Source organism: Commensalibacter nepenthis, assembly GCF_029953305.1.
GTDB lineage: Bacteria > Pseudomonadota > Alphaproteobacteria > Acetobacterales > Acetobacteraceae > Commensalibacter > Commensalibacter nepenthis.
On record NZ_JASBAN010000001.1, the window covers coordinates 173,014 to 230,684 of the forward strand.

The window sequence follows — 57,671 nt, forward strand, 5'->3', positions numbered from 1 at the left end:
GCGTTTAAGCCTTGGACTACAGCGCCTCACTTTTTCCGTCCTGTATTAGATGTGAATATCGTTGAGTATGGTGATGTTTTTACAGTGGCAGAGGAAACAATTCAGACATTTGAACAATGTCATGGGTTTGGGAAAACGCTTGGAATACGATGTGGTTCGGTTGCTTATTGCACAGATGTAATGGACATTTACCAAGATGGGTTGGATATTTTGCATGGCGTAGAAACGTGGATTGTAGGATGTTTTCAACGAGAGCCACATCCTGCCCATGCGTGGGTAGATAAAGTATTAGAGTGGCGTGAAAAGATTAAACCTGGCAGAACTTTTTTAACCCATATGGGACCTGATATGGATTGGGGTTGGTTAAATAATAATCTGCCAAAGGGCGTTGATGTTGCTTATGATGGTTTACAGGTTTTTTCTTCGTAGATCATAGTTTTCTAAATTGAACATTGTAATTTCTCTTACTGGTATATGATTACTTACTATCAAAAATATTAAAATTATAATAAATACATAATTAACTTAGAACCTTGTGGTTAAATCCCTAACTATAAACAGAATATTTTGCAATTCAATAAGTAAGAGCTTAAATAATGACGATTGAAAACGAAGGCTTAATCAAAGAAACTCCATTGGTAGCAGCATTGAGCGAGCGTTATTTGGCTTATGCGTTATCAACGATTATGTCTCGGTCTTTGCCAGATGTAAGGGATGGGTTAAAGCCTGTTCACCGTCGATTAGTTTTTGCGATGCGACAATTAAAATTAGATCCAAAGTCAGGCTTTAAAAAATGTGCGCGTATTGTAGGGGATGTGATTGGTAAATATCATCCTCATGGTGATGCTGCGGTTTATGAGGCTTTGGTGCGTTTGGCTCAAGATTTTGCGGTCAGATATCCTTTGGTTGAAGGACAAGGGAATTTCGGTTCCATTGATGGCGATAATGCAGCAGCCATGCGTTATACTGAATCTCGTATGACAATGATTGCCCACGCATTACTTGAAGGGATTGACGAGAATGCTGTTGATTTTCGTGATACCTATGATGGTGAAGAAGAAGAACCAATTGTTTTGCCAGGGGCGTTTCCTAATCTATTAGCCAATGGTGCCAGTGGGATTGCGGTGGGGATGGCAACGAATATTCCCCCTCACAATGCGGGTGAGCTTTATGCCGCAGCAATGCATTTAATCAAAAAGCCTGATGCATCAACAAAGGATTTGTTACAGTTTATTCAAGGACCGGACTTTCCGACAGGTGGAGAGATCGTCGAGGATCAAGAGATTATTTTGCAAACTTATGAAACGGGTCGTGGTTCGCTTCGCCTCAGAGCTCGTTGGGAAGTCGAACAAGGACGATTTGGTACATGGCATGTTGTTGTTACCGAGATTCCTTATCAAGTGCAGAAATCAAAATTAATTGAGCAAATTGCGTTTTTAATGGAGCAGAAAAAACTTAATTTACTAGCCGATATTCGTGATGAAAGTACTGATGTTGTAAGGTTGGTCTTAGAGCCAAAAAATCGTACCATTGAGCCTGAAGTTTTGATGGAATCTTTATTTAAAGCAACGGCTTTAGAGGGGCGCTTTTCTTATAATATGAATGTTTTAGATTCTAAATCTGTTCCCAAGGTAATGGGATTAAAAGATATTTTACAGGCTTGGTTGGATCATCGTTATGAAGTATTAGTGCGTCGTAGTCAGCATCGTCTTAGTACGTTGGAGCGTCGTTTAGAAATTCTACAAGGTTTATTAGCGGTTTATTTAAATCTCGACGAGGTTATTCGTATTATTCGTGAGGAAGACGAAGTTAAAGCTGTTTTGATGCAGACTTTTAAATTGACAGATCTGCAAGCAGAATCAATTTTAAATATGCGTTTACGCAGTTTACGTCGTTTAGAAGAAGACGCTATTCGTCACGAATATGATGAATTATCTGCCGAAAGAGCAGCATTGAACGCACTATTAAACGATGAATCATTATGTTGGAAGAAAATCTCTCAAGAGTTAAAAGAAGGAAATAAACTTTTTGGAACTGGGGTTTTGGGACAACGTCGTACTTTAATCTCTGGCGCACCCAAAGCAGTTGATGTGGTTGAAGTGTTAGAAGAAGTTGAAAGAGAACCACTAACAGTAATCTTATCTCAAAAAGGATGGATCAAAGCGTTAAAGGGACATGCTCTTGATTTAACTTCACAAAAATTCAAAGAAGGCGATCAATTCGAACTATCTTTGGAATGTCAAAGCAATGATCGACTTTGTGTATTTGGCAGTGATGGTAAAAGCTTCAATATCAAAGCTTCTGACTTGCCACGGGGGCGTGGTGATGGGCAACCTATTCGTTTATTGGTTGAGTTATCCAACGATGCGACTATTTTAGCTTTGTTTGTTTTAGAAGATAAAGGTAAATATTTATTGGTATCTGACAGTGGACGTGGTTTCATTACCGAAGGGAATAATTTATCAACAGATCGTAAAATAGGTAAGCAAATTTTAAATCTCAAAGATGATGAAAAAGCAATCTATTGTTTGCCTATCAATGGTGACTATGTTGCGATTGCAAATACAGCCAGCAAATTCTTGATTTTCCCAGTTGAGCAAATTCCCGAGTTAAAAAAGGGCGCAGGGGTTATTTTACAAAAACTTGGTAAAGGTAAGCCGAAACTTGTTTCTGTTTTTTCTTCCGAAGATGGGCTAATAATTTCCGATAAAAGCCGCAAGAGAAACCTGGAAGAGTTAAAAGATTTTGTAGGTAATCGTGCGGGTGTGGGGAAAAAATCCCCTAATTGGTTAAGAGGATAGTTTTGTTCATTAATAAACATGGAAAATAATTAATGGTGTTTTCCATGTTTAATTTTTTGTAATACTGGAAAAATACTTTGAAAAGCATAGTCGAACGTATTTTATTCCCAAGAATTAATATAAATAAAGATTTGTTAGTTCAGAAATTACAACAGAAAACGATTGTGATTACGGGGGCTAGTTTTGGCATTGGCGAACAACTTTGCCGCCAATTATCTGAAATTGATTGCCAACTTATTCTGGTAGCAAGAACGACAGAAAAACTTTTGAAAATTCAACAGGAGTTACAGGATAAACCAGCAATTATTTATATATTTTCTGCTAATCTAGGGGATGAAGCACAGCTCGACGAATTTATATCTTATTTAAAACAATACTCCATTGATATTGTGATTAATAATGCGGGAAAATCAATTTGTCGTCCTATAATGCATTCATTAGATCGGCTTCATGATTTTCAAAGAACGATGCAGCTTAACTATTTTGCCCCTGTGAAGTTATGTTTGGCTTTAATTCCGCAATTACAAAAGAATAAAGGGCATTTCATCAATATTTCGGCGGTGAATGTTTTATTGGCTCCGACAGTGTATTGGGCAGCGTATCAAGCTTCTAAATCTGCTTTTGACCAATGGTTACGTTGTGCAGAAGCAGAGTTGTTGATGAATGATATCACAATTTCCACCGCTTATTTACCTTTGGTAAAGACAAAGATGATAGAACCTACAGCAGCGTATAAGTCTATGCCAACGATGTCTCGGCAACAGGCTGCCGATCATATATGTCAATTAATGATTAATCACAGAGTATATTATAAGCCTTGGTGGGCTTTCTTGGGACAAATAGCATCCGTTATTTTTGCAACATCTTGGCTTAGATTAACGCAATTTTATTTAAAGAAAAAATGAAATGATGAGAGGGATTAAGGCTCTTTATCACATTAAATTGCTGACATTTAAAGGTATCTGGTATGTAATGAAGAGTATTCACACCGTTGGAATGAATTTAATGGCGCTGCTTTATGTGGCTCAGAAATTATATCCTGACAGAATAGCTTTTCAAGATGATACCGATTATATTAGCTATTGTGATCTTTATTTACAATCACAGCATTTGGCAGATCAGCTTTATCATTATTATGATATTCAGCAACATCAAAAAATAGCTATTATTGCTTATAATCATTTGCCTTTTGTACATAGTTTATTTGCATTGTCTGTATTGGGAGCTGATATTTACTTGTTAAATGCAGAAATATCAATAGCACAGTTTCAGTGTTTAAACGAGCAGCATCAATTTAAATGGGTTATTCATGATACTGAGATCGATTATGTGCCTTCAGAAAAGAGTATTAGGATCGATCATTATTCTTTAATGTCAATTAGTTCTTTGTTAGCAGAAAAGCATTGTCCTCTAAACCAGAAAAGAAAAGCACGACATTTTTCTAAGATCATTGTGTTGACAAGTGGCTCTACAGGTCATTTTAAAAGTGCTGAACGATCCTCTAAGGTTGGTAATTTTTTAATTCCATTTTATCAGCTGCTCACCCAATTACATTTATATCGATATCAGACTATTTATATTGCAACACCGATTTATCATGGATTTGGTATGGCAACGTTGTGTATGGCGGTAATATTAGGGGCAACGGGCTATTTAAAAAAGAAATTCACTGCTCATGAAGTCTGTGATTTATTAGAAAAACATCAAATCGAAGTGGTAACATTGGTTCCTTTGATGTTAAGCAGAATGTTGAGATATAATGAATATAAGCTGCGATCTTTACAATGTATTATTACTGGGGGAGCAACCATAGCAGAGCCTTTAGTGACTGAAACGCTAAGGAAATTGGGCAATATCTTATTTAATTTATATGGCACATCAGAGGCTGGTATTTGTATGATTGCGACGCCTAGTGACTTGATACAATTTCCTAAAACAATAGGAAAACCTATCCCTAGATTACAAGCTAAAATTGTAAAAGATGAGCAAATTATGACGCAGGGCATAGGGGAACTATATATTAAATGTGCTTGGTCTATTCAAAGTCAACATTGGATAAAAACGGGGGATTTAGCTTCTCAAGATAAAAATGGTTATTATTATTTACAGGGACGTGTTGATGATATGATTGTCTCGGGCGGTGAAAATCTTTATCCTTTCAGTTTAGAACAAATTCTGTTGGAGCATCCTTTAATTCTAGAAGCTGTTGTCATATGGGTTTCTGATAATGAATTCGGTCAAAGATTGGTTGCTTTTATTGTCGTCGAAACCGATCAAATCCTACCAGAAGAAGAATTATATTGCTGGTTAAAAAACAAAATTGCGCGTTATCAAACGCCTAAAAAAATAATAATTACTAATGAAATTCCGATAACTATCATAGGTAAGCCAGATAAGAAAAAATTATTACAATTATTATCTTAAGTGATTATGGTTGCATGAGTTAAAACTGTTTTGACGAATGACTCTCTATTTGGATGTTTTACAGATTTTGTTTAAAATAATTATCTAAGACCTCATAGGGTGTTTTTCCTTGAATGCCTTTATGGGGTTTAACAATGTTATAATAATTTATAAATCGTTTCAACTTTAACTTTCGATCTTGAGCATTGACGAACAATTCACGCTCATGCCACATTTCCATGAGTGTGCGAATGACGCGCTCTGCTTTGCCATTGGTTTGAGGGCAAGCCGGCTTGGTAAATTTCTGGTTAATCCGATTGGTATAACAAGATTTAACAAACAGATGTTCAAGCGTTCCTTGGTATTCTCTGCCATTGTCAGAGTAAACACATTCGATCATATAAGGGCATTGAACCAGCACATCGTCTTGTAGGAACTGAGCTGCACTAAACTGAGATTTATCGTTGTAAATCCCTGCATAGAGTTCTCGAGAAAAATCATCAATACCTACAAAAAGATACTCCCGAGTTTGCTGTTTAGTCTCATTTTTCAACAAAGGAAGCCGTTTTGTATCGACATGCACCATCTCCCCAGGATAAGATTTGTTATATTTTTTGGCTTGCCGTCTGAGCTTGTCCTCAAGTGTTTTTTCAATCTTAGCAAGGCGTTTAATGCCATATTTGATCACTTTATAACGCTCATTTGTGCTGGACATCGGCACAAATAATTGCAACCGAGCACGCCTTAATACAACATAAATCGTAGGTCTGCTGACCATAAAACGCTTAGCCAGATCCGTTACCATGGCTTTCTCTTGATGATATAATCGCCATATCTCTTCTCGATGATACAACGTAAGCTTCGTTTTTCTATGCATGGTCATTACAGTAATATTCCATATCACTGTAAACAACTCGATCAATTCCTACAATAATAGTATTTTAATACCTTTACTTACGCTTGATTATTCTGATTCTTATAATAATTTAATAGGATTAGAATTTTTTTTACCTGTTTTATTTTTATTATGTGTTTTTAAATATTTCTCTAAATTTAAGCCAAAAATCATTCTTTTGACATGGTTATTTTATGTGATATTTACTATAGTTTATAATTACTATGGTGTATTTATGAGTTTAGATCAGCTATCTAAACAATGGTTGTTGTTGGGCTAAATATAGGAATTATTACAAATGAGTATTACCAGAGTATTAACTTTTTCATTTTCTGGTATTGACCCCGTTCCTGTAGAAGTTCAAGTGCAAGTGACCCGCGGGCTTCCTGCTTTCGTTATTGTAGGACTGGCGGATAAGGCTGTTACGGAATCAAAAGAGCGTGTTCGAGCAGCATTGATTTCAATGGGGATTGCCCTGCCCCCAAAACGTATTTTAGTCAATTTATCCCCAGCTGATATTGTCAAAGAAGGTACACATTATGATTTACCTATTGCGTTAGGAATCTTATGTGCAATGGATATTCTTCCACAAGAAGAATTAATGCATTATGCAGCTCTTGGTGAGCTTTCTTTGGATGGGGCAATTGGTTCTGTAAATGGGGTAATTTCAGCTGCGATTGGTGCAGCGATTGAAGAAAGAGGATTAATTTGCCCAAACAGTCAAGGAAGTGAAGCACTTTTAGGTGGGGATATTGATGTTCTAGCTCCTTCTTCTTTATCTGTATTGTTACATCATTTTACTGGAAAACAAATTTTATCTAAACCAGAATTTGTGTTTTTTCCTTCGATTACAAAAGACCCTGATTTATCCGAAGTCAAAGGAATGGAAGGTGCCAAAAGAGCATTAGAGATCGCTGCTGCTGGGGGACATTCTATGTTAATGATTGGTCCTCCCGGTGCTGGGAAATCAATGTTGGCGGCTCGGTTGCCGAGCTTGTTGCCTGATTTAACACCTCAACAATCTTTGGCTGTGACACGGATTTATAGCTCTGCAGGCTTATTACCGAATGCAGCCCCGATTATACGCCCTCCTTTCCGAAGTCCTCATCATTCTGCCAGCCAAGTAGCCATTACAGGTGGAGGAGTAAAAGTTAAACCTGGGGAAATTAGTTTGGCTCATTATGGAGTTTTATTTTTAGACGAATTTCCTGAATTTGCCAGAAACGCTTTGGAATCTTTACGACAACCTTTGGAAACAGGGAATATTTCAATTGCTAGGGCAACATCTCATATTACCTATCCTGCACAATTTCAGTTAATTGCTGCGATGAATCCTTGTCGTTGTGGATATTTAGGGGATACAGAACGTGAATGCCACCGTGTGCCTAAATGTAAAGAAGAATATACTCGTAAAATTTCTGGTCCCTTATTAGACCGTATTGATTTAATCACGAATATAGAGCCTGTTCCCCCTAAAGATATTGTTAGTGTTGCCTCTGGTGAAAAAAGTGAAATTGTTGCACATCGTGTAAAACTTGCTAGAGATAAACAAACAGCGCGACAAAATATGTTGAATAATCATATTAATACCAATCATATTCATTTAACTCAAGATGTAGCTGAAATGGTAGAAAAAGCATCTCTACAATTAAGATTATCAGCCAGAGGAATCACAAGATTACTAAGAGTAGCCAGAACGATTGCTGATTTGGCATTAAAAGAAGAAATTGATATTCCAAGTGTTGCCGAAGCTTTGACCTTTCGGCAACGATAATGAGTTTATGAACGCCATATTGTAGTAAAACTATGATTTAAATCTGCAATAAGGTCTTCTGGATTTTCCAAACCAATATGTAAACGACAAGCAGAACCTGTTAATAGTTTATTGGAAAAATTTCTATATATTTCACCATCTGTTAATAGGACTAAACTCTCATATCCACCCCATGATGCACCAATAGAGAATAAGTTTAATTTTTCAATCATATCGATGACTTGTTGGGTTGTAATGAATTGTTTAAATACAAGCGTAAAAACACTACTTGCCCCTGTGAAGTCCCTTTTCCACAATTCATGACCATAACAACTTGGCAAAGCGGGATGAAGAACACGTTCTATTTCAGGTTGCTCTTGACACCATTGTGCAATTTTCAAAGCTGAAATAGATTGTTTTTCTAGGCGTGCCCCCAAAGTTCTTAAGCCCCTCAGGGTCAGCCAACACACATCGGCTCCTGCCACCTCGCCTAAAGCAATTGAAGTATCTCTTAATAAATACCAATCCTCGTCCTTATTAACAGTAATTGCGCCGAGGACTAAATCAGAATGCCCATTGCCATACTTGGTTAAGGCTTGGATAGAGACATCAACACCATGTTCAAACGGTTTAAAAACCCCTATTCCCCAAGTATTATCTAAAAAGAGCTTAATATGATGCTGATGGGCAAGTCTCGATAATGCTCTAATATCTTGGATTTCAAAAGTGTGACTGCCTGGACTTTCGGTAAAAATAACTTTCGTATTGCGTTGAATATAGTTTTCGATTTCGTCGACAGAAATATCAGCTGGATAGTAACTAATTTCTACGCCAAATTTTTTCATAACTTTTTCTGAAAAACGTTTTGTAGGACCATAAATACTATCAATTAATAAACAATGATCCCCAGCAGATAAAAAAGCCAATAAAGGCACCGTACACGCTGTTAATCCAGAAGACACGATTTGGCTATGACTGCCCCCTTCGATCAAAGCAATGACTTTTTCTAATTCATGCTGATTAGGAGAACCCATTGCGCCATACAACGTATGATGTTCATATTCTTTACCCTTAGTATTTCGCATTGCAGCAACAGAGGGATAAATAACCGTTGACCCTCTGTGTAAAGGATCATTGACAAAAGCCCCTTTTTCAGAAACAGAATGTTTATGTCTTCCTGCGGTAACAAGTAAACTTGATAAATCTTTCCAACCACGAGAAACAGCATCTTCTTTGGGGGATAAAGTCATCATATTTGGTCCTTATTAAATAATAGCGTTATTTATCTTTTATTATATTGTCTAGTTTTGCATTCTTTTGACAGTTTTTTATTAAAATTATGTGAAAATATCAAAATTAGTCTTTTTTTCTCTTAACAATATTTTATAGTCATGTCTTAAGGAGAAAAAGATGAATAAATGCGTTATATTATATATTCTTTTAGCAGCCATCGCATATGGATGTTGGTTAATTTTAAACCCACTTTTTTCTTCTATTTTATGGGCTGCAATTATCAGCTTTGCCACTTGGCCAATTTTTATTTTTTTTAGAAAATATATTGGAAAAGTCTGTGCAGCATTATTGATGACTATTTTTTGTGGTCTATGTATGGTGTTGCCTGTAATTATTCTGTCTGCAGCAATTATCGATGATGTACCCAAGGTTGTTCAAACAATTTCATCGGCTACGTCATCAATTAATTTTGTCTCGCCTCCTCATTGGATGCAACATATTCCAATTATTAATAAATATTTAGTAAAAACTTGGGAAAATGGTGCTGAGCAACTACTCAGTATTGGGGATACGCTGCGCCCTTATTTATACGATATTACACGTGCTTCTTTTTCTGTGTTCTTACAAACCATAGGTGGATTTATTCAATTTGCTTTTGCGTTATTTATCTCCTTTTTCTTTTGGTTAGGAGGAGATTATGTTGGAGAAGTAATCTTAGCCCTTATTTATAAAGTTGCTGGACCTTCTTCCAGACATTTGGTTGAAATGACTAATAAAACAATATTAGGAACCGTATATGGTATTATAGGCACTGCTTTGTTACAAGGTATTTTAACAGGTTGTGGCTTGGCGTTATTTAATATTCCAGAATCTGTTTTATTAGGAGGTATAGCCGCTTTTCTATCTCTTTTTCCTATTGGCGCACCTGTTGTATGGATACCAGCCGTTATTTGGTTAGGATTTTATAACCATCAAATTATTTCTGCATTGTTATTACTGGTTTATGGGGTTGTCATTATCTCGGGTGTTGAACATATCATTCGACCAATGTTTATTTCTTCAGGAAATAAATTACCTTATTTATTAAGTGTTTTAGGGATTTTAGGTGGTGTATTGGCTTTTGGTGGATTAGGAATCTTTTTAGGTCCTGTTTTATTAGGACTAGGATATACTTTGACAATAGAATTTGCCAAAGAAACTATCGAATAATAAATTTTAGTCCTGAAAGTCTATTTGTATGATATACATAATGTTTTAATGTACAATGATAAGTCATCAGATTAATGCTCTATTCACCCAAAATTGATCCGCATTTTTATGTAGATACTCAACCTGATCTACAATATTTTAAAATTATTAGTTGGAATTTGTTACGAAAAGTTGGTGCCTCTCCTTACGAAGTTGCATACTTGGTTAACACGCATCAGCCTGAATTATTATTAATGCAGGAAGCAACAGAAGATATGAATATCTTACCTCAATTAATTGGTGGATATTACAGTCGCTTTCCATTGCCAGGGCGTATCCATGGGGTTGCATGTTGGAGTCCTTATCCATTTAATACGCCGCCTTCTACATGTGTATTACCCAAAGGAACACTGATTAAAAGGGTTGCTCAATTAATTGATTATGGCAAGTTTTGGATTGCAAATGTGCATTTATCACATGGTCAGATTTTAAACAGAAGACAACTTCAAGTAATTTCTGATTTCCTACCTGAACGAGCTGCTGTCTTGGGGGATTATAATTTAATTGGTCCTACTTTGATACCAGGTTTTAAAGATGTAGGCCCCCGTGAACCCACCCATAAAATGATTAATTTATTCCCTATTCGCTTGGATCGTTGCTTGGTCAGAGGTATGGAATGTATTGATAAACAAGTTTTATCGCGATCCTCATCCGACCATCGCCCTATTATGGTAACATTAAGACCAAACTGATTTACAAATATGGTAATAACAGTCTGGTTATTGCATCCCTGAATTTTGCCAGTGCGGGTCTGTTATTTAATTTTTCCAAAGTTAATAAACGATGACGGTGAGAGCCCATAAAATCATCTATAGTTTGTGCGAATTCTTTGTGATATATTTCCATGTTAACTTCAAAATTTAACCGCAAGCTACGCATATCAACATTTGAGCTGCCAACAAAAGACCATACACGATCCACAACCATTAATTTTGAGTGATTAAAAGGTGCTTTTACCAACCAAATTTTACACCCAAATTGCAAAGGTATAATGTTATTTATATTTCTTGCCCAATCAACTAAAATTTGGTTGCTTTGCTCTGGAATAATGATCTCAACATTAACCCCCCTGATTGCTGCCAAACATAAAAGAGATAAAAAACGATCATCGGGTAAAAAATAAGGGGTCATGATACGAATGGATTCTCTGGCCAAACTAATAGCTTGCATCATCGTATATTTTATTTTTTCCATATCCGTATCTGGTCCAGCTGTTATAATACGGCAAATCATATTGCCTTTTGTTTCAATCGCTGGATAAAAGCTCTTTTTATTCAAATCTTCGGCTGTAATGAAAAACCAATCCTGTAAAAAAACCTCTGTTAGCTCATGGACAATTGTTCCTGTAACTTTAAAATGCGTATCCGAAACTGGATTTTTAGGTTGATTAGAAAGAATATTTTCCCCAGCGATATTTAACCCACCTAAAAATCCTATTGTTCCATCAACAACCAGAATTTTCTTATGCGTTCTTAAATTAATGAAAGGCATTTTCCATGGCAAAAAAGAATGCATAAAGCGATCAATCGTAATACCATTTTTTTTAAGATATTTAGCAATTGGGCAATAGAAATAACCGCTTCCTATTCCATCAACGAGAACCCGAACAATTGCACCTCTTTGTTGGGCTGTAATTAATGCATCTGCGAAAATTTTACCTGTTTTATCACTCCTTAAAATATAAGAAGAAAGAAACACACATACTTTTGCTGAATTAATTGCTTCAAGCATAACAGGATAGGCTTGATCACCATTGAACAAAGGTTCCACCTCGTTCCCCATTAATAAAGGGCGCTGCGTAAATCCTTCCACTACTTTTGCCAAAGGGTAAAAATGTCCTTTGATATAGTAACGTGTCATATTACTTAATAATTTATTGTGCCAAGGTCTATTATTTACAAGTTTTTGCGCACGTCGAACAACACGGTTTACACCAAACATGACATATAAAATAAAACCTGTAATCGGCATAATCAAAGAAAAACCAATCCATCCAATGGCGGCTCTTGTATCCCGAACATGTCTTAGTACGTGAAATATAACGAATAATATCAATGTGAATCTCAGAACAGCTAAAAACCAATCTTGTTTAAAATCAGTTAAAAATAAATATGTGTAAAACACATGCATTTTGATAGGCCTTCGATTTTAATAATATTTATTCGTAATATTGGACTAAATATGATCTTTTATTCTAAAAACAATGTGGTTTTATGATAAAATATCAAGATGAAAAATAGCAATCAAAATTTAGGATTTCTTGCATATAATAAGGGATTATCGGCAGAAAATATGGCTGAAGCTTATTTAATGAATCTTCAATGGAATATCATATATAAACGATTTCGTAGCCCTGTTGGGGAAATCGACTTGATTGCACAAAAAACGGATTGGTTACTTTTTGTTGAGGTAAAAGCAAGAAAAAAAATGAGTGATGCATTAACGGCAATCAGTGCAAAACAAAAAAAACGATTATTCAATGCAGCGAATTATTATCTAGAAATTTATCAGCCTGAAATAGAAAATATCCAATTTGACCTGATAACAATTAATCAATTAGGTCAAATTGAACATTTCGAAAATATTATTCTAAATGAATTTTAGCAAAAATTAGCTGCGATGATGGCGTTTTACAGAGGATTTTTTATGGGAAGAAGAATTGTAAACAGCGTTTTTAACAGAAATATTGCCTTTTTGCTTATAAGAGACATTTCTTACAAGTTTGTTATGATTTTTACCAGAAGTTTTATATGAAACTTTTTTAGCTTTGTAATGATGAACAACTGGTGCAGCAGTTAAAGATTCAAGTGTTAATTTACCAGCTTCTGTTTCTGTAACAATATGTTGTGCTTTTGCAGGAGATGGAGATAAGGAAACAAGTGCGACGGCACCAAAAAGGAAACAAACTGTTTTTTTGAAATGTCTGACCATATTAATTGACTCTCTAACGATATATATACTAACTGCTGACGGATTACATAATTACGTTAAGAAGCTAACTTATAAATTCATTTTTGGATACATATGAACAAGGAGAAAAATCATTTTTTTTTAATTTTTCTCCTTATGTTGCATTTATGATACTAAAGTCAATTGCAAGCGATGGATTTTTCTTTTAAGAGTTGAGCTAGCTCACCAGAAGCATACATTTCTCTGACGATATCACAACCACCTACCAACTCACCTTTGATATAAAGTTGAGGGAAAGTTGGCCAGCTTGAGAATTCTTTTAATCCTTGGCGTAAGGAATCGTCTTCTAAAATATTCACATCTTTAAAAGAGACCCCTAAATCTGAAAGGATATGCGTCACTTTTGCAGAAAACCCACAACTTGGAAAGTCTGCTGTGCCTTTCATAAACAAAACAACATCATTAGAATCAATTACATTTTTAATTTGATCAAAAACAGGATTACTCATTACTTTTTTCCAATAGCTATATTAGGTTGAAGGAGCCTCAGTTTGTAAAGCCAAAGCATGTAGGTCTTGTTGAAGATAGTCCCCTAATGCTTTGTAAACTAACTGATGCTGTTGAACTTTATTTTTGCCAGTAAATTCTTTTGCTGAAATCTTACAGTAAAAATGCCTGCCGTCCTTTTTCAAAGCACCAACATCAATATCTGCATCAGGAAAAGCTGTTTTTAGGCGTTCTTCAATTTCAGATACATCCATTATAACTAGACTTTCATTAATTTTTCAAAAAAACTTTTAGAAGCGGTTTTCATTCTTGTAATCGTCATTACGGCTCCAGAAGGCATGACAAGACTGTCCCCACCTGTGCAACCAATTTCGCGTGTTGGAATATTTTGTGCTTTGGCTGCTTGCAAGAGCGCGTCTTTTTTGGATGTCATGACCAAATATCGCGCTTGGTCTTCACCAAACCAATATGCCTCTGGACGCATTCCCACTTCTGGAACATCTAAAGTACAACCAACATTTCCAGCCATTGCCATTTCAGCAACAGCCACAAGTAATCCACCATCAGAAACATCGTGACAAGCTGCAACCAATCCGTTTGCAATTTGTTCTCTGACAAAATCACCATTACGACGTTCGGCTTGTAAATCGACTTGAGGTGGATTTCCTGTTTCTTTGCCTAAGATTTCTCTTAACCATAAAGTCTGCCCTAACTCACCTTTGGTTGCGCCAATGACAACAAGATCATAATCAGCTTTGAAAGCATTTCCGATTGTTTTAGAAACGTCGTCAATTACACCCAAGGCACCAATAGCAGGTGTTGGTAATACAGAAATATTTTCGCCATTTGCATCACGTGTTTCATTATATAATGAAACGTTACCGCTTACCACTGGGAAGTCAAGCGCATTACAGGCATCTTTCATTCCTTCGATCGCATCAACAATCTGTCCCATCACTTCTGGTTTTTCTGGATTTCCAAAGTTCAAATTATCAGTCACCGCCAACGGTTTTGCACCAGTTGCTGTGATATTACGCCATGCTTCCGCAACGGCCTGAGCGCCACCTTGATATGCATCAGCAGCACAGTAACGAGGAGTACAATCAGTGGTTAATGCAAGACCGATTTGAGTTCCATCAACGCGAATGATTGCTGCATCGGCCTGACCTGGACGATAAACGGTTTGCCCACCAATCGTGCTATCATATTGATCCCAAATCCAAGAACGAGATGCAAGATCGGCGCATCCTAATAATTTAATTAAAGATTGTTCAATACTGACATCAACGTCAAGTGAACCTAAAGGTTCTGGCTTAGGTGAAGGTGCTGTTGGACGATGATATAATGGGGCTTCATCAGCCAAAGGTTCCAACGGAATATCAGCTTCAATTTGACCATGATGTTTAATGACAATATGACCTGTATCGGTTAAGTGACCGATAATGGCAAAATCTAATTCCCATTTTTCAAAGATTTCTTTTGCAAGGTCAGTACGATCAGGACGTAAAACCATTAACATCCGTTCTTGACTTTCTGACAACATCATTTCGTAGGCTGTCATATGCTCTTCACGTTGAGGAACATGGTCAAGATTTAGCTCAATACCGACACCGCCCTTACCTGCCATTTCAACTGCAGAAGAAGTTAAGCCAGCTGCACCCATATCTTGAATAGCAACAATCGCATCGGTTGCCATTAATTCAAGACAAGCTTCAATTAATAGTTTTTCTACAAAAGGATCGCCGACTTGAACGGTTGGGCGTTTTGATGCCGCATCCTCATCAAACTCAGCCGATGCCATCGTCGCCCCGTGAATACCGTCACGCCCAGTCTTTGAACCAACATAAATAACAGGGTTACCCACACCAGCAGCAGCGGAAAGAAAAATGCGATCTTGCCTGGCAATACCAACATTCATAGCATTGACCAATGGATTGCCATTATAGCTGGCATGGAAGTTGACTTCACCACCAACCGTTGGAACGCCAACGCAATTTCCGTAACCACCAATACCCCGAACAACACCATCAACAATATGACGGGTTGCAGGATGATCGGGACTACCGAAACGTAACGCATTTAAATTCGCAACAGGACGCGCACCCATCGTAAAGACATCACGTAAGATACCGCCAACACCCGTTGCTGCACCTTGATATGGTTCAATAAATGAGGGATGGTTATGGCTTTCCATTTTAAAAATCGCAGCCAAACCTTGCCCAATATCAACGACACCAGCATTTTCACCTGGACCATGTATCACCCAAGGTGCTTTTGTTGGTAAATTACGCAACCATGCTCTCGAAGATTTATAAGAGCAATGTTCAGACCACATTACCGAGAAAATACCAAGCTCTGTCAAGCTAGGGGTTCTGCCCATGATGGTTAATACTTTGGCATATTCATCTGCTGATAAACCGAATTCTTTGCCAAGTTCTTCATTTACAATAAGCTCTGCTTTACTCATCGTGTTAATGTCTCCATGATTCCTTGGAAAAGAGGTTTTCCATCTTCGCTACCCATTAAAGGGTCAACCATATCTTCTGGATGGGGCATCATCCCACAAATACGACCTGTTTGATCGACAATCCCAGCAATGGCATTAATGCTGCCATTAGGATTATAATCAGAGTTCAATGGATCAATGTCTCCTGTTGGAGAGGTATAACGAAATACAACTTGCCCCTCGCCTTCAAGACGCTTCAATCCTTCAGCATCACAAAAATAATTTCCATCCCCGTGTGCTGTAGCTGTTCTGAAAACGTCCCCTTGCCTCCACCCTTTGGTAAAGGCAGTGTCATTACGTTCAATACGCAAATGACAATCTCTGGAAAGAAATCTTAGACTTGCATTCGGCAGTAACGCACCTGGCAATAAGTTTGCTTCAGTCAAGATTTGGAAACCATTACAAACACCCATGATATATCCGCCTTTTTGTGCAAAGGCTTGGATTTCACGCATGATGGGAGAATGTGCCGCCATTGCACCACAACGTAAATAATCCCCATAACTGAAACCACCGGGCAAAACAACCATATCAAGTTGTGGTAATGCTGTTTCACGATGCCAAATAATTTGAAGGGTAAACCCTGTCACACGTTCAAAAGCGATAACCATATCTCGTTCGCGATTGGTACCTGGAAATACAACGATACCTATTTTCATGATCTATTTTCCATTTTTCATAGAAGGACATGGATAAGCATCATGTAATGCCGTGAATACAGATGCCCCAGCAGGTTGAGATAATTTATCTGAGTGACCATCCATCCAAGCAATAACTTTGCTTCTCATTTCTTTACCAGAAACATTGGTGGCAATACAAAAACCAGCAGGTGCATTGGCATCCCCTTGGTTTTTTGCAAACATTTTAGCATATGCAACAGAATCTGCGATCCCGCTGATGTAAGCATCACAGGCTTGCAAAGATTTTGTATTTTTACAGATTTGCAAAAATTTACCTGTTTGTAAGGGAGTTACTCTTTGCGCCAGCGCAGATTGAACACCAAAAACTGCCATCAATCCAAACCCAGCTAAAAGAAAAATTGTTTTTGTGTTCATGCCATAACCTCAACTTGGAAGTCTTCGATCACGCCATTTGCCAAGAGTTGTTGAGCCATTTCCGTAGCTCTGACCTTGGCTTTTTCAGGAGAGGTTTCAGAGACTTCAAGATCAACAACACGACCTACACGAACATCTTGAACTTCTTGAAAAGACAAATTATGTAGCGCATGATTAATTGCTTTGCCTTGAGGGTCTAAAACCCCTTGCTTTAACATAATAATTAAACGAACTTTCATTTAGATACTCTCCAAGCCTTCTTTACCTTTAAGGGATTCAATATTTGATTCTGGTATAATTTTTAAACGACGCGCCACTTCTTGATAGGCTTCTTCAACCTTACCAAGATCACGACGGAAACGGTCTTTATCCAGCTTTTCGCCACTTTCAATATCCCAAAAACGACAATTATCTGGTGAAATTTCATCAGCTAGAACGATATGAGATTCATCATCTTTCCAATATCTGCCAAATTCCAGTTTGAAATCAATTAATTTGATACCAACGCCAAGCAACAAGCCACTTAAGAAATCATTAATTCTGAGCGTATAAGTAACGATTTCGTCCATTTCTTGAACGGTCGCCCAATTGAATGCGGTGATATAATCTTCTAATACCAACGGATCATTGAGATCATCATTTTTAAGGTAATATTCAACCAAAGGACGAGGTAGACGCAGACCTTCTTCTAACCCTAAACGTTTAACAATGCTGCCAGCAGCTACATTGCGAACAACGATTTCAAGTGGAATAATTTCAACAGCTTTAACCAACTGTTCGCGCATGTTCAACCGACGAATGAAATGGGTTGGAATGCCAATATCTTCAATTTGAGACATTAAATATTCGCTGATGCGATTATTTAAAACACCTTTGCCTGTAATGATCCCTTTTTTGGCACCATTTCCAGCTGTGGCATCATCTTTGAAATATTGAACGATTGTTCCAGGTTCTGGCCCCTCATAGAGGATTTTTGCCTTACCTTCATAAATTTGTCTACGGCGGGTCATATATGTCCCTTAATATATCGTAATAATGTTGTAACAATTAAATAATGTCTAATGCATCATTTCAGTATTATTTAATATCATAAATATCATATTGACAGAATAGCTTGATTTACAAGCTATTTTATCAAAGATAATTAATTCTTTGGTTTAGGTCCTGTTTCACCAAAAACATTTTGATAAATGTGATCTAGGTTTTGAACATGCATGCTGCCGTCCATTGCTTTATCTAGGATCGAAGAATCAATGCGCCCAGTGATTTCAGGATCACTCTCTAAATTCTCTCTAAAGCTTTTACCTTCAGGCTTTCCTAATTTTGTCCAAGTTTCCATCGCTGAGCGTTGAACAATACGATAAGATTGCTCTCTTGATAATCCTGCACGAGCCAATGCCAATAAGACTTCACCAGAATGAACGACACCACCAAGACTTTCGATATTTTCTTGCATACGTTCAGGATATATAACCAATTTTTCAATAACACTGGCCAGTCTATTTAATGCGAAATCAAGGGTAATCGTGCCATCAGGACAAATCATACGTTCAACAGAAGAATGGCTGATATCACGTTCATGCCATAAAGCTACATTTTCCATCGCTGGAACGACATGAGAACGAACAATACGAGCCAAGCCAGTCAAATTTTCTGTTAATACTGGATTGCGTTTATGTGGCATTGCAGAAGACCCCTTTTGGTCAGGATGAAAATATTCTTCTGCTTCACGCACTTCAGAACGTTGAAGATGTCTAATTTCGATTGCTAGACGTTCAATAGAGCTAGCAATAACCCCCAATGTTGCAAAAAAAGCTGCATGGCGATCTCGTGGAATAACTTGAGTTGAAACAGGTTCTGCACTTAGACCAAGTTTTTCAGCAACATAAATTTCTATTCTTGGGTCAATATGCGCATAGGTTCCGACTGCACCAGAAATCGCACAAGTTGCAATTTCTTGACGTGCTTGTAATAAACGCGCCTTGTTACGAGCAAATTCTGCGTAATATCCTGCTAATTTTAAACCAAAAGTCACCGGTTCTGCATGAATGGCGTGGCTACGTCCAATCGTTAGGGTATATTTATGTTCAAAAGCACGTTTTTTTAATGCTTCCAAAACTCTATCCAAATCTTCTAATAAAATATCAGCAGCCTGAGTTAATTGAACAGATAAACAGGTATCTAATACATCGGATGATGTCATGCCCATATGCACAAAACGGCTATCTTCACCAATATTTTCAGCAAGCCATGTTAAAAAAGCAATCACATCGTGACGTACTTTTGCTTCAATAGCATCAATTTTAGCAACATCTTCGGCATTGAATGTAGCCATGGCTTTGTCGCCATTTTCACGGATATTTTTTGCAGATTCTTTAGGGATAAAATCATATTTGGCCATAGCTTCACAGGCTAATGCTTCAATTTTAAACCAAATACGATAACGATTTTCAGGTGCCCAAATCGCAGTCATTACTGGGCGGCTATAACGCGGTATCATCCCCGTCGTTCCTTTCTATGTCGATAGCTTAAAAAAAAGTTATATCATAATTTTTATAGCTTTCATCCAGAATTTTATATTTCATTCAATAAATATTTATGGAATAGACTTTGCAAAATAGTATTATACTTATTTTAAACATGTTTTTAAAATAAGTGTGATCTGCTTATTATCATTCAGGACAACTCGAATACTCCACTAAGCAACTTATTTAAATTGATATTTATTTTTATCTAGGGTCGATTTTTAAATGCACATTTCAACAATAAAATCTTTCTTTAACCTGACAACAGTTTTAACTGTTTTCTCTATGACACTTGTTGGATGTAGCAGCAGTAATCCTGTTAAATCTCAACCATCTACACAACAGCAAAATGCTCCATCTTTGTATTCTACAATCCCGCAAGCATTCTCAGTTAAAAATGGAAATGTGGGTGTTGGTTTGGCTGCTAATGCGACGGTGCAAGAAAAAGTTAATTTATACTTACAACTTTTACAACCTAATGGAGGAGATGCGTCTACTTATACGCAATTTACAAGTCAAAATCCCACATGGCCCAACCATCAAATCTTTCTGAAAAAAATGCAACAAGCATTGCTGACGGAAACCAATAGAAATATCATTGATAATATTTGTCAAAACCAATCTATTACGACAGCAGATGCATTGTCTTTTTGTGCACAACAATCAAAAATGAGTAATCATTTAATTCAACAAGCAAAAGACGCATGGACACATTCGATTACAAAAGCAACTGATGCACAAATAGTCAATGCTGCATTTTCAGATCATTTTAATGCACAAGATCAATGGGCAAGATTTAATATGCTTGAATCTCGTGGTCTTTTATCGGCAGCCTCCCAGCAAATACAATATCTACAATTATCGGAACAAAAAATTGCTTTTGCAATTATTGCTTTGCGCCGACAACAACCAACAGCAGAAAGTATAATAGCTTCTTTGAGCAGATCTGAATTAAAAACTCCAGGATTAGTTTATGCACGCTTACGTTGGTTAAGATCACAAAACCGAAATGATGAAGCTGCGAAATTATGGCAAGATATCGGATTACAAACAGAACGCAACTCCGATCAAAAACGTTTTTGGATTGAACGAAATAGCCTTATCCGTTCTTTGTTAGATAATGGCGATAATAAAACAGCCTATGCCTTGGCATCCGTTAATGCGTGCAACAATAACAGTTGCGAATACGATTCAACATTTTTAGCAGGTTGGATCGCTTTAAGAAAACTAAATAAAGCCTCGGAATCAATTGGTTATTTTAAAAAATTAACACAAGCAAGTTCTGTTATTACAACCAGCAGAGGCTATTATTGGTTGGGTCGTGCCTATCAGAATATGAATAATGCCTCTTCTGCCAGAGAATCTTGGCAGCAAGCAGCGCAATATCCAACCTGCTTTTATGGACAAATGGCAATTGCAGAGTTGGAAAATATTCATAAGGGTAGCGTCATTTTAGATCCATCACTTATCTCTAGTGCTGTGACTAAATATTTATCAGCTATCAAAGAACCTTCATGGTCTTCTGCTGAGTTAAATTCTTTCAAAAATAATGAGTTAGTACAAGCTGCACAAATATTGGTTGCACAAAATGATCTTGCCCATGCGCGTCCGTTTTTACTTGCACAAAATAAAGTAAGCACTTCAACAGTTGAACAAACCATCAATGCCAGAGTATCTAATCAAATGGGTTTAGCAGATGATGCTGTAACAATCGCTCGTTATTCTGGAGCAAAAGGCATTATTCTATTACAAGATGGATGGCCTCGCCCTTATACTATTCCAGCATCAAATTTGCCTTCAGGATTAGAATTGGGTGTGATGAGGCAAGAAAGTAGTTTTAACCCTGTTATTGTCAGCCCATCTAATGCTTATGGATTAATGCAACTCTTGCCGTCTACCGCCAAAGAAGTTGCTGTTCAAATTGGATTACCAGCTAAAATGGGATCACCAGGCAATTTAGTTGTGCCAGATAATAATATTAAACTAGGAACTGCATATCTGGAAAAATTACTTGCTCGCTTTAACAATGTTATTCCTTATGCCGTGGCTGGATATAATGGCGGACCCAATCGAGTAAAACAGTGGATTATGCAATATGGTGATCCCGCAAGCAACCCTGATGCACAAAATGAGTTGATTGATTGGATAGAGCAAATTCCTTATACTGAAACAAGAAATTATGTTCAAAGAGTGATTGAAAATATGATTATCTATCAAACAAAAAATTAATCAACATTAATTAAAATAAATGAACCAAAGAGGATACAATTTTATGAATAGTGACTATTTACACCATCAATTATCCTCTTTATGTTCAGAATTTTCCAAATTTTGTCAGGCATCTAACTTTAAACTTGTAACGGCAGAAAGCTGTACATCGGGCTTGATTAGTGGTTATTTAACAGATTTGCCCGGATCTTCTGCTTATATAGAAGGCGGATTTGTGACTTATTCTAATGAGATGAAAGTCGCTCTTTTAGAAGTTAAACAAGAAAGTTTAGATCAATTCGGTGCTGTTAGCGAGCAAGTGGCTCTTGAAATGGTTATTGGAGCGTTAAAAAAAGCACCTCAAGCGAATATTGCTGTTTCCGTTACTGGGTTTGCAGGACCTGATCCCTCAATGAAAAATTCGGTTGGCTTAGTGTGGATAGCCCTTCAAAAAAAGGGACAAAATGCAATTGCTTACCAATATAATTTTTCAGGCAATAGAGAGGAAATAAGACTGAAAACCGTTATTCAAACCATCAAATTAATGTTGCTTTCATTCTAATTATAAACAAAAAAGCCTTTTCACTATTAATGATGAAGAGGCTTTTTAAAATAATAGCTTTATAAAAATTAGTATTGTGCTGGAGGCATATTATTTGGATTTACAGCGCCTGGTGCAGGAGGCGGAGCAACTGTATTGCCTGTGCCTGGTGCAATAACAACGCGACCATTATTAACACGAGTTGCATCTTGTAGGCTGTCACCGTTTAATGTTCTGGTATTTTGATTACCTGTCAAAGGCACTCTTGCGCTTGGAGGTAATTGCATTTCTGGATTTGGAACAACTTGTTGAACAGCATTTGGGTTTCCACCATTATTTACTGTTTGAACTGCCTGTAAACTGCGTGCGTTCAAATCAGCTGTTTCTTGGTCACCTTGCATAGATTTTTGGTTGGCAACGTTTGTTTTACTATGTTTTGCCACTTTTTTACTGTGACGATGCCCTTTGAAATATTTATGAGCATCTTGGTGTTGAGCAGTAGCAGCCATTGCAATATTTGGAACTGTAAATGCTAGAGCTGCAGCAAAAAGGGATAGTTTGAAACTAGAATTCATAATTAACCTCTTACTTTCATACAAGAAAAACTAATATTATAAAGCTATATATACCAATTTATTCTATTGTTGAACAAAACGATTGTTACAGATGTAGTTATAACACTAAAAAATTACAAGTGGATAGCTGAATATTTACTAAATATATTTTTTCTTTATCTCTGTGTGTTTTTGTTACTGTTACCATAACAGAAATCAGCTCTTTTGACAAATGCAGTCACCATTTTTTGCACAGCCTCATTAAAAACTAAGCCCATTGCTTTTTGCATAATCTTAGATTTAAATTCGAAATCAACAAAAAAATCAATCATACATCCTTGTGAAGCAGGTAGAAATAGCCATTGATTACTCAAATATTTTAAGGGTCCACGGTCATAAGTCACAACAATCTTATTTTCTTTCCTAAATAAATCTACACGACTACCAAATACTTCTTTGAATGGACCAAATCCTACTTTTAAATCAGCCAACAATAATTCCTTATCTTTAAAACGAATTTGTGCCCCTGTACACCAAGGTAAGAATTCTGGATATAAATCAACAGCTGCAACTAGATCAAACATTTGTTCAGGGCTATAAGTTATAAGACGTTTTTCAGCATGAGTAGGCATATTTATTCTTCTTTAACTCTTTTTTAAATAATATTAATTTGATAAGTGCGTTGATTGTCGTTTAGTTTGTAAAATTTTAAAATCTTCATCAGCATGATAAGAAGAACGCGTTAAAGGTGAAGAACTTACCATCAAAAATCCTTTGGATTTTGCAATATGGTTATATTCCTCAAACTCTTCTGGAGTTACATATCGTTTAACCTCAGCATGTTTCAAGGTTGGACGCAAATATTGACCCAAAGTTAAAAAGTCAACCTGCGCACAACGCAAATCATCCATCACTTGCATAACTTCTTCTTTGCTTTCGCCCAGTCCTAACATCATTCCTGATTTTGTAAAAACATTCGGTTGGTATTGTTTCATTTCAAATAAAATTCTTAAGGATTGAAAATAACGAGCCCCTGGGCGAATAGATGGATATAATCTGGGAACAGTTTCCATGTTATGATTAAATACATCAGGTTGAACGGCAGATATAGTGATTAACGCCCCTTCTTTTCTTAAAAAATCAGGGGTTAAAATCTCAATGGTGATTGATGGGGATAGTTTTCTGATCTCAGTAATAACATTAGCGAAATGTTGTGCGCCACCGTCTTTCAGATCGTCTCTATCAACAGAAGTAATCACAACATGACGCAGATTTAATTTTTGCACCATTAATGCTGTGCGAACAGGCTCTTCTAGATCAATAGGTGAAGGTTTTCCCGTTGTCACATTACAAAAAGCACAAGCTCTAGTACAAACGCTACCCAAAATCATAATTGTTGCATGACGTTTTGTCCAACATTCACCAATATTAGGACATGCCGCCTCTGTACAAACTGTATTTAATTGATGTGTTTTAACCAAATCATCTGTTTCATTAAAAACAGATGATTGATTTACTTTAACTTTTATCCAGCTTGGTTTGGGTAAAAGAGCAGCCGTTTGCTTTTGCTCATGTTGCACAAGAATTCGTCTGAACGTCATGTATAACTTCCTTGTAAACTATTTTTAGGAACTAGTTTACAATAATATAAAGAACAATTTAGCCTAAACCAAGCAAATTCCTGACTGCTGCCCCTGCATTTTGTTGTGATAATAGACTTTCACCTACCAATACTGCACTTGCACCTACGGCTTGAACTCTGCGAATATCATCAAATGTTTTTAAACCACTTTCTGAAACAATAATACGATCAGGTGGCACCAATGGGGATAAGGCTTCAGTCACTGCAATATCGGTTTGAAGTGTTCTTAAATTGCGATTATTGATCCCAATTAAACAGACATCTAAGGCCAAAGCGCGGTTTAACTCTTCTTCATTATGGACTTCTACCAAAACATCAAGCTCAAGGCATTTTGCCAACTCAACCAATTCGCTCGCTTCTTGGTCTTTTAATGCAGCCAAAATCAATAAAATACAATCTGCATCAATAACGCGACTTTCATAGACTTGCCAAGGTTCTAAAATAAAATCTTTACGTAAAACAGGCAAAGAACAAGCATCTCTGGCAATTTTCAAATCTTCATTATTACCATAAAAATAGCTTTTTTCTGTTAATACAGACAAACAGCTTGCCCCAGCATTTTCATATTGCACGGCAATCATTGCAGGATCATACTCTTGGCGGATTACACCTGCTGAAGGAGAGGCTTTCTTACATTCAGCAATAAGCCCCATTTGTCCTTTTGCCATTTTTTCTTTTAAAACATGTGCAAACCCACGGGTTGGCGTCTTTTTAGATTTGGCTTCTTCAGCAATATTTTTCAAAGACTGGATTTTTGTCTTTTGCTCTGTTTCTGCTCTCGTTCTAGCACAAATTTGAACTAGAACATCTGATAATTCATGTTCAGATTGTAAAATAGCATTTAACACTGGATCGGATTTGGATATGTCACTCATAATAATAACTAATGTTTAAATTGAATTTCTTTGCTGAATTTTATGAAGTAATGATAACGCAGCACCGCTATCAATCGTCTCAGCAGCTTGGGAAATTAAACTGCATAAAATATTTGGATCAATTTCCCCACGTGAATTGATTAGAGAATAATTCTTTACGATATGCAATGCAATAGCCGTATTGATTAATACAGTATCACGATAAGCACCTTTTTGACCATTAAATAATGCAAGCATAGAAGCAGCATTTTCCTTTGGAGACCCCCCTGCAATATCTGACAAAGGCGCAAGCGTTAAACCAGCCGCTTGTATATTTTGAACAGATAGACTTACGGGTATGATTTTATTATCTTCCAAAGCCATGATCTTAGAAGGTCCAGCCAAGGTAATTTCATCAACACCTTGCCCTCCTTGCTCATTTTCATCAAGCAGACCATGAACGACCCATGCTCTTTTAGACCCTAAATTTTGTAATACTTTTGCAAAAGGTTCCAACCATTTAGGATCATATACACCAATCATCTGATATCGAACATTTGCAGGATTTGATAATGGCCCCAACAAATTAAAAATCGTTCGAATACCCAGTTCTTTGCGAACAACATTAATTTTGTTTAATGCTGGATGGTGCACAAAAGCGGATAGAAATGATAGCTTATATTCATCTAAATGTTGCTTTAAAATGGTTAAATCTGCTTGAGGATTGATATTTAACGCCCCTAAGACATCAACACCTCCTGATCTAGAAGACTGCGCTCGATTTCCGTGTTTCGCAACAGTGATACCCATTGCAGCCAAAACAAAACTGACTGCGGTGGAAATATTTAATGTGCTTTGTCCATCACCACCGGTACCACATACATCCATTGTCAAAGGATCAGAAGGAATGATAGGCAACATTTGATGGCGCATTGATCTTACTGCACCTTCAAGCTCTTCTATAGTGACCTCTCTCATACGCAATGCCATCAAGAATGCTGAAATTTGAGTATCAGATACCGCACCAGATAAAATCGCATTAAAAATTTCTGTTGTTTCTTGCAAAGAGAATTTTTCCCCTTGCAAGGTTTTTTGTAGAATTGGTGTGAATAAAAAAGGTAAATCTTTTTGTTCAATTAAGACTTTTTTTTTATTCCATTCTTTTGCGGAATCAATAAAATTTTGTAATAGCTCATGCCCTTGTTCAGAGGCAATACTCTCAGGATGGAATTGTACTGCATGTAATGGCAATTCTTTATGTTGAAAAGCCATTAAAATACGATCTTCTGTGAATGCTGTTGGTAAAAAACTATCTGGTAATGTATCCATTTGCACTACCAGAGAGTGATATCGTGTTACCTTTAATGGATTTTTCAATCCTTTGAAAACGCCCTCACCTGTATGGAAAATAGGAAATATTTTACCATGTGCAGGTTTTTCTTTTACAACTTTTGCACCGAAGGCTTGCCCTATCGCTTGATGTCCAAGACAAACCCCTAATATAGGAATGGTTGGTGCGGCAGCTTTGATCAAATCACAGCAAATCCCAGCTTCGGAAGGGCTGCATGGTCCAGGGGATATGACAATAGCTTCTGGTTGTAATGCAATGGCTTCTTTGACCGTAATCGCATCATTGCGATATACCTGACATTCATATCCTAAATCACCAAAATATTGGACAAGATTATAGGTAAAACTATCATAATTATCGATAAATAAAATCATGTGGCATTGCCAATCAATAAAATCTGCATTTTTCAATCTATTCAATCAGTTAATATATTGGATTTATCCGCCTAGAGGTCAATATCAGGAACAAATAAATGCGCATCTTCAGCAGCACGAAACAAAGCCTTGGCTTTATGTCTTGTTTCTTCATATTCAGCTTCAGGATCGCTATCAGCAACCACACCGCATCCTGCTTGGACATACATTGTTTCATCTTTGATTAATGCAGTTCGCAACCCAATACAGGTATCCATACTGCCATCAGCACCAAAATATCCAATACACCCCGCATAAGTCGCACGCTGTGTATGTTCGATTTCGTCCAAGATTTCCATAGCTCTAATTTTAGGAGCACCTGTTAAAGTCCCAGCAGGGAAACCAGCGATCAACGCATCAAGTGCCGTTAGATTTTCTTTTAATTTTCCCTCGACATTAGAAGAAATATGCATCACGTGACTAAAGCGTTCAATAACAAATTGCTCTGTCACTTTTACTGAACCAATTTCGCTGACACGACCCACGTCATTCCGACCCAAATCAATTAACATCAAATGTTCTGCTAATTCTTTTTGATCGGCTAATAAATCTTGTTCTAATTGCAAATCTTCTTCCGGTGTTTTTCCTCTTGGACGCGTTCCAGCTAACGGTCGAACTGTTACTGTTCCATCACGAAGTCGAACCAAGATTTCAGGCGATGACCCAACCAAAGCAAAATTTTCTAGTTGCAAGCAAAACAGAAAAGGTGCAGGATTAATTTTCCTTAAAGAACGATATAATGCTACGGGTGGGAATTTAAAAGGAATTGAAAAACGTTGGCTGGGCACAACTTGAAAGGCATCGCCTTCAAATATATATTCCTTAATTTTTTCAACCGCTTGTTTAAATTCATCTTTGGTAAATGTAGAAACAGGTTTATTAATGACAGCTTTATCAACCTTCTTATCTGAAGGAACGGGTTGATTCAGCGCCTCTTGTGCTTTTTGAAGGCGTTTCTTGGCTTGTTCTTGCTCTTCAACCGTTTTACCTCTTAACGGAGCTGCCAATGTCAGCTCATCACGAACCGTATCAAATATAGCAAAGACAGAGGGTCTGATCATAATCCCTTCGGGCAGTTCCAAATCATTCTTTGGTGGATTAGGCAAATGTTCCATTTGCCTGACCATATCATATCCTAAATATCCAAAAATCCCCCCTACCATTGGTGGAATATCCTCAGGAATATCCAATTGACTTTCTGCAATAAAGAGTTGCAGTGATTGAATCGGATGAATATCTTGTTTAATAAATTGTTCAGGATGAGTTAAGGGGGTTGTATTGATTGAAACCGTTCCTTGCTGACATTTCCAAATAATGTCAGGCAATAATCCAATAATCGAATAACGCGCGCGCGCGACCCCTCCCTGAACACTTTCTAATAAAAATATATTTTTGGGGTCTTGCCCTGCGATAGTAGATAATTGTAAAAAAGCAGAAACAGGCGTAATTAAATCAGCTGATTTTACAGTATAAATTACTGTCTGTTTTTTATTAATTATAAAATCATCATAAGACACTGAAATATAGTCCTTTTTTTAATAATTACCCTGTTTGACAATCGCATCAACAGCTTTTTGATTGACGTCTACTTTTCCTTGTTTATTCACGAAAATAACATAGCTTGAATAAATATCATCACCATTTGCTTGCATTAAATTATCTTTTAACTCTTTGTAAGCTGCTGGGTTTTCTTGAGGTGTCGGTGTTTTGACATTACTCAAAGACGCTACATAAAAACTATCGGAACCTTCAACCATTGTCGTTTGTCCAACTTGCATTGAAAATGCTTCTCTTTGCAATTCAGCAGGTAGAGTCTTCGATGGATTCAGGCGTGAAAAAGAGTCACTAACCTTGACTGAGAATTGTTGACTTCCTAAATCTTGGATCGGTTTGTGAGTATCCTGAGCTTGTTTAAAAACTGTCGTTGCGGCAATATTTGCTTGTCTCTTGATATTTTGTTGTTGCCAAGATTGTAGAACAAAATCTTTTGCTTTTTCAAAGGATTCTTGATGGGCTGGTAAAATATCTTCTACAATGAACGCATAATAAATATTATTCTCACCTTGTATCAAAGACGCTGGGGCATTTTTAGCTTTGGAGAATATATTCATCAGCATTGTTTTTTTAACTTTTTCATCAGAAGGAAGTGGTGCTGGATTATTTTGTAATGTTAACCCTTGCTCGTTTAACGTTCCTGTCACAGCAATGATTCCCAACCCACCCAGTTTACTTAATTGATCTTCGTCCAGCCCTTGACTACCTGCCAACACATCTTGAATCTTTTTAATGTTACTTGGAAAATCTTGTTTGGATTGTGCTTGAATAAGCTCTGACTTCAGTTGATCTTTAACTTGATCCAAAGCAATTTCATGAGGCGGAACTATTCCAGTTACTTTAAATACGCTCCATCCCATAGGCGTTTTGATTGGTGCAGATACTGTGTTTACAGCAGCTTTTTGCACAGCATCAGCCAACTCTGCAGAAGGAGAAGATTGGGCTGTAAATTCGGTTAATGTTGTGGCAAAGCCATTATTTTGTTGAGTTTGCTTTTGAATATTTTCCCAAGAATCTTTATTCCAAGAAGATGCTATTGCTTTAGCAGCATTTTGATCTTTTACCGTTATAATTTCAATATTTCTTGATTCAGGCTTTTGAAATTCTTTTTTTCTAGAGTTATAATATTGTGAAACCTGTTGATCTGATACTTCCACCCCTTTTTGAACTGTTTCAGGAGAGATAAAAATCAATTTGATCTTTCTGTATTCAGGAACAGTAAATTCTGACAAGTGATTGTCATAGTATCTTTTCAACACTGCATCAGATGGCGTTGCATCAGGTTTATAAGTATTAAATGGCACTTGGATGTAATTCAGTTGTCTTGTTTCATTGCTGAAAGCAAAAATATTTTTTGCCATAATATCCGATGCTGATGCCCCAGAAACGATGGGAACCGTTAATCCAGAGATCATTAATTGATTGCGCAACATTTCTAAGAATTGGGGCTCGGTTTGATTGGTTTGCCTTATATATTGATTAAATAATTCCCGATCAAATTTCCCCTCTTTTTGAAAAGCTGGAAAAGAGAAAATTAAATTACGCAATGCATCATCAGAAACAGTTAATCCTGATTTTTCAGCGGCGATAATTAAATTATTCTCAATAATTAACTTTTGCAAAGCTTGGTTAACCAGTTGCGCTCTCATACCACTAGGGATTTGATATTTGTCGGAAAAACCTTGCTGTGCAGCATATTGTTGCAGTTGCAGATTTGCAGCCGAATCTAATTGTTGCAATGTGATGGTTTTATCACCAATCCAAGCCACAACATTACTATCTCGATGAGACCAAGTGTCGATAATAGTTTCGGCACCCCAACTGATAAATACAAGAAAGATAAGGCCAACAAGAACGCGCCCAAACCATGAATCAATAAGTAAATGTCTTAACCGAGACAACATGTAACGTAACCTAAATAATTTAAATGCGAATTAAATACTCTGTAATTATGTAGCAATAACCTATATATGATTAAGCTGCAAAAAAAATGTTATAGCTTTTGGATTATATCAAAATATAATATTGTATGATAACATCTTTTGATTATAAATCGAACCTTTATAATCCATATATTTTAATTATTCATACAGGGAGCATTTAATATGGCTAAACCAATCATTATTGGAAATTGGAAAATGAATGGCTTGTCAGAAGAAGCCGATCATATTGTTTCTGCGTTACTTGCTTATGCTGAAAAAAATAAAAATTTTGCCCCAACTGTAATTTGCCCCCCTTTTACACAACTTTATCATATTCAAAAACACATAAAAAACACCCCTTATGCATTGGGAGCGCAAGATTGTCACGTTGCTGAAAAAGGCGCATATACTGGCAATATCTCTGCTGCAATGTTAAAAGACGTTGGCGCAAAATACGTCATTTTAGGCCACTCTGAACGTAGAGCCGAATATAAAGAAAGTAACGAGCTTGTCAGTCAAAAAACAATTGCAGCTCAAAATTCTGGATTATTGCCTGTCGTTTGTATTGGTGAAACAAAAGAAGAACGTGAATCCAATCAATATAAAGATGTTATCGCCAATCAAATCAAAGGATCATTACCAGAACAGTTTAATGGTCTGGTGGCGTATGAACCTGTATGGGCAATTGGCACAGGCGCATCCGCCAAAAATGAAGATATTGCCGAAGTGATTTCGTTTATTCGTGAAAAACTTGTTGCTCAATATGGAGAAAATGGTAAAAAAACACCTATATTATATGGTGGATCAGTTAAACCAAATAATGTAAAAGATATTTTTGCAATTTCCGAGCTGGGTGGTGTATTGGTTGGTGGGGTCAGTTTAATCCCTGAGGACTTTTTGCAACTTGTTACAATTGCTCAAGATTTTGTATAATTTAAAAACATCTCTTTCTTGACTGCTAGTGAAAGTATACTAAACACATGATGACTATTCTTCTAATTGTACAATTATTGGTTACTCTTGCATTGATTGGCGTTGTGTTAATCCAACGTAGTGAAGGTGGCGGTTTAGGTATCGGAAGCAGTCAAGGAATGGGCTCTTTTATGACTGGGCGCGGTACAACGAATTTGTTAACACGTGCCACAGGTATATTGGCAGCAGCTTTTATGGTGTTATGTATCGTTATTGCTATTTTATATAAAAATGAAGCACAAGACAAAAGAAAAAGTCTTTTAGATATCGTTCCACAACAAACAAGCCAAACACAACCAAAGCCTGCTGCTACTCAACCACAACCTCAGCCTCAACAAACTGAGAAAACAACACCAAATAAATAATTTTATTTAACATCTATATAATTAACTCTAGTTAGATCAATATAAAGAAGGCTTCATGACGCGATTTGTGTTTATTACTGGTGGTGTAGTTTCCTCATTAGGAAAAGGCATCGCCTCTGCCGCGCTGGCAAGTTTATTACAAGCACGTGGTTATTCTGTTCGTTTAAGAAAATTAGATCCTTACTTAAATGTTGATCCCGGAACCATGAGCCCTTATCAACATGGCGAAGTGTTCGTAACCAATGATGGTGCTGAAACAGATCTTGATTTGGGTCATTATGAACGATTTACTGGGGTCGATGCATCACGTAACGATAATGCAACTTCTGGACGTATTTACTCTGATGTTATGATGCGTGAACGGCGTGGGGATTATCTGGGCGCAACAGTACAAGTTATTCCTCACATTACCAATGCGATTAAATCCGTTATTTTACAAGATGCTGATGATGTCGATTTTATGCTGGTCGAAATTGGTGGGACCGTTGGTGATATTGAAAGCCTCCCTTTCCTAGAGGCTATTCGCCAATTGCGTAATGATTTAGGTAATGAACAAACTCTTTTTATGCATCTAACTTTGGTTCCTTGGATTGCATCAGCCGGTGAATTAAAAACGAAACCAACCCAGCATTCTGTTAAAGAATTGCAAAATGTTGGTATTCAACCACAAATTTTATTATGTCGCTGTGATCGCACAATTCCAAAACATGAGCGTCAAAAAATTGCTAATTTCTGTAATGTTAGAACAGAATCAGTAGTCCCTGCACTTGATGTTGATACGATTTACGGTTGTCCAATTGAATATCATAAAGAGGGTCTAGATACAGAAGTTCTGCGTCATTTCAATCTTCCTTATGACAAAGAGCCAGACCTCACCAAATGGTATAAGATTCTTGATGCGCTAAGAAATCCCGAAAGCGAAGTTACGGTTTCTATTGTTGGTAAATATACAGCTTTGCTCGATAGTTACAAATCTTTGATCGAGGCATTGCTTCATGGTGGCATAGCTCATAGAGTCAAAGTGAATATCAACTGGATCAAAGCAGAAGATTTAGAAGATGCAGAAGATACAAGCAACTTCTTTATCAATTCAAATGCTATTTTGGTTCCTGGTGGTTTTGGTGAACGGGGTAGCGAAGGCAAGATTAAAGCCATTCGATATGCCAGAGAAAATAATATTCCATTTCTTGGTATTTGTTTTGGTATGCAAATGGCTGTGGTTGAATGTGCAAGAAACCTTGCAGGTTTACCTCAAGCATCTTCATCAGAATTTGGTCCAACAGAAGAACCCCTTGTAGGACTGCTGACAGAATGGATTGATTCTGGACAAGTGAAACGTCGTTATTCTGGGGATAATATGGGTGGAACTATGCGCCTTGGGGCATATACTGCTGAATTAACACCTGGTTCAAAAGTTGCAACAATGTATGGTAGCACAACTATTCAAGAACGCCATCGCCATCGATATGAAGTGAATATTCACTATCAAGAACAAATTGAACGTGCAGGTCTCAAATTCTCTGGTTTATCCCCTGATAAAGTTTTACCAGAAGTTGTGGAATATGAAAATCATCCTTGGTTTATTGCGGTACAATATCATCCAGAATTAAAATCTAAACCATTTGCGCCTCACCCATTATTTTCAGGCTTTATCGAAGCTGCGATCAATCAGGAAAAATCAAAATGAATTTGAATAAATCAGTTCCAGTTTGCTCTTTAACCATTGCAAATAACCTTCCATTTACGTTGATTGCAGGACCATGTCAGATTGAATCCTTGGAACATGCGTTAAATACTGCACAAACATTAAAAGATATTTGTGAAAAGTTAAATATTGGACTGATTTATAAAAGCTCTTTTGACAAAGCAAATCGCACAAGTATTACAACACAGCGAGGTCTTGGAATGGAGCAAGGTCTTGCTATTTTAAATGAGGTCAAAGTCAAATTGGGATTACCGATTCTGACCGATATTCATTTACCTGAACAATGTGAACAAGTAGCCTTGGTTGCAGATATTTTGCAAATCCCAGCATTTTTATGCCGTCAAACAGATTTGTTAATTGCCGCAGCAGAAACCAATAAAGTGATTAATGTGAAAAAAGGTCAATTTTTGGCTCCTTGGGATATGAAAAATGTTGCTGATAAAATTGCATCAACAGGAAATGAGAAAATCTTGTTATGTGACCGAGGTACTTCTTTTGGATATAATACCTTAGTTAGCGATATGCGCGGTTTGCCGATTATGGCTCAAACAGGTTATCCTGTGGTATTTGATGCGACTCATTCGGTTCAACAACCTGGCGGAATGGGCAGCTCTTCTGGGGGGCAACGTGAGTTTGTCAGTTATCTTGCCAAAGCCGCAATGGCTGTTGGTGTTGCTGCTCTATTCGTAGAGACCCATGAAGATCCTGACAATGCCCCAAGTGATGGTCCTAATATGGTTAAATTAGCTGACCTCCCTGCTCTTTTACAAAAACTTGTCCAAATTGATCGGATTACCAAGGAGTTCTAAAAATTACCGCACCAATGAGGCAAAGCTGAATAACAAATGTTGTCAGCCACCTCATAGTTTGATAACCAGCTGGTTGTTCTGTAGGTAGGTATGAATTTCTTTCCAAAAATAAGGTCACTGCAAATCCGATAATAAGAAATAAAAGTGCCATAGACCATTTATGATTAGCAGTAAGAATAATTGCTAATTCACCAAACAAACATGGCACAACAGCGATCGATAAACGTTTCTTATCGATAACATTCATATCACTATCTAATAAAATCACGGGCTTTTGCATTGAAAGAATCCAGTTAATTCCCCCAATAAATGACAATATGATTGCTGCATAGCCAACAAAAGCAGGCAATAATATGGGCAATGTTGTTTGTGGTGAATAAAACATCATTATAAACGCCATGATGACTAATGGAACGGGTGATAATACCCCTAGCAAAAAAGGTAAAAGAGGTATTTTTTTCATTATAATTTTCCTCAAACTAACTATTATCTCTGTAAAATAAATAATTGACTATCTAGTAAAAAAAACTTTTCTTAACTATACTCATATTCATATAACAAAGATCCTTTGCTAATACATATGCTTTAATATTGCTTAATAATCAAGTTTCAGCAATGTTAGATTTATATGATTTTATTCTCGATAATTTTTAAAACCCTCATATGTTAGGATAAAAAATGAGTGCAATTATTGACATTGTAGCACGCGAAATTCTAGATAGTCGTGGTACACCAACCATCGAAGTCGATGTTGAATTAGAAAGCGGTGTCGTTGGACGTGCAGCAGTGCCTTCTGGTGCATCAACTGGGATTCATGAAGCTGTTGAACTCCGTGATGATGATAAAAATCGTTATTTTGGTAAAGGCGTTTTAAAGGCTGTTAATAATGTTAATAGTGAAATCTTAGAAGCGTTAGTAGGTATCGAATCACTTGATCAAATGCTTGTTGATGAAGTGATGATTGAACTTGATGGCACACCAAATAAAAGTCGTTTAGGTGCGAATGCTACTTTAGGTGTTTCAATGGCGACTGCAAAAGCATCAGCCGAAGAACTAGGCATTCCTTTATATCGTTATCTTGGCTCTCCTTATTCTCATGTGTTGCCTGTACCAATGATGAACATCGTTAATGGCGGTAAGCATGCTGACAATCCCATTGATATCCAAGAATTTATGATTGTTCCTCATGGTGCATCTTCTATCGCTGAAGCTGTCAGAATGGGCGCAGAAGTTTTCCAAGCATTAAAAAAAGATTTACATGCAGCTGGTTTAAACACCAGTGTTGGTGATGAAGGTGGGTTTGCTCCTAACCTTAAGTCAGCTCATGAAGCTTTAGAATATATTATGAAAGCGATTGAAAAAGCTGGTTATAAGCCAGGCGAAGAAATTTCATTAGCTTTGGATCTTGCTTCATCTGAATTTTATAAAGATGGCAAATATAATATGACTGGCGAAGGTAAAATCTTTAGCTCCAGTGAAATGGTTGATTATATTGTTGGTTTATGTAAAAATTTCCCTATCATTTCAGCTGAAGATGGATGTGCTGAAGATGACTGGGAAGGTTGGGCAGAAATGACTCAAAAGCTCGGGAACAAAATCCAACTTGTTGGTGATGATTTGTTTGTTACCAACCCTACAAGACTTGCTAAAGGAATTAAGCAAAATATTGCGAACTCTTTATTAGTTAAAGTAAATCAAATTGGTACATTAACCGAAACATTCAGAGCAATGGAATTAGCACATCGTCATGGTTATTCAACCGTGGTTAGCCATCGTTCTGGTGAAACAGAAGATGCAACCATTGCTGATTTAGCTGTTGCAACCAATGCTGGACAAATTAAAACAGGCTCTTTGTCTCGTTCAGATCGTATTGCTAAATATAATCAATTGATTAGAATTGAAGAAGATTTGGGTAATGCAGCAAGATATGCTGGTCGTAACGCATTTAAAGCATTAGAAATCTTATAATTGAATGCTTGACAAAATCGGAACAAATAGATTACTTCCGATTTTGTCACTATATTGTATCATTTAAGGGAATATCGAATGCGTTTTTTCCGTTATGTTAAAAAACTAGTTAAATCAGTTATTCCCCCTGTTTTCTTTATAGGTTTAACAGGCTTTTTTATATGGAATACCTTAAATGGTGACCATGGTTTAAAAAGCTATTACGTTCAACAAAAATTATTAGTTGAAGCCGAGCAAGCCCAGCAAGATGCTGTCTCAGAACAGCAAATCTGGAGTAGACGTGTTGTTGGATTAAAAGAAGGTCATCTTGACAAAGATTTATTAGATGAACGCACACGTGTCATGCTGAGCTTTGCGCAAGAGGACGAGATTATCATTCCTTATAAAGCGAATGACCATCTTTATTAAAATATTTTTTAATAAAATTTTAAGCACAAAAAAAGCTGGAGCTACTTGCCCAGCTTTTTTATTTGTTTTATTTCGTTAAGAAAAACTATTTAATTTTTGCTTCACGGAAAACAACGTGTTTACGAACAACTGGATCGTATTTTTTTAATTCCATTTTACCAGTATGTGCTCTTGCATTCTTTCTGGTTACATAGAAAAAACCTGTTTCAGCAGTTGAAAGTAATTTAATTTGAATTGTGTTACTTTTAGCCATTACATCCTCGTTTTGATCAGCTTATCTTTGTATTAAAATATCGCTTTTATACTAAATGCTTATATTTTATCAAAAGATCAAGTTAAATCTTAAAATCCTATTATTTTCATACAATTTTTTTATAATTTGTCAAATGATACCAAATTATAAATCCTTATTATCGTTCTTTATACTATAAATCATTCAATAACTCTAATAAAATAATATTATTTCTTTTGTAAATTGGGCAATAAATTGATCTGTGATCTTTTCTATATATGGGACTTCAGCGATAACAGCAATTCTTCCATGACGTTCAATGGCTTCTTTATTCGCTGGATTCAGATTGCCATTTAAAATAACCCCAGCAATAGGGATATGATGATTTCTCAAAACATTTATTGTCAAAAGCGTATGATTTAACGTTCCTAGCTCTGTTCTTGCAACGATTACAACGGGTAAATTAACTTTCTGCATCATTTGAAGCATATATTGAGAACCTGCAACAGGAACCAAAACGCCCCCTGCTCCTTCAACAATATAAGGTCTATTTTGAGTAGGTAAGGAAAAATCGAGTTGGTGAATATCTAATGTGATTGCTTCGCTTTTAGCGGCTTCTTCTGGGGATAACGGTTCTTGTAATTCAATGAGTGGTGGAATGATTTGTGCATCTGGGATTTGTGCTAGTATTTGTATATTTTTACTATCCCCAAGATCACAATTTAATCCCGTTTGCATCGGTTTCCAATAGGTTGCGCCTAATGCTTTGGTTAAACATGCAGATATAAAAGTTTTGCCAACATCAGTATCTGTGCCAGTAACAAAAAAACCTTTTGCAGCAAATCGTCTAAAACAACCCAGAGCAACTTCATAAGTAGTATATCCATAATCCTCATTAAACTGCGTAAGAATTTTTTGAAATTGTGCTGCTGATAAAGGTTTGTGCGTTTTCGCAGCAATATGGGCGCCAATAGCGCGCAATCCTTTGATAAATTCTATTCCATTTTTAATTGATTCTAAAATAGTTTCACTTTGCCAAAAACCACCACCTATTTCAGATGACCAATAAGAGTCTAATGTTTCTACATTCGGATAAGATTGAAAAGAACAATGACAGTCATGTTCAGCATATATCTGACGCCATTCTTTGAAGCTCTGCTGTGCCAATGTAGAGCATAGCAAATATCCGTTAGGATTTAATAATGTTGTGATTGTTTTTAATGAGTGTTCTAAATTTTCAAACCATTGAAAGGCAAGGCTAGACACAATAAGATCAAAAGATTGTTCCAAATCAATCGCCTCGCCATCCATTACTTTGAACTGAATATTGGGATTATTACCATATTTCTTTTTAACCCGTTCAATCATATAAGGGGAAATATCAGTAATTAATAATTGAGCCTTAGGAAAAAAATCAATTATTAATTGGGTTAATAATCCTGTTCCACAGCCAATTTCTAAGATTGATAAAGGTTGAGAACAATCCATATCTAACGTTTTGATAAATTGAGCTAAACGCTTTGCGACAATTTTTTGGATATGCGCTGATTGTTCATAAGAAACAGCCATATCGAAGGATTTGATAATTTTTTGTTTATAAGAATTCATAATATTAACGCAATATCTCTAATGATTTTAGAACAAGTTTCAGGCTGAGAAATAGGAAGAACATGCGTATCATCTTTTACCCAATGAATAGGATGAGATTGAAAAGAATCTGTTGTCATAGCAGGAGATACAACAGGATCATTTTGTGAGGCTAGAATTGTCAATTTATCCATAATCGAAGGAAATACATCACGAAAATCTTCAGTTTCCAAATATTTTAATCCTGTTTGTAATGTAGGAATATTCATTTGATTTGGTAGACTATCAAAATATCGGCATTGTTGATAAAATTGAGAAAGAATTAAATATGCATCCTTATCAATTCCTTTGGACATTCGTTGTAAAATACGCAATGGAGCACCAGATAAATAATCATCCGCTTTTGAAAAGCGTAAAAAGCTATTAATCGCTATATAATGATGAAATTCGTGCGGAAATTGCTTTAATAAATATAAAAAACCCAAGGAATGCCCTATTGCAATCGTATGATTTATCTGTTTTGAAATGGTCTGAATGATCTCATTTGATGTGGCTGTATTATTTACAAAATCAAGATCAATATAGTCAATAGAGAATCCTTTTAATAAGTAACCAACAGGTTTCCAAAAATCCCTTGAGAAGCCCCACCCATGTACAAATAATAAATGATATTTCTGCGTCATCGTTTTTTCCATAATGATGGGTTCTGGTGAATAACCCTATGTATTTTTTCAAGTAAATATTCGATATCTTTAGGTTGATGCGCAGCACTGAAAGTCAATCGTAATCGACTACTATGTACAGGGACTGTTGGTGGACGAATAGGAGTCACCCATATTCCTTCCTTTCTTAGTAATTGTGTGATCTGTAGCGCATTTTCAGCAGATCCAACAATCAATGGAATAATTTGCGAGACTGTATCCCCGACATCAATTCCCCATTCTGTGAATTGTTGCTTTACATAGTGACATTGTTTTTTTAAATAGTCACGCTCAGTGTCTAATGTTGGAATAAGTTCTAACGCTGCTGCAATACTACCGCTGACTGGTGGAGGCAAAGCCGTTGTATGAATAAAACCAGAACAATAATTCACTAACCAATCACATAATACTTTGGAGCCTGCAATATATGCTCCAAAACTGCCCCAAGCTTTGCTGAACGTGCCCATCGTTAAATCTGCATAAGGAGAAGCCAATCCTTGCCCTTGCCTTCCTAGTATACCCGTAGCATGCGCATCGTCTAGGAATAAAAATGCTTGATATTCATCAGCAAGTTTTCTTAATCTTTGTAAATCAGCTTGATCGCCATCCATACTAAAAATTGTTTCAGTAATAATGAGCTTGCAACCTTGCTCGTTGCGAATAGTATCTAAACGCTCTTGCAAATGTTGTATATTATTATGACGAAATCGGATCTGTTTTGTTTGTCCTGCTTTACATCCATAATGAAGGCTTGCATGATTTAGTTTATCAGTAAGCACCCATACAGGTTTGGGTAAATTCTCTAATAAACATGAAATGACGGCTACATTTGCTTGCCATCCAGACGCAAAAATAAGGGCTGCTTCAGTCCCAAGGAATTTTGCCAAATCAGATTCTATTTTTTCATGATAAGAATTATGCCCTGTGACCAAACGGGATGCAGGACATCCAGTGCCATATTGTTCAACCCATTTTTGACTTTTTTCTTTTATTTTCGAATCGAAAGAAAGCCCTAAATAATCATTACTCGAAAAATTAAGATATTCTTGATTTTGATATTTTATTCTCACGGCACTGATTGCATCAACAGGAATCAAATTTCTAAGTATGCCTTGTTGCTTTCTTTTTAATAAAGACTCTTGGAAAAATTGGTCAAAATAATTCATGAAAATAATCTGTTTGAGTTCGTTCTAAGATATCGTTAATTTTAATTTTTAATCTTTATCTTTATATATGCAAAGAAAATGTCTCATTCAATGCTTAAAAATATTTGGCTTCCTTATACACAAATGCAAACCTGTAATAGTCCCATTATTGCAAAAAAAACTCAAGGTTCTGTCATCACACTACAAGATGGTACAGAGCTGATTGATGGCATTGCTTCTTGGTGGACCGCATGTCACGGATATAACCATCCTTACATCGCGAATCATGTTCAACAACAGCTTCAAAAAATGCCTCATATTATGTTTGGGGGAATTATTCACGAGCCTGCAATTTGCTTATCCCAAAAATTAGCAAAATTGCTGCCAGGAGATCTAAATAAAGTCTTTTTCACCGAATCCGGCTCTGTTGCGGTAGAAGTCGCCATGAAAATGGCTATTCAGTTTTGGTTGAATCAAAGCAAAATAACAAAAACCAAAATTCTTTCTTTTTATGGTGGGTATCATGGCGACACGATGGCGACGATGGCAGTGTGTGATCCCGAAGAGGGGATGCATCATTTATTTAAAGATGTCTTGCCTCATCAACATATTATTCCCTTACCAACAACAAAAGAATTAAAACAACAATTTCGCAACTTCCTTGAAAATCATCATCATGAAATGGCTGCTATTTTAATAGAACCTTTGGTTCAAGGGGCTGGTGGAATGTTGTTTCATGATCCTGACCTCCTTTTATTTTTACGCCGACAAGCAAATCACTATAATATTTTATTAATTTTTGATGAAATTTTTACGGGTCTAGGCAGAACTGGAAGTCTGTTTGCATGTAATCAGGCAGATGTTGTTCCTGATATTATTACATTATCCAAAGCGCTAAGCGGCGGAACAATGGCCTTAGCAGCTACAATTGCCAGAGAACATATATTTAATGGGTTTTTATCTGAGCATGAAAACCATGCGTTAATGCATGGTCCAACTTTTATGGCAAACCCTTTGGCTTGTGCCTGTGCCAATGCCTCTTTGGAGTTATTTAATCAATATGATTGGAAAATCAATATCACCCATATTGAAGCGCAATTATCTCAAGAATTATCAGCTTGTCTTCAGTTAGATATTGTAAAAGATGTTAGGGTAAAAGGTGCAATCGGAGTCGTTGAACTTTATAAAATTGACAAATTGAACTTATTGAAAACTAAACTATTACAACATCATGTTTGGATCAGACCGTTTAGAAATATTATTTATCTAACTCCATCTTTCACAATCACAACTGCCGAGTTAAGCAAGCTAACTCGGGCAATATTTGATGTGCTATCACACTAGAAAAACATTTACTCAGAAACTGGTTTTGCTTTTGAATCTTTAGGATGATCAGAACTTGCTTTGGAAGAAGATTGCTTCTTCTTTGGCATTTTCGAATCCGGAACAATCGTTACTTTACCGGTTGAGCTAATCACTGTATTCGTTCCATCACCGTTTGGAATAACGATTGGCTCATTATTCATATCTTTTTCAATATATTTTGGTGCATGGTCATCAATATGATCTGGTAAAACACCTTCGCCATTATTAGGGGTATTAATAGCAGCACCATGCTTAATCAAATTCTTCTCACCAGCAGTTAAATCCCCATCCTCTGGGAAGTCAGATGGCAAAGAATGATCATGACCTTGTTCATGTTTTATAACATCTTCATCTGCACCAAAAGCTTGGCTATAGTCTGACAGAGAAAAAGATTGTTCGTCATTTGCAACATCACTCAATGTTGGTAAAGCTGGAGGGCGAGATGGCCAAATATTCTCACCTTGAGGAAGAATCGGTGTCGAAGCAACAGTTTCGCCACGTACTTTCATCATATTCTCAGAATCACCTCTGGGAGCCTCAGGATTGCTTCCTGGTAATCTTACCGTATCATCTAAAAATCTATCAAATCCAGAGCAACCACTAAGCAGTAACATCGTTGCCATAAGAGCAGCATAACCCCGCATCTATAGCCTCCAACTCATAATAAAATCAAAACAGGTTGCAATTTGCCTGCAATGCGAAAAAATCTCAAGAAAAAAATTACTAATTGCATGTTCTATCTTATGATTTACTAACAAATTTTAATCCAGTTTGTATATATTCCCATCCAGTAATCATGGTTAGAATAGCTGAAATCCACAATAGAACAGCCCCAATCACGCTGACAGGAAACCAAGAGATACCCAGCATTTGTGCTGATGTATCCCCTGCCAACAAAAACCCCAATGCAACCATTTGAAAAGTCGTCTTCCATTTCGATAATTGTGTTACAGGCAAACTAATTTGAGAAGAGGCTAAAAATTCTCTTAGTCCACTAACTAAAATTTCACGTGCTAATATAACCATTGCAGGAATTAATCCGCCATAAGGCAAACGATCATATCCCGCCATCACAACAAGTAATACACCCACCAACAATTTATCTGCTATTGGGTCCATCATTCGACCAAGATCTGATAATTGTTGCCATGCACGAGCGAGTTTGCCATCAAGATAATCTGTTATTCCTGCGCAAATAAATAAAATACATGCCAAAAAATCGGTCAACGGGCAATGGATCATTACCAATACAGCCAATATAGGAATGATTACAATACGCGATAAGGTCAAACAATTAGGTAAATTAATATACATAATTTTCGCAATGCAGACTGGTGGATTAAATAGACAAAGTCAAAGAAACATTTTATTCGTTATACGTTATTTATAAAAAAAATCCTATATCAAAACTTTATTTTTCCTCTTTGTGCCAATTTGGTCGAAAATGACCATAAATCACTTCGGCCATAGCTTGATTAAACCCAGGAATTGCTTGGATATCGGACAGGCTTGCATTCTTTACGGCTTTTGCAGAACCAAAATGATTCAAAAGCAAACGTTTGCGGTGTGGTCCCACGCCTGGAATATCATCCAACTCAGAGCGTTGTATCGCTTTTGAACGTCCACTTCTGTGGGTAGTAATCGCAAAGCGATGCGCCTCATCCCTTAGTCTTTGCAGATAATACAAAACAGGGTCTTGAATCGGCAATTGAAACGGTTCTTGATCCTGAGTAAAAAACCACTCTCGACCAGCGTTACGATCTTTTCCTTTGGCAATACATATTAATTTAACATTTGTAATTTCTAATTCTTTTAAAATTGAATCAACAGCTGAAAACTGACCCGCTCCACCGTCAATCAATAAAATATCTGGCCAATTTTCAGGATCTGTGCTTTTCCCTTTCGCAAATCTTCGTGAAAACACCTCTCTCATCATTCCAAAATCGTCCCCTGGAGTAATAGAGGATTTGATACTAAATTTTCTATAAGCTGACTTATTAAACCCTTCTGAACCAGCCACAACCATCACACCATAGGCATGACTACCCATCAGATGGCTATTATCATATATTTCAATGCGTTTAGGTGTCTGCGATAAATGGAAAAGATCCCTTATCTGCTCAAGTAATTTTTGTTGAGAGTTCGTTTCTGCAAGTTTGCGTTCTAAAGCCCCTTTGGCATTTTCGATAGCGTGATTAATAACAGCCTTCTTTTCCCCCTTTTGTGGAACAGAAATAGTCACTTTATACCCAGCCTTAAGCCTAAGTGCTTTGCGCATTAATGTCATTTCAGAAAGAGGAATACTCAATAAAATTTGTGATGGTGGCGGTTTGTTTTCATAAAATTGCCCTATGAATGCAGAAATAATTTCTTCAGCAGTTTGCCCTTCTATTTGCGTAGGGAAAAAAGCCCTATTCCCATTATTCCTACTGCCTCTTATAAAAAACACTTGAATACAACATTGGTTACCAATTTGATATACAGCTATAATATCCGCATCCACAATAGAAGACGGATTAATAACACCATTGCTTTGGACATAAGTAAAGGCACGAATACGATCCCGCAATGCGGCTGCACGTTCATATTCCATTTCCGCTGCAGCTTTTTCCATCTGTTCTGCTAAATCTTGTTGAATTGAAATAGTTTGCCCCGATAAAAAGGCTTTGGCCTGTTCGACCAAATGCGCATATTCATCAGATGCAATACGGTCATCACAAGGACCCGCACAGCGTTTTATTTGATATAAGAGGCATGGGCGTTTGCGAGAGTGAAAAACTGCGTCTGTGCATGTCCTGAGTAAGAATATTTTTTGTAATAATTCTAAGGTCTGATTGACAGCCCATACAGAAGCAAAAGGTCCCCAATAATTATTTTCCTTTGAAATTTTCCCTCTATGCTTGTCAATCCTTGGCCATTCATTTTTGCTCATGACCAACCAAGGATATGTTTTATCATCCCGTAATAAAATATTATATCTAGGTTTTAAACTTTTAATTAAATTGGCTTCTAATAATAACGCTTCAGCTTCAGTATAAGCCGTTATAATTTCCATCGAAGCTGTTTGTTGCACCATTCGACGAATACGATCTGATAAACGAAGTATTTGCGTATATGAATACACACGTTTCCTTAGATCTTTTGCTTTGCCAACATAAAGAACCTCACCTTCTTTATTAATCATACGATACACACCAGAATCAGATGGCATGGTCTCTAATGCTTTCTTAATAGCAGCCACACCTATTGTAATGTTTTTTGGTTCTAGTTCTTGATGAGTCATCAAAATACTCTTTACTAAAAAAATCGTTTTTCTTTGTTTTAAAACAGTTATTTTAGTTCTCCACTGTTTCTGTGGATAACTATAGGGATGAATATTTAATATATCGATTTAATAGGCAGTTTTTCAACCCTTATCATGTTTTGCCTAAAAATTAATCAATTTTTATAACTTATTGAATATATTGTATTTTTATTAAGAAATAAAAGATCTACAATTTGTTATTATTCTGAATAATTAATAATGAATGCTATAAAAAAAACTATAAAAAAAAGTGGACAAAAATTTTAAAACTGTTAAAAGTCTACTAAAAAAAATGGTAAATTCTACTTTTAAAAATCACCATTATCTTATCATAATTTCTTCACTTTATATCACTGAAAATACTATAATGCGTATCATTAGCTGGAATATTAATTCTTTAAGGTTGAGATTACCTTTGTTAAAAGAGCTAATTCAACTGGCAAAACCCGACATTATTTGTTTACAAGAAACAAAAGTTCCAGATCCTTTGTTTCCTCAAGAAGACATTGTCGCATTAGGGTATCCATACGTTATTTACAAAGGGATGAAAAGCTATAATGGTGTCTGCGTTATCTCTAAGTATCCTATTAAACAGAGCCTATTCACGCGAAATTGGTGCAATCAAGAGGATTGCCGTCATTTAGCTGTTGAATTCGAATTTGCTGGACAACCTACGATTTTACATAATTTTTATGTCCCTGCTGGTGGTGACGAACCTGATCCTGATATTAATCCAAAATTTCTCCATAAACTTAATTTCTTAAAAGAAGCTACAGAATGGTTCAAAGAAAATTTAAATTATAATAGTATTTTGGTAGGAGATTTAAATATTGCCCCTTTAGAGCATGATGTGTGGAGCCATAAACAGCTTTTAAAAGTTGTAAGTCATACGCCAATTGAAACCACTAAACTAACACAATGGTTGGAAACAGGTTTTGTCGATGCAATGCGAATGATTGCACCACCTGATCAAAAGCTCTATACATGGTGGTCATATCGCAATAAGGATTGGGAAAAATCCAATAGAGGGCGTAGATTAGATCATTTATGGATTACCCCTGCATTGACCCCTCACCTTCAAACGATCGAAGTGTATAAGGAAGTTAGAAGCTGGGAAAAACCGTCAGATCACGTGCCTATTTTGATAGAATTAAACGAAAATCCATCTATTTAAAATTAAATCTCTGGATTTTCTTTTTTTAATTAAAAATCATTTTGTTGATAGGCTGGAGAGCTTAAACGATATCCGCCTGCTTCTGTAACCAACAAAGAAACATTTGTTGGATCAGGTTCAATTTTTTGGCGCAAACGATAAATATGCGTTTCTAACGTGTGGGTTGTCACTGCGGAATTATATCCCCAAACTTCATTTAATAACACTTGACGTGGCACAGGTCTTGCGCCAGAGCGATATAAAAATTTTAAAATAGCCGCTTCTTTTTCGGTTAATCTAATCCGTTTATTCGTCTTGTTTTCTTGCAATAACTTTGCAGAAGGTCTGAACACATAAGGTCCAATCGAGAAAACAGCATCCTCACTATTTTCAAAAATACGCATTTGTGCTCTTAAACGTGCTAATAATTCTGCGATACGAAATGGTTTAGATACATAATCATTCCCGCCCGCATCTAACCCACGAACAACATCATTTTCTTCGTCAGAACCCGTTAATAGAATAATAGGCGTTCTGCATCCTTCTTTACGTAAATAAGCGCATAAATCACACCCATCACCATCTGGTAACATCACATCTAAAATAATCGCATCATAATGTTTGTCAGATTTTAAAATTTTTACTTTTGCTTCCTCAACAGTATTGACAGCATGAACCTCAAATTCACCATCTGTTTGCAGCTGCTCTGATAATGTTTCAATTAACTTTAAATCATCATCAACAACAAGAATTGGGTGTAATCCAGCCATTAAACAACATCCTTTTATTTAAAATACACCTAGAATAAACGCACTATCTATTAAAAATATATAAAAACCATACCAGCTTTAATATCTTCTTAATACTATAATTATTGCTTATATTATCATAAAAAAAAAGTTATTATAAAAAAAACACCAAATGACAAAAGAAGAGACCTATGGATATCTTAACGATTGTATCTTGCTTATTTTTATTAACAGCTATCAGCAGCACAATAAATCATAAATATTTGCGCCTCCCAATGACTATTGGGATTATGATTATGGCTTTTATATTTTCGTTGATTTTATTTGTTTGTGATTATTCCATTACATTTTTTTCAGGCTACCATTTTGCAAAAGACCTTTTGGCAGACATGGATTTTCCAAAACTGCTTTTAAATGGTGCTTTGGCATTCTTATTATTTGCTGGCAGTTTACATATTAAATTAGATGAATTGTGGAAAGCAAAATACAATGTTGCTTCTTTGGCAATCATAGGCACATTAATCTGCATTTTTTCATTGGGTGTGGTATTCTGGGGTTTATTTTCTCTTTTCTCTGTTTCTATTTCTTTTGTTTGGTGTCTGGTTCTGGGTGCTATATTGGCACCCACTGACCCTGTTGCGATTATTAATATGTTGGGTAGACTTGGGCTGCCTTATCGTTTGCAAGCAATTTTTGCAGGCGAAAGTTTGTTCAATGACGGTATTGCCTTAATGGCATTTACAACATTAATTGGGATCGCAACCAGTGAGCATTCCCCAAGTACGGCAGGATTAGCATTAACCTTTATACAAGAAGTTTTTGGTAGCGGTATTTTAGGATTCATTACAGCATATATTACATTAGCAATTATCAAACGCATCAATCACGACGAAATTATTATTTTATTTTCCCTTGCTCTAGCCTCAGGAACATTCTCATTAGCTGACCATTTACACATGTCAGGTCCAATTGCCGTTGTCGTTAGCGGATTATTAATGGGCAATTATCTTCAAAAACGTCCTTCAAAAGATGACCATGATACGGTCACAGGATTTTGGCATGTGATTGATGAGATTTTAAATACGTTATTATTCTTATTAATCGGCTTGGAAATAATGGTTATCCCCTTTCACTGGCAAACGATTTTGATCAGTTTGGCTTGTATTCCATTCTTGATTATATGCCGCTTTATTGCAATTGCCATTAGCGGATCGTTCTTGTTGTACAAAGATAGCAACCCCAAAGGATTAATTTCAATTTTAACATGGGGCGGATTACGCGGGGGGATTTCCTTGGCAATTGCCCTATCTCTTCCAAATGTTTTCCCCAAAAGTGAAATCCTTGTTGTGACTTATATTTGCGTGATATTCACAGTTATCGTCCAAGGACTCACGATGGAAAAACTTATTAATTATTTCTATAAATTGAAATAATTATTCAGCATCTTTTTGACGTTCCAGCACAGCACAGAAAAAACCATCGGTTTTATATTGTGCTGGGGTCAATTGAAATGTTGGGCTATTATAAAAATCTGCTGGTAGCAACCCTTCAGGCGTATCTGGACAGACCAATTTGAACTCTGGATGCGCTTTTAAAAAGAGCTCAATTTGATCTTGGTTTTCTTTTTGTAAAATAGAGCATGTCGCATAAATTAAGCGCCCGCCTTCTTTGACCATTTTAGCAGCAGAATCTAAAATTTCAGATTGTTTAGCCACTAATTCATTCAAATCATTCTCTTTGAACTTTAATCGCGCATCAGGATTACGGCGCCAAGTTCCTGTGCCACTGCAAGGTGCATCCACCAATACACGATCAAATGTTTTAACACGTCGTTTAATCCATTTTGCCCCTTCGGCAAATAAATGGGTTTGAACGTTAAAAACGCCCGCACGGCGAAAACGTTTTTCAGCAGCACTGACACGAACCGTATGCACATCAGATGCAATAATTTGTCCTTTATTTTGCATCATCATAGCCATAGCCAGTGTTTTGCCACCTGCCCCAGCACAGAAATCCAAAACTCGCATTTGAGAGGTAACGCCAGTCATCAATGCAATTAATTGACTACCCTCATCTTGGATTTCAATAATGCCGTCTTTAAACAAATTCGTAGAAGTTACTGATTGTCGTCCTTCAACACGCAATCCCCATGGAGACAAAGACATGTTTTCAGAAGCAATTCCCTCTTGCTTTAACATCTCTTTGGCAGTTTCGCGTTCTTCTTTTAAAAGATTGACACGCAGATCAAGAGAAGCTGGTTCTAATAAAGCAGAAAGCTCAATATCAATATCATCACCAAATTGTTGTTCCAACATAGGATAAACCCAATCAGGGATTTCATAGCGAACTGCTTTAGGCATCTCGTCATAAAAAAGCTCTTTGTCTTCCAAAGATTGTAAAAACAATCCTTCATTTTGAGTCAAAGGTAATGGAGCATATTTTTCACCAGAAAAAAGTTGGCTTACTTCTGCCAAAGTTTTTCCATTTAACATTAAAAAAGCAGCAGCCATCATCCGTGGATTAATGGGGCTGCCGATGCGTTTTAACCACCATTGTAATTTACGGTGATGGCGCATTATTTCCCAAATCTGAGCGGAAACATATCGACGATCCCCTCCGCCAATATAACGACGTTGCCTGAAAAAACGATTGGCCGTTGCATCAGCTGGTGCATGCCTTTGGTTTTGAATAGTTAATAGCAGTTCAATAACCGCAGATATTTGAGCGGAAGGAGTCATAATTCGATACTTATTTACTTTTGATTAATTGTGACGATAGTTTGGAGCTTCACGTGTGATCGTCACATCATGAACGTGGCTCTCTCTTAATCCAGCACCAGTAATTTTGCGGAACTGAACATTTTTCTTCATTGCATCAATAGTTTCATTTCCTGTATATCCCATCCCCGCTTTTAATCCACCCACAAGTTGATGGATAACTGCTTCGGCAGAGCCTTTATAAGGAACTTGACCTTCAATGCCTTCAGGAACCAATTTATGGTTTTCTTTGATATCTTGTTGGAAATAACGATCGGCAGAGCCTCTCGCCATTGCCCCTAGACTGCCCATACCACGATAGGCTTTGTAAGAACGACCTTGATAGAGGAAAACTTCACCAGGGGCCTCATCGGTTCCAGCAAGCAAGGAACCAACCATCACCACATCAGCCCCGGCACCAATTGCTTTGACAATGTCCCCAGAAGTACGAATACCACCATCGGCAATTAATGGAATATTTTCACGATGGCACACTTCTGCAACTTCCATAACTGCGGAAAATTGAGGCACACCCACACCAGCAACAACCCGTGTTGTACAAATTGATCCTGGACCAATCCCTACTTTAACAGCATCCGCACCAGCATCAATTAATGCTTTTGCACCTTCAGGGGTGGCAATATTTCCAGCAATTAATTGAATATTAGAATGTTCTTTTTTCAATCTTTCGATTGATTTTAAAACGCCTGATGAATGTCCATGAGCGGTATCAACAACCAAGACATCTACCCCAGCATCTATTAATGCGATGGCACGTTGATAACCATCTTCACCAACACCAGTTGCTGCGGCACAACGTAAACGTCCAAATTGGTCTTTGTTTGCCAAAGGATAAACAACGGATTTTTCCATATCTTTGACAGTGATAATCCCAACACAACGGTCTTGAGCATCAACCACCAATAATTTTTCAATACGATGTTGATGTAAAAGTTTTTTCACTTCTTCAGGTTTTACGCCCTCTTTGACCGTAATCAGGTTTTCTTTGGTCATTAATTCTGCAACAGTTTGATTAGGATTGGTTGCAAAGCGAACATCTCTGTGTGTGATGATGCCAACTAAACGGCTGGTATTTCGCTCGATGACTGGTAGACCACTGATATGATTATATTTCATAATTTCAATGGTTTCTGCCAAAGTATTATCTGGATGAACCGTCACTGGATCAACAACCATCCCAGATTCAAACCGTTTAACTTGACGAACTTGATTGGCTTGCTCTTCGATCGTTAGGTTTTTATGTATAACTCCAATTCCACCATTTTGTGCCATAGAAATTGCCATTGCATATTCTGTCACTGTATCCATCGCAGAAGAAATTAAAGGAATATTTAAAGAAATAGAACGTGTTAGAAACGTTTTTACAATTGTTTGACTGGGCAATACATCAGATTGCGCAGGAATAATTAAGACATCATCGAAAGCGAGCGCTTCGCGAATCTGTTTGATTTGAAAAGAAGAATTTGCCATCTTGCTGCCCTTTATAGAAATAAAATGATAATACGGAAAAGGGATAACCCAAGTGTTTTTTTGGGTTCCAACTATTGGCAATCCTTCATACACTTAAAAGTGATCCTTCACAAGGGTAAAATAAATTTAATTATAATTAACAATTATGAAAATACCCAAAAATTCTATGATAAATCTATATTAGAAACTGTTAAGTTTAGTTATATCAGATAAATTAAATAGATTAACAATATTTTAGTTCTATCTCAAATATTGACTATGAGGGCATGTGCCTGAAATTATATCTTCATTTAAAAAAGTATTTTGAGCTACTAATCTCCATGTTTTTTAAAAGATTTTTTACTTTTAATAACTTGAAAAAAAGTTACTAAAGCCATCAAAATGATTATTTAAGTTAATGGCATCAGCTATCCATACTAAAGCATTACTTCTACTTGTCGGTATACATTTCTATTTTCATAGATTGACTAGGCTTTTCTTCTAATTTTAAAATAAATTCTAAAGTAATAACTTATTTCATTTTTATCAAAAATCTGAAAATAAATACTACAAATTACTTACTATTTCCTTTGAATCCTGTTGCAATAACGTAAAGCTCTTTGGACTCTTTGCGACTGGCTGGCGGTTTTGCATGTTTAACGACTTTGAAATTTTGTTTCAAAGTATCTAACATTCCTTTTTCCGATCCACCTTGAAAAACTTTCGCAATAAAAATACCTTGAGGGTCTAAAATATCCAACGCAAATGCCAAAGCATCTTCTGTTAAATTTATAATACGAATATGATCGGTTGCAGAGTGACCCGTGGTGTTTGGTGCCATGTCCGACATGACCAAATCTGCTTTACCGCCCAGCTTATTAATTAAAATATCCATGTTTTCAGGGTCTGTGAAATCGCCTTGGATAATTTCTGCACCAGGAATAGGATCAACAGCTAGTAAGTCAATTCCTACAACTTTTGTCGCTTTGCGATGCACCGCCACTTGAGACCATCCACCAGGTGCAGCACCAAGATCAACTACTTTTAATCCTGGACGCAGAAACTTAAATTTCTCATCAAGTTCAATAAGCTTAAAAGCAGCCCTGGATCGCCATCCTTGTTGTTGAGCCGCACGAACATAGGGATCATTTAACTGACGCGTTAGCCATCTTTGTTGAGAGGTAGAGCGACCCTGACTCTTTTTAAGTTTAACCGTTAAGCTGGCGGTTGAAAAGCGTGATTTTTTCTTTTTTGGCGAACTTTCATTCGCTTTTTTTTCATCCATAGTAATAACTTTATTCGTTTGAAATTTTAATCTTTTACAAGATATTATAAAAGATTAAAATTATGTTTATTTATTTTAGTAAGTCTATTTTCCTGCATCTTGGTAATAATACCATCACGAATACCACGGTCTGCAACGACAATATCCTCAACAGGCCATATTGTATGAATAGCCTCGAAAATAGCACATCCAGGAAGTAAATAATGTAATTTACTATGACGCACCGTTGCGTAATCATAAATTTTATTAAATTTACTGACTAAAATATGACGAATCATATCTTTAACTTGTGTTGTATCTAATAACAACCCATCAATTGCTGCTCTGCTATATTTAGGCTGTTTTAATATCATACTCGCCAAAGCCGTTACTGTGCCACTGACCCCGATAAATTGCACTTGTTCTCTTAATATCTCTGCTCTGATTTGATGAACACGTTCGAAATCGTTAATTTTATTCATGACAAAATCAACCATTTGATAATATTCATTCAGCGTTAGCCTCTTGAATTGTTCTTTTAAAGTAATCACACCGACAGGGACACTGCAACATCCGATCAATGTTTGTTTGCGCTTAACCGGATCAATACGCACCCAAGCAATCTCAGTTGATCCACCACCAATATCAAATAACAAGGTTTTTGTTCTGTTCCGCCGAAGCATTTTGTCATGCAAAAAGGTTCTGCATCCACATACAGCCAACTCAACCTCTTCTCTTGGGGTGATAACGTTAATATTCAACCCAGTTTCTTGTTTAACACGATCTAAAAAAACAGGCGCATTTGAAGCACGGCGACAAGCTTCTGTTGCGACAGCATATAAATTAAAAGATTTCCTACGATGAATACGAGCTGCACAATGGTGCAAAGCTGTTAATGTGCGATCCATTGCCGCTTCGCTCAATAACCCAGTATCATATAATCCCTCACCCAATCGAACGACGCGATTATAGTTGTCTATAATCCGCCCCCCCCTTTGACCCGAAGAAACAATCAAAAGGCGACAGTTATTCGTTCCTAAGTCTAATGCTGCGAACATGCCCCTTGTCCAAATTCTAAAACAAATTTTAAGTTTATTTACCTTATCACGAATATCGCTGAATATTAATGAGTTTAATATAATTGTTTATTTATTATCTATACGCTGTTTTATAAATATATACCATCATATACTTGTTTTATATAGAGATTAATGATAGATTTCCAACCTAAATTTAAATTATTGGGAGATAGTTTAGCGGTAGAACTATCGGCTCTGACCCGATCAGCCCTGGTTCGAATCCAGGTCTCCCAGAAAAAATTCCCAATATTTTCAAAAGGATATATGAAATGGAATGGGAAACTATTCTTTTAGATTCAGCACTAACAGTGAATATTATTCCTGCCCCTCAAATTCTATCTGCTTCCCTTAAAAAAGAAGTGAACGATATTTGGGAGGAAAAAAAGAAATATTACCCTAATTTATTTAATGGCAGAATTTTTAATGTTCAAGCATTAAGCAAAAATTTAATTACTGGATTTTGGACTGAATATAAATTTGTTTTGGCTCAAACCGAAAAGCCTGAATTATATTCAGAGCTTGCTATTCGATCTCTTGCCGTCATTGGTCTTATTCGATGCCCTCAAGGATTTCTTATTGGAAAGAGAGCTGCTAACTCTGTTTATTTGCCGGGATATTGGCAATCACCACCCGCAGGAACCGTTGAATCACGAGATGGGAATAATGACGTTATTTTAACTCAACAACTTTATGCGGAAGCCAATGAAGAATTAGGATTAAATACACATCACTTAATCAATCCTAAGATCATCTCAGCAACAGAACATACAGATACGCATATCATTGATATTGGGATTTTATTAAAAACCAATTTATCATTCATACAAATACTCGAGTTATGGAAAAAAAATAATAACTCAGAATATGACGAGTTGTGTTGTTGTGCTCATTATACGGACTTACCAGAAAACACTCTACCAACAACTCGTTTTTTAATTCAACATTGGTCAGATTAAGCTAAGAAGCAACACCAATCCCAATTTGTTTAATATCGTGGAATGATAATTCTTTATTCGCATCAATCGTGCGTTGCATCATAAAGTCAGAAGTCGATAAGAACACAGGATCTCCATCTATATCGTCTGCAATTGCACTGCGATTGGAGCTAATGAAACGCTCGATGATCGCCTTATCCCCCTGCACCCAACGTGCTTGCGAAAAGGAAATACCATCAAATGTAATATCAACACCATATTCATGTTTTAAACGGGTTTGCAGAACATCCAACTGCAATACACCCACCACACCCACAATCGGTGCAGAACCATCTTGAGGTCTAAAAAGCTGTACTACACCCTCTTCTGCTAACTCAGTCAATGCTTGCTTTAACTTTTTGGCTTTCATAGCATCTTTTAAATTAACACGACGCAATATTTCAGGGGCAAAATAAGGCACACCCGTGAATTGTAAATCTTCACCTTCCGTTAAGGTATCCCCAATTCGAAGCGTTCCATGATTAGGAATACCCACAACATCCCCCGCAAAAGCTTCTTCAGCAAGCTGACGATCTCTGGCAAAGAAAAATTGAGGGGTATGGAGGGCAAAAGTCTTGCCTGTGCGCGTATGTTTTAACTTCATACCTCTTTCAAGGCGACCAGAACATATACGCGCAAACGCAATACGATCACGATGATTAGGATCCATATTCGCTTGGATTTTAAACACCAATGCCGTCATAGCTTCTTCATTAGCTGCTACTTGACGATCTTGACTAGGTTGATTTCTTGGGCTAGGACCAAAATCTGCCAAAGCATCCAATAAATCTGTAACACCAAGCTCTTTGATCGCACTACCGAAAAAAACAGGTGTTAAAAATCCTGCATTAAAATCCTCTAAATTAAACTCAGGCAACCCAACTCTAGCCAATTCGACTTCTTCTTGCATTTGAAGAATGCGTTCATCATTTTCTGCAACGTCTTCTTTTAATCGCATTGAATCTTTGCGTAAATCATATGTGCCAAGAAATTTTGCGGCTCTACCCACTGGCCAAGTTAATGGTGTGGTTTCCAGAGCCAATGCTGATGCCACTTCGTGCAATAAATCAAACGGATCCTGAGATTCCCTATCCATTTTATTGATAAAAGTAACAATCGGAATATCGCGTAGACGGCAAATTTCAAATAATTTACGGGTTCTTGCTTCGATCCCTTTGGCAGCATCAATTACCATGACTGCGGCATCAACAGCCGTTAACGTTCTGTATGTATCTTCAGAAAAATCTTCATGACCTGGAGTGTCAAGCAAATTAAAAATACACCCACCATATTCAAAAGTCATGACTGAAGTAACAACAGAAATACCGCGGTCTTTTTCAATATTCATCCAGTCCGACCGAGTACGACGTTGTTCACGTTTTGCACGCACACTGCCAGCCATTTGAATAGCACCCCCTGCATGCAAAATACGTTCCGTCAATGTCGTTTTACCCGCATCAGGATGGGAAATAATCGCAAATGTGCGGCGACGGGAAATTTCTTTTTCCAATGATTGAACGGAATTTGACATAACAAGCACTCAAAAAAATGGTGAGGTATAAATACACAAAAGCCGAGCGTATATACACCGCTCGGCAATTTTGCAATAATAGCAAAAAACAATTAACGAGAATAGAACTCAATAACTAGGTTTGGTTCCATTGTTACAGGATATGGAACATCGTTTAATTTAGGGGTACGCACAAAGCTACCTTTCATTTGACGATGATCTACTTGAATATATTCTGGTGTATCACGTTCTTTGCTTTGAACTGCATCAAGAACAATAGCAAGTTGTTTTGATTTTTCTTTAACTTCAACAACATCGTTGTCTTTTAAAGAATATGAAGGAATATTTACCTTTTTACCATTAACCAAAATATGACCATGGTTAATAAATTGACGTGCAGCAAATGGTGTTGCTGCAAATTTCATACGGTAAACAACTGCGTCGAGACGGCGTTCCAAAATATCGATCAAGTTTTCTGAAGTATCCCCTTTACGGCGTGATGCTTCTGCATAATAACGACGGAATTGTTTTTCGCTGATGTTACCATAGTAACCTTTCAGCTTTTGTTTTGCCATTAACTGAACGCTAAAGTCAGATGGCTTTGAACGACGACGTTGACCGTGTTGCCCTGGACCATATTCACGTTTGTTAATTGGAGATTTTGCACGTCCCCATAGGTTCACACCCAAACGACGGTTAATTTTATACTTACTTTGTATACGTTTACTCATAACGACTCAAAACTTTCTTATACATCTAATATTGCAGAGGCAAACAATACTAATCTTTTATTGTACTGGTAGTTCCAAATAATAATAAGGACGGGTTTATAGCTTCCTTACCAAAGTAACCTCTATCTATTTTGGCAAAAACAACAAACCGCTTTCCCAGCAATAAAAGCTATATACGAAGATAACTTCAAAAAGTCAAACAGTTAATCAAAAAATCATTGTCGTCATTTTATAATTCCGAGCAATTGAATTCTAATAGGTCAGTGTCTCAATGAAACAATTAATATAAATCAAATAAAAAATACATTTTTATATTGTAATTACACTTTTTTCTGGGATCATAATCTATTAATTTTGTCAGTTCCTATTTTAATTGCCTTGTGATTCATTGATGTTACAGAGGTAGCCGATGTGTGATTTATTTTTATTGAGTAAAGAGCAGATGGCGATGATATCGCCTTATTTTCGATTGTCGCATGGAGTTGCATATGTTGATGATAGGGGCGTTATTAGCGGGATTATTTATGGTATTACACATGGTTTTCAATG

General features: G+C 36.7%; 54 protein-coding genes, 1 tRNA gene and 2 pseudogenes (2 of these 57 only partly in view). 22 read left to right on the forward strand and 35 right to left on the reverse strand.

All coding sequences use genetic code 11. The features are described 5' to 3' along the window. The 4 genes from QJV33_RS00765 to QJV33_RS00780 form a co-directional block, all read left to right on the forward strand. A protein-coding gene (locus tag QJV33_RS00765) for an MBL fold metallo-hydrolase (RefSeq protein ID WP_281461521.1) crosses the window boundary here: on the forward strand, positions 1-429 show its 3' portion. 363 nt of this gene lie to the left of the window's left edge; only the last 429 of its 792 coding nucleotides appear in the window; its start codon lies off the left edge, out of view; the stop codon is at positions 427-429. 167 nt (positions 430-596) lie between these two features. Beyond that, positions 597-2,801: a DNA topoisomerase IV subunit A gene (gene parC / locus QJV33_RS00770; protein WP_281461522.1), complete on the forward strand. Its 2,205-nt coding sequence runs from the start codon at positions 597-599 to the stop codon at positions 2,799-2,801. Positions 2,802-2,878: 77 nt separating this feature from the next. Then, positions 2,879-3,706 (forward strand): SDR family NAD(P)-dependent oxidoreductase, encoded by an 828-nt coding sequence (locus QJV33_RS00775; protein WP_281461523.1) that lies wholly within the window; start codon positions 2,879-2,881, stop codon positions 3,704-3,706. Positions 3,707-3,773: 67 nt separating this feature from the next. Continuing rightward, positions 3,774-5,225 carry a class I adenylate-forming enzyme family protein gene (locus QJV33_RS00780; protein WP_281461524.1) on the forward strand — a complete coding sequence of 484 codons (1,452 nt, stop codon included), beginning with the start codon at positions 3,774-3,776 and terminating at the stop codon, positions 5,223-5,225. Between the two features lie 58 nt (positions 5,226-5,283). On the opposite strand, the gene QJV33_RS00785 is transcribed toward QJV33_RS00780, so the two are convergent. Continuing rightward, positions 5,284-6,087 carry an integrase core domain-containing protein gene (locus tag QJV33_RS00785; RefSeq protein WP_281461525.1) on the reverse strand — a complete coding sequence of 268 codons (804 nt, stop codon included), beginning with the start codon at positions 6,085-6,087 and terminating at the stop codon, positions 5,284-5,286. A 310-nt stretch (positions 6,088-6,397) separates the two neighbouring features. On the opposite strand from QJV33_RS00785, the gene QJV33_RS00790 reads away from it, so the two are divergent. Next, the gene (locus QJV33_RS00790) at positions 6,398-7,873 is read left to right on the forward strand and encodes a YifB family Mg chelatase-like AAA ATPase (protein WP_281461526.1); all 1,476 of its coding nucleotides are present in this window, start codon (positions 6,398-6,400) and stop codon (positions 7,871-7,873) included. Between the two features lie 5 nt (positions 7,874-7,878). Here the strand turns inward: QJV33_RS00790 and metC are convergent, their stop codons facing one another. Then, positions 7,879-9,105, reverse strand: a complete 1,227-nt coding sequence (gene metC, locus QJV33_RS00795; protein ID WP_281461527.1) for a cystathionine beta-lyase — start codon at positions 9,103-9,105, stop codon at positions 7,879-7,881. 157 nt (positions 9,106-9,262) lie between these two features. On the opposite strand from metC, the gene QJV33_RS00800 reads away from it, so the two are divergent. Continuing rightward, complete coding sequence (locus QJV33_RS00800; RefSeq protein WP_281461528.1) at positions 9,263-10,294, forward strand: AI-2E family transporter; 1,032 nt, start codon at positions 9,263-9,265, stop codon at positions 10,292-10,294. Between the two features lie 74 nt (positions 10,295-10,368). Further along, positions 10,369-11,025, forward strand: coding sequence for an endonuclease/exonuclease/phosphatase family protein (locus tag QJV33_RS00805; protein WP_281461529.1), 657 nt, complete (start codon positions 10,369-10,371; stop codon positions 11,023-11,025). Position 11,026: 1 nt separating this feature from the next. On the opposite strand, the gene cls is transcribed toward QJV33_RS00805, so the two are convergent. Further along, complete coding sequence (gene cls / locus QJV33_RS00810) at positions 11,027-12,463, reverse strand: cardiolipin synthase (protein ID WP_281461530.1); 1,437 nt, start codon at positions 12,461-12,463, stop codon at positions 11,027-11,029. Between the two features lie 99 nt (positions 12,464-12,562). On the opposite strand from cls, the gene QJV33_RS00815 reads away from it, so the two are divergent. After that, positions 12,563-12,937 (forward strand): YraN family protein, encoded by a 375-nt coding sequence (locus QJV33_RS00815; protein ID WP_281461531.1) that lies wholly within the window; start codon positions 12,563-12,565, stop codon positions 12,935-12,937. Between the two features lie 6 nt (positions 12,938-12,943). Here the strand turns inward: QJV33_RS00815 and QJV33_RS00820 are convergent, their stop codons facing one another. The 9 genes from QJV33_RS00820 to purB all read right to left on the reverse strand — a co-directional run bounded on the left by QJV33_RS00820 (position 12,944) and on the right by purB (position 19,811). Beyond that, positions 12,944-13,264 carry a hypothetical protein gene (locus tag QJV33_RS00820; RefSeq protein ID WP_281461532.1) on the reverse strand — a complete coding sequence of 107 codons (321 nt, stop codon included), beginning with the start codon at positions 13,262-13,264 and terminating at the stop codon, positions 12,944-12,946. Between the two features lie 158 nt (positions 13,265-13,422). Further along, entirely contained in the window at positions 13,423-13,752 is a 330-nt protein-coding gene (gene grxD / locus QJV33_RS00825) for a Grx4 family monothiol glutaredoxin (protein WP_281461533.1), read from the reverse strand. 21 nt (positions 13,753-13,773) lie between these two features. After that, a complete protein-coding gene (locus QJV33_RS00830) occupies positions 13,774-14,004 on the reverse strand; it encodes a BolA/IbaG family iron-sulfur metabolism protein (protein WP_281461534.1) in 231 nt (76 codons plus the stop codon). Between the two features lie 5 nt (positions 14,005-14,009). Next, a complete protein-coding gene (gene purL / locus QJV33_RS00835) occupies positions 14,010-16,217 on the reverse strand; it encodes a phosphoribosylformylglycinamidine synthase subunit PurL (RefSeq protein WP_281461535.1) in 2,208 nt (735 codons plus the stop codon). Further along, positions 16,214-16,915 (reverse strand): phosphoribosylformylglycinamidine synthase subunit PurQ, encoded by a 702-nt coding sequence (gene purQ, locus QJV33_RS00840; RefSeq protein WP_281461536.1) that lies wholly within the window; start codon positions 16,913-16,915, stop codon positions 16,214-16,216. Before purQ ends, purL begins: the two co-directional genes overlap by 4 nt. 3 nt (positions 16,916-16,918) lie before the next feature. After that, positions 16,919-17,311 carry a Rap1a/Tai family immunity protein gene (locus QJV33_RS00845; protein WP_281461537.1) on the reverse strand — a complete coding sequence of 131 codons (393 nt, stop codon included), beginning with the start codon at positions 17,309-17,311 and terminating at the stop codon, positions 16,919-16,921. After that, positions 17,308-17,550: a phosphoribosylformylglycinamidine synthase subunit PurS gene (gene purS, locus QJV33_RS00850; RefSeq protein ID WP_281461538.1), complete on the reverse strand. Its 243-nt coding sequence runs from the start codon at positions 17,548-17,550 to the stop codon at positions 17,308-17,310. Before purS ends, QJV33_RS00845 begins: the two co-directional genes overlap by 4 nt. Further along, a complete protein-coding gene (purC, locus tag QJV33_RS00855; RefSeq protein ID WP_281461539.1) occupies positions 17,551-18,321 on the reverse strand; it encodes a phosphoribosylaminoimidazolesuccinocarboxamide synthase in 771 nt (256 codons plus the stop codon). 134 nt (positions 18,322-18,455) lie between these two features. After that, entirely contained in the window at positions 18,456-19,811 is a 1,356-nt protein-coding gene (gene purB / locus QJV33_RS00860) for an adenylosuccinate lyase (protein ID WP_281461540.1), read from the reverse strand. Between the two features lie 250 nt (positions 19,812-20,061). Between purB and QJV33_RS00865 the strand changes: the two genes are divergently transcribed. Continuing rightward, positions 20,062-22,065 (forward strand): lytic transglycosylase domain-containing protein, encoded by a 2,004-nt coding sequence (locus tag QJV33_RS00865; protein ID WP_281461541.1) that lies wholly within the window; start codon positions 20,062-20,064, stop codon positions 22,063-22,065. 43 nt (positions 22,066-22,108) lie between these two features. Further along, positions 22,109-22,606 carry a CinA family protein gene (locus tag QJV33_RS00870; RefSeq protein ID WP_281461542.1) on the forward strand — a complete coding sequence of 166 codons (498 nt, stop codon included), beginning with the start codon at positions 22,109-22,111 and terminating at the stop codon, positions 22,604-22,606. A gap of 68 nt (positions 22,607-22,674) precedes the next feature. Here the strand turns inward: QJV33_RS00870 and QJV33_RS00875 are convergent, their stop codons facing one another. The 8 genes and pseudogenes from QJV33_RS00875 to QJV33_RS00910 all read right to left on the reverse strand — a co-directional run bounded on the left by QJV33_RS00875 (position 22,675) and on the right by QJV33_RS00910 (position 30,857). Further along, positions 22,675-23,160, reverse strand: coding sequence for a hypothetical protein (locus QJV33_RS00875; protein WP_281461543.1), 486 nt, complete (start codon positions 23,158-23,160; stop codon positions 22,675-22,677). Between the two features lie 155 nt (positions 23,161-23,315). After that, positions 23,316-23,771 carry a type II toxin-antitoxin system RatA family toxin gene (locus tag QJV33_RS00880; protein WP_281461544.1) on the reverse strand — a complete coding sequence of 152 codons (456 nt, stop codon included), beginning with the start codon at positions 23,769-23,771 and terminating at the stop codon, positions 23,316-23,318. Positions 23,772-23,804: 33 nt separating this feature from the next. Further along, positions 23,805-24,740, reverse strand: a complete 936-nt coding sequence (gene lipA / locus QJV33_RS00885; protein WP_281461545.1) for a lipoyl synthase — start codon at positions 24,738-24,740, stop codon at positions 23,805-23,807. Between the two features lie 58 nt (positions 24,741-24,798). Next, positions 24,799-25,656, reverse strand: a complete 858-nt coding sequence (gene trpC, locus QJV33_RS00890) for an indole-3-glycerol phosphate synthase TrpC (RefSeq protein WP_281461546.1) — start codon at positions 25,654-25,656, stop codon at positions 24,799-24,801. A gap of 15 nt (positions 25,657-25,671) precedes the next feature. Beyond that, entirely contained in the window at positions 25,672-26,772 is a 1,101-nt protein-coding gene (gene trpD / locus QJV33_RS00895) for an anthranilate phosphoribosyltransferase (RefSeq protein WP_408869661.1), read from the reverse strand. A 6-nt stretch (positions 26,773-26,778) separates the two neighbouring features. Beyond that, positions 26,779-27,360: pseudogene (locus tag QJV33_RS00900) on the reverse strand (anthranilate synthase component II); the annotation flags it as partial. Positions 27,361-27,431: 71 nt separating this feature from the next. Further along, positions 27,432-28,916: an anthranilate synthase component I gene (trpE, locus tag QJV33_RS00905; protein ID WP_281461547.1), complete on the reverse strand. Its 1,485-nt coding sequence runs from the start codon at positions 28,914-28,916 to the stop codon at positions 27,432-27,434. Positions 28,917-28,934: 18 nt separating this feature from the next. Next, a complete protein-coding gene (locus QJV33_RS00910) occupies positions 28,935-30,857 on the reverse strand; it encodes a peptidyl-prolyl cis-trans isomerase (RefSeq protein ID WP_281461548.1) in 1,923 nt (640 codons plus the stop codon). 201 nt (positions 30,858-31,058) lie between these two features. Between QJV33_RS00910 and tpiA the strand changes: the two genes are divergently transcribed. Genes tpiA through kdsA form a run of 4 tightly spaced genes read left to right on the forward strand, consistent with a single transcriptional unit; the run spans position 31,059 to position 34,726 of the window. After that, on the forward strand, positions 31,059-31,808 hold the full coding sequence (gene tpiA / locus QJV33_RS00915; protein WP_281461549.1) for a triose-phosphate isomerase: 750 nt from the start codon (positions 31,059-31,061) through the stop codon (positions 31,806-31,808). 47 nt (positions 31,809-31,855) lie between these two features. Continuing rightward, positions 31,856-32,212 carry a preprotein translocase subunit SecG gene (gene secG / locus QJV33_RS00920; protein ID WP_281461550.1) on the forward strand — a complete coding sequence of 119 codons (357 nt, stop codon included), beginning with the start codon at positions 31,856-31,858 and terminating at the stop codon, positions 32,210-32,212. 55 nt (positions 32,213-32,267) lie between these two features. After that, entirely contained in the window at positions 32,268-33,899 is a 1,632-nt protein-coding gene (locus QJV33_RS00925; RefSeq protein ID WP_281461551.1) for a CTP synthase, read from the forward strand. Beyond that, positions 33,896-34,726, forward strand: a complete 831-nt coding sequence (kdsA, locus tag QJV33_RS00930; RefSeq protein WP_281461552.1) for a 3-deoxy-8-phosphooctulonate synthase — start codon at positions 33,896-33,898, stop codon at positions 34,724-34,726. The genes QJV33_RS00925 and kdsA overlap by 4 nt, the downstream gene beginning before the upstream one ends. Here kdsA and QJV33_RS00935 read toward each other — a convergent pair. After that, positions 34,710-35,189 carry a DUF3429 domain-containing protein gene (locus QJV33_RS00935; protein WP_281461553.1) on the reverse strand — a complete coding sequence of 160 codons (480 nt, stop codon included), beginning with the start codon at positions 35,187-35,189 and terminating at the stop codon, positions 34,710-34,712. The two genes, kdsA and QJV33_RS00935, sit on opposite strands and share 17 nt — an antisense overlap. 215 nt (positions 35,190-35,404) lie before the next feature. Between QJV33_RS00935 and eno the strand changes: the two genes are divergently transcribed. Further along, positions 35,405-36,694, forward strand: coding sequence for a phosphopyruvate hydratase (gene eno, locus QJV33_RS00940; protein ID WP_281461554.1), 1,290 nt, complete (start codon positions 35,405-35,407; stop codon positions 36,692-36,694). 78 nt (positions 36,695-36,772) lie between these two features. Beyond that, positions 36,773-37,102 (forward strand): FtsB family cell division protein, encoded by a 330-nt coding sequence (locus QJV33_RS00945; RefSeq protein ID WP_281461555.1) that lies wholly within the window; start codon positions 36,773-36,775, stop codon positions 37,100-37,102. A gap of 85 nt (positions 37,103-37,187) precedes the next feature. Here the strand turns inward: QJV33_RS00945 and rpmG are convergent, their stop codons facing one another. The 4 genes from rpmG to QJV33_RS00965 all read right to left on the reverse strand — a co-directional run bounded on the left by rpmG (position 37,188) and on the right by QJV33_RS00965 (position 40,788). Further along, positions 37,188-37,355 (reverse strand): 50S ribosomal protein L33, encoded by a 168-nt coding sequence (gene rpmG, locus QJV33_RS00950; protein WP_008853818.1) that lies wholly within the window; start codon positions 37,353-37,355, stop codon positions 37,188-37,190. Positions 37,356-37,547: 192 nt separating this feature from the next. After that, the gene (gene bioD, locus QJV33_RS00955; RefSeq protein ID WP_281461556.1) at positions 37,548-38,942 is read right to left on the reverse strand and encodes a dethiobiotin synthase; all 1,395 of its coding nucleotides are present in this window, start codon (positions 38,940-38,942) and stop codon (positions 37,548-37,550) included. Beyond that, positions 38,939-39,604, reverse strand: coding sequence for an alpha/beta fold hydrolase (locus QJV33_RS00960; RefSeq protein WP_281461557.1), 666 nt, complete (start codon positions 39,602-39,604; stop codon positions 38,939-38,941). Before QJV33_RS00960 ends, bioD begins: the two co-directional genes overlap by 4 nt. Further along, positions 39,601-40,788, reverse strand: a complete 1,188-nt coding sequence (locus QJV33_RS00965; protein ID WP_281461558.1) for an aminotransferase class I/II-fold pyridoxal phosphate-dependent enzyme — start codon at positions 40,786-40,788, stop codon at positions 39,601-39,603. The genes QJV33_RS00960 and QJV33_RS00965 overlap by 4 nt, the downstream gene beginning before the upstream one ends. A 78-nt stretch (positions 40,789-40,866) precedes the next feature. Here QJV33_RS00965 and QJV33_RS00970 point away from each other — a divergent pair, with 78 nt between their 5' ends. Beyond that, positions 40,867-42,111 carry an adenosylmethionine--8-amino-7-oxononanoate transaminase gene (locus tag QJV33_RS00970; protein WP_281461559.1) on the forward strand — a complete coding sequence of 415 codons (1,245 nt, stop codon included), beginning with the start codon at positions 40,867-40,869 and terminating at the stop codon, positions 42,109-42,111. Between the two features lie 8 nt (positions 42,112-42,119). Here the strand turns inward: QJV33_RS00970 and QJV33_RS00975 are convergent, their stop codons facing one another. The 3 genes from QJV33_RS00975 to uvrC all read right to left on the reverse strand — a co-directional run bounded on the left by QJV33_RS00975 (position 42,120) and on the right by uvrC (position 45,415). Then, positions 42,120-42,776: a hypothetical protein gene (locus tag QJV33_RS00975; protein ID WP_281461560.1), complete on the reverse strand. Its 657-nt coding sequence runs from the start codon at positions 42,774-42,776 to the stop codon at positions 42,120-42,122. A gap of 97 nt (positions 42,777-42,873) precedes the next feature. Then, positions 42,874-43,446, reverse strand: coding sequence for a CDP-diacylglycerol--glycerol-3-phosphate 3-phosphatidyltransferase (gene pgsA, locus QJV33_RS00980; protein ID WP_281461561.1), 573 nt, complete (start codon positions 43,444-43,446; stop codon positions 42,874-42,876). A gap of 97 nt (positions 43,447-43,543) precedes the next feature. Further along, positions 43,544-45,415: an excinuclease ABC subunit UvrC gene (gene uvrC / locus QJV33_RS00985; protein WP_281461562.1), complete on the reverse strand. Its 1,872-nt coding sequence runs from the start codon at positions 45,413-45,415 to the stop codon at positions 43,544-43,546. Positions 45,416-45,803: 388 nt separating this feature from the next. Here uvrC and xth point away from each other — a divergent pair, with 388 nt between their 5' ends. Further along, positions 45,804-46,610 (forward strand): exodeoxyribonuclease III, encoded by an 807-nt coding sequence (gene xth, locus QJV33_RS00990; RefSeq protein WP_281461563.1) that lies wholly within the window; start codon positions 45,804-45,806, stop codon positions 46,608-46,610. Positions 46,611-46,639: 29 nt separating this feature from the next. Here xth and QJV33_RS00995 read toward each other — a convergent pair whose 3' ends face one another. Next, entirely contained in the window at positions 46,640-47,359 is a 720-nt protein-coding gene (locus tag QJV33_RS00995) for a response regulator transcription factor (RefSeq protein ID WP_281461564.1), read from the reverse strand. Positions 47,360-47,529: 170 nt separating this feature from the next. Here QJV33_RS00995 and QJV33_RS01000 point away from each other — a divergent pair, with 170 nt between their 5' ends. Continuing rightward, a complete protein-coding gene (locus QJV33_RS01000; protein ID WP_281461565.1) occupies positions 47,530-48,771 on the forward strand; it encodes a cation:proton antiporter in 1,242 nt (413 codons plus the stop codon). Here QJV33_RS01000 and QJV33_RS01005 read toward each other — a convergent pair whose 3' ends face one another. From QJV33_RS01005 to QJV33_RS01020, 4 genes are all read right to left on the reverse strand, one after another. Then, positions 48,772-50,076, reverse strand: coding sequence for an RsmB/NOP family class I SAM-dependent RNA methyltransferase (locus QJV33_RS01005; RefSeq protein WP_281461566.1), 1,305 nt, complete (start codon positions 50,074-50,076; stop codon positions 48,772-48,774). A gap of 24 nt (positions 50,077-50,100) precedes the next feature. Continuing rightward, positions 50,101-51,585, reverse strand: coding sequence for an IMP dehydrogenase (guaB, locus tag QJV33_RS01010; RefSeq protein WP_281461567.1), 1,485 nt, complete (start codon positions 51,583-51,585; stop codon positions 50,101-50,103). A gap of 553 nt (positions 51,586-52,138) precedes the next feature. Continuing rightward, entirely contained in the window at positions 52,139-52,849 is a 711-nt protein-coding gene (locus QJV33_RS01015) for an RlmE family RNA methyltransferase (protein ID WP_281461568.1), read from the reverse strand. Positions 52,850-52,893: 44 nt separating this feature from the next. Next, positions 52,894-53,886: a Ppx/GppA phosphatase family protein gene (locus QJV33_RS01020; RefSeq protein WP_281461569.1), complete on the reverse strand. Its 993-nt coding sequence runs from the start codon at positions 53,884-53,886 to the stop codon at positions 52,894-52,896. A 184-nt stretch (positions 53,887-54,070) separates the two neighbouring features. On the opposite strand from QJV33_RS01020, the gene QJV33_RS01025 reads away from it, so the two are divergent. Both QJV33_RS01025 and QJV33_RS01030 read left to right on the forward strand, forming a co-directional pair. Then, positions 54,071-54,141, forward strand: a tRNA-Gln gene (locus tag QJV33_RS01025). Positions 54,142-54,176: 35 nt separating this feature from the next. Continuing rightward, positions 54,177-54,863 carry an NUDIX hydrolase gene (locus QJV33_RS01030; protein ID WP_281461570.1) on the forward strand — a complete coding sequence of 229 codons (687 nt, stop codon included), beginning with the start codon at positions 54,177-54,179 and terminating at the stop codon, positions 54,861-54,863. A gap of 1 nt (position 54,864) precedes the next feature. Here the strand turns inward: QJV33_RS01030 and QJV33_RS01035 are convergent, their stop codons facing one another. After that, positions 54,865-56,412, reverse strand: a complete 1,548-nt coding sequence (locus tag QJV33_RS01035; protein WP_281461571.1) for a peptide chain release factor 3 — start codon at positions 56,410-56,412, stop codon at positions 54,865-54,867. Positions 56,413-56,504: 92 nt separating this feature from the next. Continuing rightward, a complete protein-coding gene (rpsD, locus tag QJV33_RS01040) occupies positions 56,505-57,122 on the reverse strand; it encodes a 30S ribosomal protein S4 (RefSeq protein WP_281461572.1) in 618 nt (205 codons plus the stop codon). Between the two features lie 409 nt (positions 57,123-57,531). Between rpsD and QJV33_RS11985 the strand changes: the two are divergent. Continuing rightward, positions 57,532-57,671 (forward strand): annotated as a pseudogene (locus QJV33_RS11985) (transposase); it runs 398 nt beyond the window's last position.

What these genes read in the sequence shown, in the direction of transcription:
- secG (WP_281461550.1), top strand. Translation starts at nt 31,856, where the DNA reads ATGATGACTATTCTTCTAATTGTACAATTATTGGTTACTCTTGCATTG.
- xth (WP_281461563.1), top strand. Translation starts at nt 45,804, where the DNA reads ATGCGTATCATTAGCTGGAATATTAATTCTTTAAGGTTGAGATTACCT.
- parC (WP_281461522.1), top strand. Translation starts at nt 597, where the DNA reads ATGACGATTGAAAACGAAGGCTTAATCAAAGAAACTCCATTGGTAGCA.
- QJV33_RS00965 (WP_281461558.1), bottom strand. Translation starts at nt 40,788, where the DNA reads ATGAATTATTTTGACCAATTTTTCCAAGAGTCTTTATTAAAAAGAAAG.
- uvrC (WP_281461562.1), bottom strand. Translation starts at nt 45,415, where the DNA reads ATGACTCATCAAGAACTAGAACCAAAAAACATTACAATAGGTGTGGCT.
- QJV33_RS00815 (WP_281461531.1), top strand. Translation starts at nt 12,563, where the DNA reads ATGAAAAATAGCAATCAAAATTTAGGATTTCTTGCATATAATAAGGGA.
- QJV33_RS01030 (WP_281461570.1), top strand. Translation starts at nt 54,177, where the DNA reads ATGGAATGGGAAACTATTCTTTTAGATTCAGCACTAACAGTGAATATT.
- rpmG (WP_008853818.1), bottom strand. Translation starts at nt 37,355, where the DNA reads ATGGCTAAAAGTAACACAATTCAAATTAAATTACTTTCAACTGCTGAA.
- grxD (WP_281461533.1), bottom strand. Translation starts at nt 13,752, where the DNA reads ATGAGTAATCCTGTTTTTGATCAAATTAAAAATGTAATTGATTCTAAT.
- trpC (WP_281461546.1), bottom strand. Translation starts at nt 25,656, where the DNA reads ATGAGTGACATATCCAAATCCGATCCAGTGTTAAATGCTATTTTACAA.
- QJV33_RS01020 (WP_281461569.1), bottom strand. Translation starts at nt 53,886, where the DNA reads ATGTTCGCAGCATTAGACTTAGGAACGAATAACTGTCGCCTTTTGATT.
- QJV33_RS00790 (WP_281461526.1), top strand. Translation starts at nt 6,398, where the DNA reads ATGAGTATTACCAGAGTATTAACTTTTTCATTTTCTGGTATTGACCCC.
- rpsD (WP_281461572.1), bottom strand. Translation starts at nt 57,122, where the DNA reads ATGAGTAAACGTATACAAAGTAAGTATAAAATTAACCGTCGTTTGGGT.
- QJV33_RS00845 (WP_281461537.1), bottom strand. Translation starts at nt 17,311, where the DNA reads ATGAACACAAAAACAATTTTTCTTTTAGCTGGGTTTGGATTGATGGCA.
- pgsA (WP_281461561.1), bottom strand. Translation starts at nt 43,446, where the DNA reads ATGTATATTAATTTACCTAATTGTTTGACCTTATCGCGTATTGTAATC.
- QJV33_RS00945 (WP_281461555.1), top strand. Translation starts at nt 36,773, where the DNA reads ATGCGTTTTTTCCGTTATGTTAAAAAACTAGTTAAATCAGTTATTCCC.
- QJV33_RS00960 (WP_281461557.1), bottom strand. Translation starts at nt 39,604, where the DNA reads ATGACGCAGAAATATCATTTATTATTTGTACATGGGTGGGGCTTCTCA.
- QJV33_RS00995 (WP_281461564.1), bottom strand. Translation starts at nt 47,359, where the DNA reads ATGGCTGGATTACACCCAATTCTTGTTGTTGATGATGATTTAAAGTTA.
- metC (WP_281461527.1), bottom strand. Translation starts at nt 9,105, where the DNA reads ATGATGACTTTATCCCCCAAAGAAGATGCTGTTTCTCGTGGTTGGAAA.
- QJV33_RS00925 (WP_281461551.1), top strand. Translation starts at nt 32,268, where the DNA reads ATGACGCGATTTGTGTTTATTACTGGTGGTGTAGTTTCCTCATTAGGA.
- purL (WP_281461535.1), bottom strand. Translation starts at nt 16,217, where the DNA reads ATGAGTAAAGCAGAGCTTATTGTAAATGAAGAACTTGGCAAAGAATTC.
- purQ (WP_281461536.1), bottom strand. Translation starts at nt 16,915, where the DNA reads ATGAAAATAGGTATCGTTGTATTTCCAGGTACCAATCGCGAACGAGAT.
- QJV33_RS00935 (WP_281461553.1), bottom strand. Translation starts at nt 35,189, where the DNA reads ATGAAAAAAATACCTCTTTTACCTTTTTTGCTAGGGGTATTATCACCC.
- QJV33_RS01000 (WP_281461565.1), top strand. Translation starts at nt 47,530, where the DNA reads ATGGATATCTTAACGATTGTATCTTGCTTATTTTTATTAACAGCTATC.
- QJV33_RS00830 (WP_281461534.1), bottom strand. Translation starts at nt 14,004, where the DNA reads ATGGATGTATCTGAAATTGAAGAACGCCTAAAAACAGCTTTTCCTGAT.
- tpiA (WP_281461549.1), top strand. Translation starts at nt 31,059, where the DNA reads ATGGCTAAACCAATCATTATTGGAAATTGGAAAATGAATGGCTTGTCA.
- bioD (WP_281461556.1), bottom strand. Translation starts at nt 38,942, where the DNA reads ATGAATTCTTATAAACAAAAAATTATCAAATCCTTCGATATGGCTGTT.
- kdsA (WP_281461552.1), top strand. Translation starts at nt 33,896, where the DNA reads ATGAATTTGAATAAATCAGTTCCAGTTTGCTCTTTAACCATTGCAAAT.
- guaB (WP_281461567.1), bottom strand. Translation starts at nt 51,585, where the DNA reads ATGGCAAATTCTTCTTTTCAAATCAAACAGATTCGCGAAGCGCTCGCT.
- purS (WP_281461538.1), bottom strand. Translation starts at nt 17,550, where the DNA reads ATGAAAGTTCGTTTAATTATTATGTTAAAGCAAGGGGTTTTAGACCCT.
- QJV33_RS01035 (WP_281461571.1), bottom strand. Translation starts at nt 56,412, where the DNA reads ATGTCAAATTCCGTTCAATCATTGGAAAAAGAAATTTCCCGTCGCCGC.
- QJV33_RS00870 (WP_281461542.1), top strand. Translation starts at nt 22,109, where the DNA reads ATGAATAGTGACTATTTACACCATCAATTATCCTCTTTATGTTCAGAA.
- QJV33_RS00880 (WP_281461544.1), bottom strand. Translation starts at nt 23,771, where the DNA reads ATGCCTACTCATGCTGAAAAACGTCTTATAACTTATAGCCCTGAACAA.
- QJV33_RS01015 (WP_281461568.1), bottom strand. Translation starts at nt 52,849, where the DNA reads ATGGATGAAAAAAAAGCGAATGAAAGTTCGCCAAAAAAGAAAAAATCA.
- QJV33_RS00910 (WP_281461548.1), bottom strand. Translation starts at nt 30,857, where the DNA reads ATGTTGTCTCGGTTAAGACATTTACTTATTGATTCATGGTTTGGGCGC.
- QJV33_RS00800 (WP_281461528.1), top strand. Translation starts at nt 9,263, where the DNA reads ATGAATAAATGCGTTATATTATATATTCTTTTAGCAGCCATCGCATAT.
- QJV33_RS00820 (WP_281461532.1), bottom strand. Translation starts at nt 13,264, where the DNA reads ATGGTCAGACATTTCAAAAAAACAGTTTGTTTCCTTTTTGGTGCCGTC.
- lipA (WP_281461545.1), bottom strand. Translation starts at nt 24,740, where the DNA reads ATGACGTTCAGACGAATTCTTGTGCAACATGAGCAAAAGCAAACGGCT.
- QJV33_RS00805 (WP_281461529.1), top strand. Translation starts at nt 10,369, where the DNA reads ATGCTCTATTCACCCAAAATTGATCCGCATTTTTATGTAGATACTCAA.
- QJV33_RS00785 (WP_281461525.1), bottom strand. Translation starts at nt 6,087, where the DNA reads ATGACCATGCATAGAAAAACGAAGCTTACGTTGTATCATCGAGAAGAG.
- QJV33_RS01005 (WP_281461566.1), bottom strand. Translation starts at nt 50,076, where the DNA reads ATGACTCCTTCCGCTCAAATATCTGCGGTTATTGAACTGCTATTAACT.
- QJV33_RS00865 (WP_281461541.1), top strand. Translation starts at nt 20,062, where the DNA reads ATGCACATTTCAACAATAAAATCTTTCTTTAACCTGACAACAGTTTTA.
- QJV33_RS00780 (WP_281461524.1), top strand. Translation starts at nt 3,774, where the DNA reads ATGAAGAGTATTCACACCGTTGGAATGAATTTAATGGCGCTGCTTTAT.
- QJV33_RS00970 (WP_281461559.1), top strand. Translation starts at nt 40,867, where the DNA reads ATGTCTCATTCAATGCTTAAAAATATTTGGCTTCCTTATACACAAATG.
- QJV33_RS00875 (WP_281461543.1), bottom strand. Translation starts at nt 23,160, where the DNA reads ATGAATTCTAGTTTCAAACTATCCCTTTTTGCTGCAGCTCTAGCATTT.
- purC (WP_281461539.1), bottom strand. Translation starts at nt 18,321, where the DNA reads ATGACCCGCCGTAGACAAATTTATGAAGGTAAGGCAAAAATCCTCTAT.
- cls (WP_281461530.1), bottom strand. Translation starts at nt 12,463, where the DNA reads ATGCATGTGTTTTACACATATTTATTTTTAACTGATTTTAAACAAGAT.
- eno (WP_281461554.1), top strand. Translation starts at nt 35,405, where the DNA reads ATGAGTGCAATTATTGACATTGTAGCACGCGAAATTCTAGATAGTCGT.
- QJV33_RS00975 (WP_281461560.1), bottom strand. Translation starts at nt 42,776, where the DNA reads ATGCGGGGTTATGCTGCTCTTATGGCAACGATGTTACTGCTTAGTGGT.
- purB (WP_281461540.1), bottom strand. Translation starts at nt 19,811, where the DNA reads ATGATACCGCGTTATAGCCGCCCAGTAATGACTGCGATTTGGGCACCT.